45 protein-coding genes and 1 pseudogene are annotated in these 52,888 nt (G+C 43.3%); 16 read left to right on the top strand and 30 right to left on the bottom strand.

What is annotated here, in order from left to right; translation table 11 throughout:
* Positions 1-847 precede the first annotated feature (847 nt).
* Positions 848-1,114 (top strand): type II toxin-antitoxin system RelE/ParE family toxin, encoded by a 267-nt coding sequence (locus KTE19_RS02095; RefSeq protein ID WP_217341502.1) that lies wholly within the window; start codon positions 848-850, stop codon positions 1,112-1,114.
* 257 nt (positions 1,115-1,371) lie between these two features.
* Here KTE19_RS02095 and KTE19_RS02090 read toward each other — a convergent pair whose 3' ends face one another.
* The 6 genes from KTE19_RS02090 to purB all read right to left on the bottom strand — a co-directional run bounded on the left by KTE19_RS02090 (position 1,372) and on the right by purB (position 8,855).
* Complete coding sequence (locus KTE19_RS02090; protein WP_217341501.1) at positions 1,372-2,106, bottom strand: LiaF transmembrane domain-containing protein; 735 nt, start codon at positions 2,104-2,106, stop codon at positions 1,372-1,374.
* Between the two features lie 5 nt (positions 2,107-2,111).
* On the bottom strand, positions 2,112-2,561 hold the full coding sequence (locus KTE19_RS02085) for a LytTR family DNA-binding domain-containing protein (protein WP_217165279.1): 450 nt from the start codon (positions 2,559-2,561) through the stop codon (positions 2,112-2,114).
* Positions 2,562-2,895: 334 nt separating this feature from the next.
* Complete coding sequence (locus tag KTE19_RS02080) at positions 2,896-3,909, bottom strand: LacI family DNA-binding transcriptional regulator (RefSeq protein WP_217341500.1); 1,014 nt, start codon at positions 3,907-3,909, stop codon at positions 2,896-2,898.
* Between the two features lie 89 nt (positions 3,910-3,998).
* Complete coding sequence (locus KTE19_RS02075) at positions 3,999-5,306, bottom strand: SLC45 family MFS transporter (RefSeq protein WP_430681867.1); 1,308 nt, start codon at positions 5,304-5,306, stop codon at positions 3,999-4,001.
* Between the two features lie 143 nt (positions 5,307-5,449).
* Positions 5,450-7,126 (bottom strand): glycoside hydrolase family 13 protein, encoded by a 1,677-nt coding sequence (locus tag KTE19_RS02070; protein ID WP_217165272.1) that lies wholly within the window; start codon positions 7,124-7,126, stop codon positions 5,450-5,452.
* Positions 7,127-7,559: 433 nt separating this feature from the next.
* Entirely contained in the window at positions 7,560-8,855 is a 1,296-nt protein-coding gene (gene purB, locus KTE19_RS02065) for an adenylosuccinate lyase (protein WP_217165299.1), read from the bottom strand.
* 228 nt (positions 8,856-9,083) lie between these two features.
* Here purB and KTE19_RS02060 point away from each other — a divergent pair, with 228 nt between their 5' ends.
* A complete protein-coding gene (locus tag KTE19_RS02060; protein WP_217341498.1) occupies positions 9,084-10,364 on the top strand; it encodes an adenylosuccinate synthase in 1,281 nt (426 codons plus the stop codon).
* 189 nt (positions 10,365-10,553) lie between these two features.
* The gene (locus tag KTE19_RS02055) at positions 10,554-11,525 is read left to right on the top strand and encodes a GMP reductase (protein ID WP_217341497.1); all 972 of its coding nucleotides are present in this window, start codon (positions 10,554-10,556) and stop codon (positions 11,523-11,525) included.
* Between the two features lie 559 nt (positions 11,526-12,084).
* Here KTE19_RS02055 and apf read toward each other — a convergent pair.
* The 3 genes from apf to KTE19_RS02040 form a co-directional block, all read right to left on the bottom strand.
* Positions 12,085-12,678, bottom strand: coding sequence for an aggregation-promoting factor (gene apf, locus KTE19_RS02050; RefSeq protein ID WP_054747319.1), 594 nt, complete (start codon positions 12,676-12,678; stop codon positions 12,085-12,087).
* A 233-nt stretch (positions 12,679-12,911) separates the two neighbouring features.
* Positions 12,912-14,312: a Na+/H+ antiporter NhaC gene (nhaC, locus tag KTE19_RS02045; RefSeq protein WP_217341496.1), complete on the bottom strand. Its 1,401-nt coding sequence runs from the start codon at positions 14,310-14,312 to the stop codon at positions 12,912-12,914.
* Between the two features lie 256 nt (positions 14,313-14,568).
* Complete coding sequence (locus KTE19_RS02040; protein ID WP_217164849.1) at positions 14,569-15,123, bottom strand: GNAT family N-acetyltransferase; 555 nt, start codon at positions 15,121-15,123, stop codon at positions 14,569-14,571.
* Between the two features lie 89 nt (positions 15,124-15,212).
* On the opposite strand from KTE19_RS02040, the gene KTE19_RS02035 reads away from it, so the two are divergent.
* Positions 15,213-15,602, top strand: a complete 390-nt coding sequence (locus KTE19_RS02035; RefSeq protein ID WP_217341495.1) for a hypothetical protein — start codon at positions 15,213-15,215, stop codon at positions 15,600-15,602.
* On the opposite strand, the gene trxA is transcribed toward KTE19_RS02035, so the two are convergent.
* From trxA to KTE19_RS02015, 4 genes are all read right to left on the bottom strand, one after another.
* On the bottom strand, positions 15,595-15,924 hold the full coding sequence (trxA, locus tag KTE19_RS02030; protein WP_217164845.1) for a thioredoxin: 330 nt from the start codon (positions 15,922-15,924) through the stop codon (positions 15,595-15,597). The two genes, KTE19_RS02035 and trxA, sit on opposite strands and share 8 nt — an antisense overlap.
* Positions 15,902-16,660 (bottom strand): TerC family protein, encoded by a 759-nt coding sequence (locus KTE19_RS02025; protein ID WP_217341503.1) that lies wholly within the window; start codon positions 16,658-16,660, stop codon positions 15,902-15,904. The genes trxA and KTE19_RS02025 overlap by 23 nt, the downstream gene beginning before the upstream one ends.
* A gap of 168 nt (positions 16,661-16,828) precedes the next feature.
* On the bottom strand, positions 16,829-17,446 hold the full coding sequence (locus KTE19_RS02020) for a glycoside hydrolase family 73 protein (protein ID WP_217341494.1): 618 nt from the start codon (positions 17,444-17,446) through the stop codon (positions 16,829-16,831).
* A gap of 40 nt (positions 17,447-17,486) precedes the next feature.
* A complete protein-coding gene (locus tag KTE19_RS02015) occupies positions 17,487-18,482 on the bottom strand; it encodes a linear amide C-N hydrolase (protein WP_217341493.1) in 996 nt (331 codons plus the stop codon).
* A 158-nt stretch (positions 18,483-18,640) separates the two neighbouring features.
* On the opposite strand from KTE19_RS02015, the gene KTE19_RS02010 reads away from it, so the two are divergent.
* From KTE19_RS02010 to KTE19_RS02000, 3 genes are all read left to right on the top strand, one after another.
* Complete coding sequence (locus tag KTE19_RS02010) at positions 18,641-21,352, top strand: MMPL family transporter (protein WP_217341492.1); 2,712 nt, start codon at positions 18,641-18,643, stop codon at positions 21,350-21,352.
* A gap of 464 nt (positions 21,353-21,816) precedes the next feature.
* Positions 21,817-22,284: a C40 family peptidase gene (locus tag KTE19_RS02005; protein ID WP_054747311.1), complete on the top strand. Its 468-nt coding sequence runs from the start codon at positions 21,817-21,819 to the stop codon at positions 22,282-22,284.
* 125 nt (positions 22,285-22,409) lie between these two features.
* Positions 22,410-23,519, top strand: coding sequence for an acyltransferase family protein (locus KTE19_RS02000; RefSeq protein WP_217164835.1), 1,110 nt, complete (start codon positions 22,410-22,412; stop codon positions 23,517-23,519).
* 33 nt (positions 23,520-23,552) lie between these two features.
* Here the strand turns inward: KTE19_RS02000 and KTE19_RS01995 are convergent, their stop codons facing one another.
* A complete protein-coding gene (locus tag KTE19_RS01995) occupies positions 23,553-24,005 on the bottom strand; it encodes a GNAT family N-acetyltransferase (RefSeq protein ID WP_054747309.1) in 453 nt (150 codons plus the stop codon).
* Between the two features lie 173 nt (positions 24,006-24,178).
* Positions 24,179-24,835, bottom strand: a complete 657-nt coding sequence (locus tag KTE19_RS01990; RefSeq protein ID WP_056982248.1) for a histidine phosphatase family protein — start codon at positions 24,833-24,835, stop codon at positions 24,179-24,181.
* Between the two features lie 159 nt (positions 24,836-24,994).
* On the opposite strand from KTE19_RS01990, the gene KTE19_RS01985 reads away from it, so the two are divergent.
* Together KTE19_RS01985 and KTE19_RS01980 are read left to right on the top strand one after the other, a co-directional pair.
* A complete protein-coding gene (locus tag KTE19_RS01985) occupies positions 24,995-27,139 on the top strand; it encodes an LTA synthase family protein (RefSeq protein WP_217341491.1) in 2,145 nt (714 codons plus the stop codon).
* Between the two features lie 95 nt (positions 27,140-27,234).
* Positions 27,235-28,017, top strand: a complete 783-nt coding sequence (locus tag KTE19_RS01980; RefSeq protein WP_217164831.1) for a potassium channel family protein — start codon at positions 27,235-27,237, stop codon at positions 28,015-28,017.
* 153 nt (positions 28,018-28,170) lie between these two features.
* Here KTE19_RS01980 and KTE19_RS01975 read toward each other — a convergent pair whose 3' ends face one another.
* The 3 genes from KTE19_RS01975 to KTE19_RS01965 form a co-directional block, all read right to left on the bottom strand.
* Entirely contained in the window at positions 28,171-30,438 is a 2,268-nt protein-coding gene (locus KTE19_RS01975; protein WP_217341490.1) for an ATP-binding cassette domain-containing protein, read from the bottom strand.
* Between the two features lie 116 nt (positions 30,439-30,554).
* Positions 30,555-31,565 carry an NAD(P)/FAD-dependent oxidoreductase gene (locus KTE19_RS01970; RefSeq protein WP_217341489.1) on the bottom strand — a complete coding sequence of 337 codons (1,011 nt, stop codon included), beginning with the start codon at positions 31,563-31,565 and terminating at the stop codon, positions 30,555-30,557.
* Positions 31,566-31,575: 10 nt separating this feature from the next.
* Positions 31,576-32,646 (bottom strand): PrsW family intramembrane metalloprotease, encoded by a 1,071-nt coding sequence (locus tag KTE19_RS01965; protein WP_217162432.1) that lies wholly within the window; start codon positions 32,644-32,646, stop codon positions 31,576-31,578.
* Positions 32,647-32,797: 151 nt separating this feature from the next.
* On the opposite strand from KTE19_RS01965, the gene KTE19_RS01960 reads away from it, so the two are divergent.
* The gene (locus tag KTE19_RS01960) at positions 32,798-33,754 is read left to right on the top strand and encodes a nucleoside hydrolase (protein WP_217162434.1); all 957 of its coding nucleotides are present in this window, start codon (positions 32,798-32,800) and stop codon (positions 33,752-33,754) included.
* A 100-nt stretch (positions 33,755-33,854) separates the two neighbouring features.
* Here the strand turns inward: KTE19_RS01960 and KTE19_RS01955 are convergent.
* The 5 genes and pseudogenes from KTE19_RS01955 to spx all read right to left on the bottom strand — a co-directional run bounded on the left by KTE19_RS01955 (position 33,855) and on the right by spx (position 38,207).
* Positions 33,855-34,436 (bottom strand): annotated as a pseudogene (locus KTE19_RS01955) (TMEM175 family protein).
* Positions 34,437-34,904: 468 nt separating this feature from the next.
* Positions 34,905-35,735 carry a hypothetical protein gene (locus KTE19_RS01950; RefSeq protein WP_217162436.1) on the bottom strand — a complete coding sequence of 277 codons (831 nt, stop codon included), beginning with the start codon at positions 35,733-35,735 and terminating at the stop codon, positions 34,905-34,907.
* Between the two features lie 42 nt (positions 35,736-35,777).
* On the bottom strand, positions 35,778-36,617 hold the full coding sequence (locus tag KTE19_RS01945; protein ID WP_217162437.1) for a hypothetical protein: 840 nt from the start codon (positions 36,615-36,617) through the stop codon (positions 35,778-35,780).
* Between the two features lie 114 nt (positions 36,618-36,731).
* Entirely contained in the window at positions 36,732-37,526 is a 795-nt protein-coding gene (locus KTE19_RS01940; RefSeq protein ID WP_217162489.1) for a Cof-type HAD-IIB family hydrolase, read from the bottom strand.
* Positions 37,527-37,811: 285 nt separating this feature from the next.
* Positions 37,812-38,207 (bottom strand): transcriptional regulator Spx, encoded by a 396-nt coding sequence (spx, locus tag KTE19_RS01935; protein ID WP_054747297.1) that lies wholly within the window; start codon positions 38,205-38,207, stop codon positions 37,812-37,814.
* A gap of 196 nt (positions 38,208-38,403) precedes the next feature.
* On the opposite strand from spx, the gene KTE19_RS01930 reads away from it, so the two are divergent.
* A complete protein-coding gene (locus KTE19_RS01930; protein WP_249778556.1) occupies positions 38,404-40,248 on the top strand; it encodes a cation:proton antiporter in 1,845 nt (614 codons plus the stop codon).
* 435 nt (positions 40,249-40,683) lie between these two features.
* Positions 40,684-42,237, top strand: a complete 1,554-nt coding sequence (locus KTE19_RS01925) for a bifunctional metallophosphatase/5'-nucleotidase (RefSeq protein WP_217341488.1) — start codon at positions 40,684-40,686, stop codon at positions 42,235-42,237.
* 171 nt (positions 42,238-42,408) lie between these two features.
* Here the strand turns inward: KTE19_RS01925 and KTE19_RS01920 are convergent, their stop codons facing one another.
* From KTE19_RS01920 to KTE19_RS01900, 5 genes are all read right to left on the bottom strand, one after another.
* Positions 42,409-44,334 (bottom strand): copper-translocating P-type ATPase, encoded by a 1,926-nt coding sequence (locus tag KTE19_RS01920; protein ID WP_217341487.1) that lies wholly within the window; start codon positions 44,332-44,334, stop codon positions 42,409-42,411.
* Positions 44,334-44,606, bottom strand: a complete 273-nt coding sequence (locus KTE19_RS01915; protein WP_217341486.1) for a cupredoxin domain-containing protein — start codon at positions 44,604-44,606, stop codon at positions 44,334-44,336. The genes KTE19_RS01920 and KTE19_RS01915 overlap by 1 nt, the downstream gene beginning before the upstream one ends.
* A gap of 15 nt (positions 44,607-44,621) precedes the next feature.
* Complete coding sequence (locus tag KTE19_RS01910) at positions 44,622-44,960, bottom strand: cupredoxin domain-containing protein (RefSeq protein WP_217162491.1); 339 nt, start codon at positions 44,958-44,960, stop codon at positions 44,622-44,624.
* 199 nt (positions 44,961-45,159) lie between these two features.
* The gene (rny, locus tag KTE19_RS01905) at positions 45,160-46,758 is read right to left on the bottom strand and encodes a ribonuclease Y (protein ID WP_217162447.1); all 1,599 of its coding nucleotides are present in this window, start codon (positions 46,756-46,758) and stop codon (positions 45,160-45,162) included.
* A 96-nt stretch (positions 46,759-46,854) separates the two neighbouring features.
* Positions 46,855-47,799, bottom strand: coding sequence for an alpha/beta hydrolase (locus tag KTE19_RS01900; protein ID WP_217341485.1), 945 nt, complete (start codon positions 47,797-47,799; stop codon positions 46,855-46,857).
* A gap of 123 nt (positions 47,800-47,922) precedes the next feature.
* Here KTE19_RS01900 and KTE19_RS01895 point away from each other — a divergent pair, with 123 nt between their 5' ends.
* Together KTE19_RS01895 and KTE19_RS01890 are read left to right on the top strand one after the other, a co-directional pair.
* Complete coding sequence (locus KTE19_RS01895; RefSeq protein ID WP_217162493.1) at positions 47,923-48,342, top strand: helix-turn-helix domain-containing protein; 420 nt, start codon at positions 47,923-47,925, stop codon at positions 48,340-48,342.
* Positions 48,343-48,617: 275 nt separating this feature from the next.
* A complete protein-coding gene (locus KTE19_RS01890; RefSeq protein WP_217341484.1) occupies positions 48,618-49,472 on the top strand; it encodes an SAM-dependent methyltransferase in 855 nt (284 codons plus the stop codon).
* Here the strand turns inward: KTE19_RS01890 and KTE19_RS01885 are convergent.
* Positions 49,444-50,022: a methylated-DNA--[protein]-cysteine S-methyltransferase gene (locus KTE19_RS01885; protein WP_217162453.1), complete on the bottom strand. Its 579-nt coding sequence runs from the start codon at positions 50,020-50,022 to the stop codon at positions 49,444-49,446. The genes KTE19_RS01890 and KTE19_RS01885 overlap by 29 nt on opposite strands.
* Before the next feature lie 105 nt (positions 50,023-50,127).
* Between KTE19_RS01885 and KTE19_RS01880 the strand changes: the two genes are divergently transcribed.
* Positions 50,128-51,567: a DUF2252 domain-containing protein gene (locus KTE19_RS01880; protein ID WP_217341483.1), complete on the top strand. Its 1,440-nt coding sequence runs from the start codon at positions 50,128-50,130 to the stop codon at positions 51,565-51,567.
* A complete protein-coding gene (locus KTE19_RS01875) occupies positions 51,560-51,898 on the top strand; it encodes a DsrE family protein (protein ID WP_217162458.1) in 339 nt (112 codons plus the stop codon). The genes KTE19_RS01880 and KTE19_RS01875 overlap by 8 nt, the downstream gene beginning before the upstream one ends.
* Here the strand turns inward: KTE19_RS01875 and KTE19_RS01870 are convergent.
* Positions 51,895-52,551: an HAD hydrolase-like protein gene (locus KTE19_RS01870; protein WP_217162460.1), complete on the bottom strand. Its 657-nt coding sequence runs from the start codon at positions 52,549-52,551 to the stop codon at positions 51,895-51,897. The genes KTE19_RS01875 and KTE19_RS01870 overlap by 4 nt on opposite strands.
* Positions 52,552-52,888 lie beyond the last annotated feature (337 nt).

The raw sequence follows: 52,888 nt of genomic DNA, 5'->3' as shown, positions 1-52,888 counted from the left end.
TGAATTGACTACTATATTTTGTCACAAGAAAAGCCCCACAATCATTAGACTTACTTGTCTAACAATTGTAGGGCACTTCATATTCAGCGAACTGCGACAAAATGAATTTTATTTGTCACAGTTCTTTTTTTCCAAAATACATATCGCGACACAGCAGGCTTTTCCACTCCCTTTTTGTGAGTTCACAAAAAAATCATAATTTCGCCATTTTTTAGTAATATTTGTCCTGTATATTAAAAGCATGGAAAGAGATAAACAATGTTTATTTCTTCTCACCCCCCAATAATGAGTGATAAATTAATCCCCCCATTAATTTGTTGCTTTTCATATTCATATTCCCCTCAGAATATTGATACTAAAGATAAGGCTTCCCCCGCCTTATCTTTTTTTGTTGTGTGCAAAAGTAAGTGTGCGGAGCAAAGCGGTTAGAAAGCGGAGCATAAGTCTCCTCTGCCAGAAATTCCCGGTTCTGAAATTTTTGGCAGAGTTTTTTATGTGTAGCTTTCTGCTTTGCGGAGCAGTCCTAATCTACATATCCACAGGAATGTTGGAACTGTCCAGCCTTCAATCATGTCTCCTCACCGCCAAAATTGATTGCCAATCTATGATCATAAGGAATAAAATGACACTGACAACTCCGATAATGGTCAACCAATCGAACTGACCGTGAATGAAGCTCACCACTGGATCGACTAGCAAAATAATCCCAGAGATATTTAGAACAACAATTAAGAAGCCACCCATCAATTTTCTACCTATCAAACTGCTCACCTACTTTGAAGGGTTGACCATCGTAAAATAACGTTTAATTTTACCATCATCAAATCATTTTTGAGAAGGAAAAGCAATGAAATACAAGCCCAAATATCAGTCACGTTTCAAAAAACATTATCAAAATATGGTCCGCGCGAATCGCTATTCAAAAGCTGATTTTAGTAAAATCGAGCAACAGCTACTTAACGGTCAGCCAGTCGCCGAAAAATATGACGACCACGTTATCAAAAGTCGCAAACCCCAGCGAGCACTCTTTATTAAGGGAAGTTGGCTACTAATTTATGAAATTGTGGGCGATACGATTCGCTTTTTGGACACCGGCAGACATGGCGAAATTTAGAATGAAATCACTTGTATCCCCATCATATTGATTCCCAGCCGCTTCCCCTGATATGATGATGCATACTGAAGTCCGTTTATTTTCTATATGATTGATTTGAAGGTTACTTGGAATAAGTGAGCCACTTATTTTGCATTGGCACTCACAGCCAATTATTTTTAGCTTTGCCAACAAAATCAGGATCAAATGCAAGCGTCTACCAATTCTTTCGCGTGCATTTGATCCCTTTAATTTTGAGATATTAATGGTTTGACATCCTAAATGTAATAAACTTGCAGACCACCCAGGCTGACTTTCCCCGTTAGATATACAGTTGGGCCGTCATGCGGTGAATCTCTACTAAAAATTTCAATATTACTCATATATGGATCAATATTATTAACGATCTGCCAATCTTTCGGCACAAACAGCTTGATGCCACACATATAGCCGTCCACATTGATTGTTGCTTCATCGCCGGTAATGACGGCCTTATCAAAATACGCCTTAACACCCGACATTGAGGCGTGGATAGTCGCCAATTTAAAATCATTCGATTCAATATAGCGAACTGTATCCCCCATCGAGGCATTAATCGTGGTAGTGGAATGCTCTGATGAATTGATTGTTTCATCGCCCCAATCATCACCATAGTCCCACCCAGATGCCCGCTTCCATGCACGGCCATGATGCCAGTAATAATGTGGGTGAAAAATAATTGACAATCCGATTGTCACCAAAAGTGCAATGCCCAAAATCGACCAAGGAACCATTTTTGTGATTCCAAGTGGAGCCGCGTATAACATACTTAGAAATGCCAGTGAAAAAACGCTCCCAGCAATGTTGAGATCCACTAATGAAGATAACAGAATAATTGCCAGAATGATCGTCATCACGATCGTGAAGATACTAATGTGGAAATTCAACCAGCCCATCCCAACAACCAACCATGCAATGGCGGCCGCTAGAAAAACAATTCCAGCAATCCACCGGTGTCGATTTATTCGATTCATTTCACTTACCCTCTCCTTTCCAGTCGGTCTTTCAAAGGTCGGTAATACCGTCTGGATACATAAACCTGCTTATTGGAATCTTGAAACTTCACCACCACACCCGCTACCGAGCGTGTCAAGGAAAGGATGTTGTGCAAATTGATGATTGCTGACTTGGAAATTCTGATGAACTCCCCAGTCAGCATCATCTCCAGTTCGTATAGCCGGTGATGGATCACGTATTCATCGTCAACCGTATGGGCATGGACTTGCCGATTCTCAGTTTCAAAAAACAAGATATCACTCGGATCAAGGTAATATTCACTATCACCTTTGTAGAAAACCAGCGATTGAACTTCTCTAGTCTGAGCATTAAGAACATCAACCAATTGTGAAACCTCGGCATCATATTTGGGTGTCCTAATGACAATTTCCTTGTTTTGCAGATCATCGTCAATTTCCACACGAACTTTCATGAACACCATCTCTTCCTGGTACAAGTATTATTAGACCATTTATTGGACACTTTGCATAGCTATTTTGGGTAACCGGTAAGTTAGCCCCACTAAGTGGTCACTTTTGAATAATAAAACTGTCTAAGTATTAGTCGGTAAATTGTTTGTGAAGTCAACTCCGATCAGAATTTTATAATGATCAAGTTTACAACAAGCACCGGTTCTCCATCATTAAGCAAAAGCGGCAATGCATTCCAAAATCAGAATGCACTGCCGTTTTTCACTTGAATTCTGAGACCAAATTCCCATTCGCCCTAATCTGTAGCCCAGCTGGGCACTCGATTGCTTGGAATGCTCAATTATTTGTTAAATTGTTGATACTTTGGCGTTCTACAATTTGAACTGGTGTATATTCCTGTTGGATCTTTTTAGCGGCCGGATGCATTTCAATCGATTGGAGATATTTGACCCCCTCAATGCCCATCTTGTAAAAATCTTGGGAAATGCTGGTCAGCTGTGGTTGTACCATTTCACACATCTCTGTACCATCAATGCTTAGAATTGAAATATCGTCAGGCACTTTCAATCCGAGAATTCGCGCTTGATTAAGAAGGCCAACCCCAGCTGCATCACTCCCAGCGATGATGGCTGTTAACTCTGTATGAGCACCGTAGTTTACCATGGCTTGCTTCCCAGCCGCATAACTATAATCGCCAAGTTGAACCCATTGATCCCGTGGAAGAATACCGGCCTCTTTGAGTGCTTGCCGATAGCCAGCTAACCGCAAGCGACCGGTATAAGGATACTTGTCAATTGCAGCCAATCCAATTTTCCGGTGACCTTTATTCAGTAGAAATTGAGTTGTTTGGTAGCCAATCTGCCAATCGTCAGAACTCACAAACGGTAATGCAGGATCATCGAGACTAATTGACAGAAAGCAAAATGGAATTTGAGATTCTTGCAGTAACGCAACATTATCAGCTGCAAGAGCGATCGATAACAACAAAATCCCCCTAACTGGCCGTTCAATCACGGTTAGTAGTGCCTTCTTCTGCTCAACTGGATCAGCACTATGAGAATAAACAATGATCAAATTTAGACCATTTTTCTCAGCTTCAGCTTGAATCCCATCAATAATTTGGCCTGAAAAGCTCGTTTTAACTGAACTCACAACCGCGGCAATTACATTGCTGCGCTGCTTAACAAGTTCCACAGCTGCCCGGTTCTTTTTATATCCTAGTTCTTTAGCAACCTTACGAATTCTCTCAGTCATTGCTGGTCCAACTCCCGGTTTATTCGAGAGAACTCGGGATACCGTCGACGGGGCAACCCCAATTTTTCTCGCGATATCTTTAATTGTGGCTGCCATTCGACGATCTCCTTTCATTCATTTAGTATTAATTCTACCCAAATTTTCGTAAAATGGAATAGCAATTATGTTGAGTGGTGATATCATGCTCACTTACCCTCGTGAACAATATAAACGGAGAAGCCACCGATAACCATCGTAACAAAGCCGATAACCATCATCATTGATTGGCTATTTCCAAGCATTGGAAAAATCAGAAAACTTAACAAGGAGCCAAAAATTTGTGGTAAACAAATTGCGATATTAAATAAACCAAGATAAGCCCCCTCATTTTGACCATCGAGTGACGATGTTAATAACGTAAATGGCAATGTATTAATGGTGAAATTACCAATGCCATATAAGGCAAATGCGGCAAGCGCAATCCATTTATTTCCGGTAGTTGCAGTGATAATAATACTAATTGCGTCGGCAAATAGTCCGAATGAATACCAGAATTTTCGTTGGGTTGGCTTGGTTTTCGCATAGACAAAGCCCCAAAGCAGAGCGGCAACACTATAAAACGCCGTCATTACCCCATACCAATTACCGGCAGCTTGAAAGCCTGCTGAAGCTGGGTCACTTGTATGCCGAATATTATTAGCCATGGCGCCGGTTGCATAGGTCCAAGTATACATAATCCCGATCCAACTGAACAATTGGACAATTGAAAGTTCCCAGAAAGCGCGGGGAGCCGTTTTGACCAAGCTCCAAAGACTAGGCGTTTTGGCAGCCTGTTTTTGTAAATCAATTCCATGATATTTGGCCAGCGTTTTGGGATCATATTCTTTAACATTAAAAATTGTTACAAAACTAGTCACTAACAATACTGCAGCACCAATCAAGTAAGCCCAGATAACTGTCTTTGGTACCTCTCCTTTGGCAGCGGTATTTGACATGCCAAACATTGTCAAAATATAAGGTAACAGTGCGGCTAAAATTCCGCCTGCATAACTGAAAATTTGCTGCCACGACCATACCAAATTTTTCTGATCATTGTTAACCATGTCACCAGCAAGCATTCGGTAGGGCGCCAAACAGATATTACTAAACAAATCCATCAATGCAATGGCAATCGCTGCATATGAAAGTGCTAATAACGAACCATAGCCAAACCCAAAGGATCCGGTAAACGGCAACATAATCATGACGATCACAGCAATCGGTGTTCCAAATAATAAGTATGGAATTCGCCGACCCCAGCGAGTCCAAGTCCGGTCAGAATATTTTCCTAATAATGGCTGGACAATCATCCCTAACAATGGTGGTAATAGAAAGAAGAAACCGAGGCTGTTTGGATTAACCCCAATGGTCTGGGTGATTCGACTCATTTGTGAGCCCTGCAATGTAAATGCCATGTTCACCCCAATACAACCAAACGTCATGGCAAAGATGGTTCTCATCGGTAACGTTGGCATTTGATTGTCGAGAGTACCCTGCTCAGGCGTAGGCGCAGAATCTTCTGGTGAAACGTTGGTAACTTTTGACATATTAATTCCCCCTAAGGATTTAACAGATAATTCAATATTTCTCAATTTAGATTTTAAGGGACGTTCATACTTTAATAAGAGTAAACTTTTGCCTCAAATGGACGCAGGTGATCACCAAGGTCATCCGCGTAATTACTAATTAATAATTTTGCATCTTTTGGAGCATCATAATGACGATTTAAGTCATGTGCTGTGTCATTTAAAATAACTAGTAGGGTCATCTCGGTATTTTTCCGTGTGAAGGCATAGACTTCCTCATCATTTTCATTGCCAGCAACCAATTGATATTTACCGTCAGTAATTACCGGCAGCGTGTGTCGCAACTCAATTAACTTTTGGTAGTAATAAAAGACTGAATCGGGATCTGCGAGCGCTCGTTCGACATTGATCGTTTTATAATTTGAATTCATGTGTTCCCAAGGCTCATGTGCTGAAAAGCCGGCATTTTTACCCGAACTCCACTGCATTGGTGTTCTCGCATTATCTCGGCTATGAAGTCCCAAATATTTGATCATTGATTTACTATCAATGAGATGTTCATCTTCAACGAATTGTTGATAGGCGTTAATCGAGTCAATATCAACATAGTCATCAATTGACTTGAAATATGCGTTAGTCATTCCAATTTCTTCACCTTCGAAGATATAAGGCGTTCCTTGTTGCATGTGAAGCATGGTTGCAAGCATTTTGGCACTAAGCACTCGATTCTCCTCAGTCGAATCATCCCCAAAGCGAGAAACCACCCTCGGCTGATCATGATTATCCCAATAAAGCGAATTCCATGCTGTTCCTGATAACGCTTCCTGCCATTTGGTTAGATTAGCCCGCAAATCTTTCAAAGATGCTTTACGATCTCCCCAACGACCCAACGTTGGATTATCACTGCCATCTAACCCCATGTGCTCAAACTGAAAAACCATGTTAAGTTCCTTGTCATCGAAGTTGGCATATTGTCGAGCTTCAGTTACATTTACACCGGGCATTTCACCGACAGTTACCAAATCATGCTTACTCATCACATTTTGGTGCATTTCCTGCAAGAATTCGTGGATCCGATGACCGTTGGCAACGAGCGGCTCAGGATTAGCATACTTTTCGTGATCAGCTTTTTTACCATCAGGGAGTCCCTTCGGCTTAGAAATATAATTGATGACATCCATTCGAAAACCGTCGACTCCTTTATCAGCCCACCAGTTCATCATGTCATAAATTGAATGACGCATCTTGGGATTTTCCCAATTTAGATCCGGCTGTTGGGGGGCAAATAGATGCAGGTAATACTGATCAGTTTCTTCATCATATTTCCAAGCTGGACCCGTAAAAAAGGATCCCCAGTTATTTGGATTTTCACCATTCTTTCCATCTCGCCAAATGTAGTAATCTCGATATGGATTATCTTTACCCTTACGTGATTCTTGGAACCATTTATGCTCATCCGAAGTATGGTTAACCACTAGATCCATCATAATTTTGAGGCCTAGTGAATGTGCCTTGGCAAGTAATGCATCGAAGTCCGCCATATCACCAAACGTTGGATTAATTGCCTGATAATCAGAAATATCATAGCCATTATCAACTTGCGGTGATTCGTATATTGGACTTAACCAAACAATATCGACCCCCAATTTTTTTATATAATCTAGCCTGCTCGTAATTCCCTTTAAATCACCGATGCCATCATCATCGCTATCTTGAAAGCTTGCAGGATATACTTGATAAATAACAGCATTCCTCCACCAATTGTCCAAAGAATATCACTCCTCTATTCAGTATTTAAAAATTACGCAAACGATTGCGTAATTAATGTAAGCCTTTTCAACTGAATTGTCAATAATTCTTTTAAAAAAAGTTCCACAAGCCAACAATTGCTTAAAATCTGGCTTGTGGAACTTGTATTTTTTTATTGTGATTGGAAAGAAGTTGGACTGGGGTTTAGGACAGCTCCTCCAAGCAGCAACCTGCACGTAAGCACCTCCGAGAAAAATTCCAGAATCAGGAATTCCCCTCGGAGGCGGCTTACGCTCCGGTTGCTAACCGCTTGGATCCGCTCACTTATTTTAGGACAGCTCCTCCAAGCAGGGATCTGCATGTAAGCACCTCGAACAAAAATTCCCAAAACCGGAATTTCTGTTCGAGGAGACTTACATTCCGATCCCTAACCGCTTGGATCCGCTCACTTATTTATTCCAATCCCACTCGGGCAAATATCTCATCCACATGACGAATGTGATAATGATAATCAAAGGCGTCAGCAATTTGATCTTCGCTTAAGGCATCAGTAATCTTCTTATCAGCTTCGACCAAGTCACGGAATTGAACACCTTCATCCCATGATTTTTTGGTCAGTGGTTGAACTAAATCATATGCCTGTTCTCGGGTCATGCCTGAATCAATCAATTTCAACATGACACGTTGGCTATAAATCAAGCCATACGTTAAGCCCATGTTTTTCTTCATTCGTTCTGGGAAGACTGTTAATCGTTCCAAAATTCGGGAGAAACGATGGAGCATGTAATCTAGCAAGATCAATGTATCTGGAATAATGATTCGTTCTGCGGATGAATGCGAAATATCTCGTTCATGCCACAATGGGACATCTTCATAGGCGGTAATCATGTGCCCACGAACCACCCTTGCCAACCCGCAGATATTCTCTGAGCCAATTGGATTCTTCTTGTGAGGCATTGCGGAAGAGCCCTTTTGACCAGCATCAAAATGCTCTTCAACTTCATGAATTTCAGAACGTTGTAAACCACGGATTTCAGTCGCAAACTCTTCCAAGCTGGTGGCAATCAATGCCAGGGTTGAAATATAATCGGCATGCAAATCTCGCGGCAGAATCTGGCTGGTAATTTCCTGAGCATGCAATCCAAGTGAATCACACACATACTGTTCAACAAACGGTGGCACATTGGCAAAAGTTCCAACGGCGCCAGAAATTTGGCCAGCTTCCAATTCTTTTGATGCAGTTGCAAACCGGCGCTTATTCCGATTCATTTCTGAGTACCAACGGGCTAATTTCAGCCCAAAAGTCGTTGGCTCAGCTTGAACACCGTGGGTCCGGCCAATCATGACCGTATCCTTGTACTTCTTCGCTTGCTTAGCGATTACATCGATAAAATGATCAATATCTTCCTTAATAATTTTGTTGGCTTGCTTAATCCGAACGCCATAAGCTGTATCCACAACATCTGTGCTGGTGACACCATAATGGACCCATTTCTTTTCCGGACCAAGTGACTTTGAAACATCTCGAGTAAAGGCAACAATATCGTGATGGGTGACCGCCTCAATTTCAGCGATGCCATCGACATCAAACTTCGCATTCTTTTTAATCTTTTCAACGTCTTCAGCGGGGATCTTACCTAGCTTAGCCCAAGCCTCATCAATCGCAATTTCTACTTTAAGCCATGCGTCATATTGATTATGCAGGGACCAAATTTTGCTCATTTCTGGTAAAGAATATCTATCTATCATGTCGTTTCCTTTCCACTAAATATTAACATCATAATGATAGCATATAGTTCATGTTTTGACCATATTATGGAAGAAATCTTCACGTTATGTTCGTATCCGGATTTAAAGTCGAACTTTAACCGTTTTAACTCCTAAAATTATTAACGTTTTTGTTGATTAATGACTGCCATGTTGGTAGAATTAAAAATGCTGGGTACGGACCTGGCAATAAAATATAGAGGTGTTCATATGTCATCTATTGTGATTGTTGGAAGTCAATGGGGCGACGAAGGGAAGGGTAAAATCACCGATTTCTTCGGCCAAAGTGCAGATATTATCGCTCGCTATCAAGGCGGCGATAATGCCGGTCACACCATTGTATTTAACGGCCATAGTTACCACTTGCAACTGATCCCGTCAGGCATTTTTGACCAGGAAAAGTACAGTGTCATTGGTAACGGCGTGGTGGTTAATCCCAAATCTTTGATCAACGAAATGGACAATTTGAAGAAAGATGGTATCAGCACTGAGAACCTCCGGATTTCCAACCGGGCACAGGTAATCATGCCCTACCATATTCTATTCGACGGCCTGCAGGAACAAAAGAAAGATTCCAAGATTGGAACAACCAATAAGGGAATTGGCCCAGCCTACATGGATAAATACGAACGAATCGGAATTCGAATTGCTGATTTAATTGACAAAAAATCATTTGAAGAAAAACTTCGCAGGAATCTCAAGGCCAAAAATGAATTGCTAGAAAAAATCTATGATGCTAAGCCGTTGGACTTCGATACGATCTTTAATGAATACAATGAATACGCCGATCGGATCCGTCCATACGTCATTGATGCTTCCTATGTAATTAACAACGCATTAGATGATGATAAAAACGTGCTGTTTGAAGGTGCTCAGGGTGTCATGCTAGATGTCGACCACGGGACTTATCCGTTTGTCACTTCTTCGAACCCAAGCGCAGGTGGCGCAGCCGTCGGAACTGGCATTGGTCCTAACCGGATCAAAAATGTCATCGGCGTCTGCAAAGCATACACATCACGAGTTGGCGAAGGTCCCTTCCCAACTGAACTAAAGGACGCAACCGGCGATCACATCCGAGAAGTCGGCCACGAATACGGTGTTGTGACGAAACGGCCTCGTCGAATCGGCTGGTTTGACAGTGTGGTTCTCAGACATTCCGCCAGAGTCAGTGGTTATACCCATTTAGCTCTGAACTGTTTAGATGTTTTAACTGGCATTAAAACTTTAAAAATCTGTGTTGCTTATGAATTAAACGGTCAAAAGATTGATCATTATCCCGCTACTTTAAGGGAACTCGACAATTACAAACCCGTTTATGAAGAACTCCCTGGCTGGGACGAAGACATCACCAAGTGTCACACATTTGATGAATTACCAGCCAATGCCCAGAATTATTTGAACCATGTCCAAAAAGCAGTCGGTGTTCCTTATGCAACTTTCTCGGTCGGCCCTGACAGAGAGCAGACTAATGTTGTTAAAAAAGTGTGGTAGTGTGCGTAGCAAAGCGGTTAGTAATCGGAGTGTAAGTCTCCTTCTCCGGGAATCCCCGATTCTGGGATTTTTGGAGAAGGTGCTTACGCGCAGATTACTGCTTTGCGGAGCACCATTAATCTATGTAACCCAGTGCTTATACGCAGATGCCTGCTTTGTAGAGCTGTCCTAAAACCTCGGAGGTAAATCATGGAAGTATTTGATTACGAAGACATTCAACTTATCCCTAACAAGAATATCATTAAGAGTAGAAGTGAGGCTGACACATCCGTTAAGTTTGGTCCTAAGACATTCAAGATCCCCGTTGTTCCTGCAAATATGGAAACTGTTATTAATGACGACCTTGCTATCTGGTTGGCTCAAAACGACTACTTCTACGTGATGCATCGCTTCCAACCTGAAAAGCGGGAACCATTTATTAAGAAAATGCATTCGCTAAATCTTTATGCCTCAATCAGTGTTGGTATCAAACCTGCGGAATATGAATTTATCGATCAGCTGGTTGCTGACAACCAAAAGCCTGAGTATATCACGATTGATGTTGCCCACGGTCATTCTGATTACGTCATTCAAATGATTCATTATATCAAGGAACAACTTCCGGATAGTTTCTTGATTGCCGGAAATCTTGGAACGCCAGAAGCCATTCGAGAAATTGAAAACGCGGGTGCTGACGCCACCAAGATTGGTATCGGCCCTGGTAAAGCATGTATCACTAAGCTGAAGACCGGCTTTGGTACTGGCGGCTGGCAGTTAGCCGCCCTGCGTTTGTGCTCAAAGGCTGCAAGAAAGCCAATGATCGCTGATGGTGGTATTCGTTATAACGGCGATATCGCTAAATCAATCCGTTTCGGGGCTTCAATGGTCATGATCGGCTCACTTTTGGCTGGTCACGAAGAAACACCAGGTAACCTCATCAGTATTGATGGCAAGAAGTACAAGCAATACTGGGGATCTGCTTCAGAACGCCAAAAAGGCGCCTACCGAAACGTCGAAGGTCGCCAAATGCTGGTACCATACCGTGGTCACATTGCCGACACCTTGAACGAAATGCAGCAAGACCTGCAGTCATCCATTTCATATGCTGGTGGTCGCAAGTTGAATGACATTACTAAAGTTGATTACGTTATCCTTAAAAATTCGATTTTTAATGGTGATTAATTAAATATTAAGCGTCAAAAAAACGGTTTGATGACCATTATGGTTATCGAGCCGTTTTAATTAACCAAATTTTCTTAACGCTGTGAAAAGCATCTCTAGTGTCATCCACGTTTCGTCAGAAAACCGTATATTTACTATCGCACAGTGGAAACGCGCCATTCAAGCCAGCTTTCTCCACGACACAGTGAAAATGCGCTCCGGCGACCCTGATCCTTACTACACAAAGTAAAAGCACCGACGATAAACAAAATACCTTCATCATCGGTGCTTTATCTTAGATTCCGGTTACATCTCTCCCTTATATAGTGGAAACGCGCTCCGACCAACTGATGCTAACTGAATAAAGGCGCCCCAATCAAAATCCAAAACCAGGATTTTAACGGGAATCTCTTATATAACCATAACCGCGTACTACTTTCTCCACAACACAGTGGAAACGCGCCATTCAAGCCAGCTTTCTCCGCTTAATAAAATAACGGTCAACAACGCAAGAAACGCGTTGTCAACCGTTATTCCATTAATGCTCAAAAGCTAACCGGCTTGAAGAGCACTCTATTTTTTAATACCAGCCATTTGCTTGCCAGAATGATTGAGCTGCTGACCATGAACCGTAACGACTTGCTACGTATTGGTTAGCGACCTTTTCCTGGTTTGCTGCTGAATAGTCACCATGAAGATATGAAGCTGATAATTGGTACTTACCTACATATTGCCCGTTACGTGCTGAATATGAACCGCCTGATTCTTTGTTGGCAATCCAAGCTTTAGCACTGCCGCCTGTTGAAGCAGCTGATGAGTAATTTGAAGTATTGTTGTTACTTGCATAATTACTTGATGCTTGAGTAGTTGTTGATGTTTGTGGTTGGCTGTATGAAGTTTGTGCCTGAGTGGTTGAAGCAGCTTGGTTCGTAGTGGATGTTGTTGCGGCTGCTGAATCATTTGCACCTGGAATAGTCAACTGTTGACCAACTGTAATCACATTTGCATCCGAAAGGCTGTTGGCGTTTTCGATTGCATCGACAGAGGTATTATATTGTTGTGAAATACCCCAAACTGTATCGCCGGACTTAACTGTAACTATTGTGGATGCTGAAGCATAAGCGGAACCTGCGAAGAATAAACCAATAGCTGCGGCTGAAGTTGCGAGAATCATAGATAGTACTTTTTTCAAAATTACACACTCCTATATCTGTGTTCTGTGTCTAGATTTTTTGTCGACCTCATCGATCAACAATACATAGTGTATAGTTACGGTGTTACTATGCAATATCGACAGTGTTAAGAAAAAAGGCCCGTGTGTAATTAATGTAATGGTTAGGTAACTTTTGTCAAAGAGCCCAATATAGAGGGTTTTTCCAAAGCGTTTTCAATGCGATTGGGTCAACTTTATGCAGCTTTTTCGGTTTTATTCAAATGTTTCAAACCAATGCCTGTGAAGCCACTCAGAATCGAAAATACTGGTGATGCCAGGCTAAATATCGCAAATGGCAGGTAATGAATCGTTGAAACGCCCAAAGTATTGGCTGCAAAAACGGCAGCAACTCCCCATGGAACCAGATAATTAATCACCGTTCCGCCATCTTCAAGCGCCCGACTCAGCGCAACGGGAGCAAGGCCAGCTTTGGTGAAGGTTGATTTAAACGCATTTCCAGGCAGAATTACCGACAAATACTGCTCGCCAACAAACAAATTGACCCCAATTCCACTCAAGATCACTGCTAAAATGAGTGACCCATTTGAACTCAATCGCTTTGATAATGGCTGCATCACTGCATCAATGATCCCAAATTTCATCAGCAAGCCCCCCAAGGCCAACGCCGAAATAATCAAGGCAATTGTCGCCATCATGCTCATGATGCCGCCCCGTGTCAGTAAGTTGTCCACGCTTTTGTTACCAGTATGGGAAACAAACCCATTGGTTAAAGTATCAACGATCAATTGAATCTTGGTGCCCGGCTTATCCACGTAAATCATCCCAACCGCCACGACAATGTTCATAAACAGCGTCGGGATTGCCGGAATTTTTCCCCAGGCACATAAAAACATCAATAGTATAGGAAGAAATGCCCAAGCCGTGATATTAAAATGAGCGCTTAAGACGTTAACAGTGTGATTAATCACGCGTTCGTCCAATTGCGCATTTGAACGCCCGATAATGAAGAAAACAATTAGCGAGGTCAAAAATGCCGGGATCGTCGACCACATCAAATTACGAATATGGCTAAATAGATCAGCCACAACAACTGCCGATGCCAAATTGGTTGAATCAGACAATGGTGAGGTCTTATCGCCAAAAATTGCCCCAGAAATAACTGCCCCAGCGATCATCGCCGGATTGATGCCGAGCGTAAGCCCCATTCCAAGAAAGGCAATTCCAATCGTCGATACAACGGTAAATGCACTTCCAATCGCCGTTCCCACAATTGTACAGACTAGGAATACCGAGGGTAAAAACCATTCGGCACTAATCATATGGAAGCCAAACACCATCAGTGATGGGATCACTCCCGCTGCAATCCAGGAACTGATTAAAGCTCCAATCAAAATAAAAATAAACATCGGAATAATCCCGGTGGTAATCCCATTAATAATCCCTTGATTGACAGAATCCCACGAAAATCCCCGGGCTTTTGCCCAAACAATGAGTAATAAGATCACAAATAAAATGGGGATTTCTGGTGAAATTTGAAACTTAATCACGCTGATTCCCATAATAATTAGCATGCCCAGCAAGACAATAATGCCTTCAATCAATCCAATTCTGTTGTTTTGGTGCTTTATTTGCATTTTTAGTTCTCCTCAATTCATTTTTTAAGCACAAAAAATCCCCATCACACATAACATGTGACAGGGACGCGCGACCGTTGTACCACCCAAATTCAAGCCCCAAAAGGCTCCTCACTAGATGATATCGGTTCTAGTTATTATCCGGAATTCAACTTTACGTAATTCATAATGATACCCTGATCGATTCGCAGCACCCACCGACTTTCTGACGCCCAGATATCCTTACTACTGATTAATATGAAGTCATGATTCGAAATTAAGCTTCGGTATTACGAACGCCAAAGAACTCTTCAGGGTAATAAACCTTACCACCCTTGTTAAAGAGGCTGCCATCAAATAATGGTTTGATCATATTGGCGTTGAGGTCAATTGATAATGATGAATAAATATCAAAATTATCAGCAGGCACATAATTATTCTTGAAGAAGAAGTCAGAATTATCAATCGCACTCACAGCAGGATAACCTGCTAACTGGGCTCTGGTTTCAAGTTCAGTCACCATTGCTTGGCCAATTCCTTGATCTTGATACTCGCTGCCCACGCTGATCTCAACGATCGAAACGATATCAAATGAATGCCATGGTGAGCTCACCTGAATCGGAATCATCAATGCGTGACCAATCACCTGATGATCTTGATCTTTGGCAACGACTTCAAAGTTATCCCGATACTCAGAGTATGATCGCAAACGGTCAACCATGTCCACCTCGTCACCATCAGTGTTCGGCATATCATTTTTGTAACTATCCGCAATAATCCCACGAACAGCCACATAATCATCTGGCCTAATTGTTTCTACTGAAAATTTCAAAATTTCATCTCACTATCTATCTTTTTATGGTTATTGTTATAATTGTAGCTGAACGATGTTCCAAATTCCAATTAGAAAGTTGGCAAATCATGTCCACTAAAGTCAAATTAATGCTTATTAGCATTCTAACATATTGTATCTTTGTATTCTTGGCAATCTTTATCGGGTTCTTATCGCCAGCCAAAATTGGCATCACGTGGACCGTCTTTTGGTATGTTGCAGCGGCAGGCATTGTATACTATCTCTGGTTCAAAAATTTGGTGTTCCAAAAAGTGATCTATTACGCCCGCCAGTTGAAGTTAACCCAAACCGATTTGGCAAAAATGCTGCCGAACTTAAAGGAAAGCCAAGTCGTCCCGGATCCCAATAAAGCCAACCTCATTGCCCCATTGTTCAACTTCCCACTGCAGGGGCTCGACATTTTAAATACCAAATTATCCAAACAGGCCGCAGAGCAAGGCATCAAGCCCTTTAAATAGCGTCAACTTCTTGGAGCTTCTTGTCAAAATATTTGGCAAGCTTTTCTTTCGGGTAAACCCCCGTGACCTTTTCGGCGGCCTTGCCATTTTTAAAGACGACCAGGCTGGGAACACTCAGCACATGATACTTTTCGGCGATGACTTGATTGCCATCTACGTTCATTTTTGCAAACTTAATTCTGTCCCCATAGGTTCTTTCAAGGTCAGCCAAGATTGGATCCAGAATTTTACATGGACCGCACCAAGGTGCCCAAAAATCGATGACGGTGAGCTTGTTGGCAACTTGGGTTTCTAAATTTTCAGGAGTTATCTGAACGCTCATGTTGGTTTTGCCGTCCTTTCCGTACATAGTGAATAATAAGGGTAATGATGACCGCCCCAATGACGATCAGGCCAAATACAGATGCTGGAATTTCGATATCAATCAATGGAATTGAGAGGAATAATTTCAAGGCAATAATCCCGATCAAAATATAGGCCATTGGCTGTAGTTCCGGAATAATTGCCATGAGTTTCATGATGACCTCCGCAACTCCCCGCATTGCCAAAATACCAATCATCCCACCAATCAACACAATAACCGGGTTGGGCGAAATGGCTAATGATGCCAACACAGAATCGATTGAGAACACCACATCCATGAATTCAATCTGGATGACAACTGACCAGAATAGTGACAAACCGGATTTAGATTTGCCGGCCAGCTTGTGGGTCCGGACAACTCGCGTCTTTCGAAAGAATGTGTAGACAAGATAAAAAAGGTACAGGGAGCCAATGACTTTGATTTCCCAAAAATGGATCATATACGTTCCGACCCCGATAATTAGGAAACGAAAGAGGTAAGCCCCCCATAACCCGTAAAATAATGACTTTTCTCGTTGAATTTTTGTTGGAAGCGCTTGCGTCTGCGCAGCAAGGACGATGGCATTATCAACTGATAGCAAACATTCGATTGTGACCAGTGACAAAATGATTAACCAGTCGTTGCCGCTTGTGATCACGGTCGACCAATTATGTGCATCAAAAAACGGGCCGTACAGATTCGAAACCCAATCCAACAATTTAGCATCCCTCCGAAGTATGTGTCTGTGTGGTTACTGGTTCCTTAGCTTTTATTCTACCATTTATAAAATGTGAGTGATATTAATATTCGTTTATTTTCAATCTGACAAATGGGTAATTTCGACTTATATTGTGGTGACTTTATCGATCGCTCTCGCTTAACTTCACTCATTTATCGCCTTCAAATCATATTGATACAACTGATATTTTACAATAATATGATTCAATTTGTTAGCATAATGTGGATCGGTGGCATAGCCATTCTGTTGTAACAGATTCGTTGATGTGCGGTAGCTCATGATATTTTTATGCCTGATGAACTTTTCAGCAACCAAATGATTGTGATCCATCAATGCTGCCCTTAAGCTTGGATACTTTCTGAATTGAGCCAACACTTTGATCGATTTACCATGCTCGACTTCTCTCGTATAGAACGTCACTGATCGGCCATTGTAAGTGCCTTTCACCCCAAATGGGTTGTTAGCCGTCTTATACAGCAGTGACGTTCCAAACTGCGATTCCAGAATCGCCTGTGAAATCACCACGCTGGGTAAAATTTGCAGGTTTCTTCTATACAAGGCCATCGCCGGTGTGCCGATCTGGTCAATGAAGCTTTCCTTTTGCTGCTTGGAAAAATATTGAGTCGACTTTTTTGTCAAAGTTGGGATATTCCGCGTTTGCTGGCTTTGCTGAGATAAGTTGTTTCTAACCACCAATCCGCCCACGATGACCAAGACCGTAGCGAGTATTATTAAACTAACGTGCCAGCTCTTTTTCTGCAACTCAATTTCCCCTGTTCAAATCATCTTTTCCAATTATACATTAAATGTCGACAAATTGAATCCTATCTTTAACGTCAAAAAACTTGAGCTGATTGCTTGCCATTAATTCTGAGGTCAACTGGATTCTGACCGTCAACTGGATTCTGACCACTGATTTGGCATGGTAGGGCTGATAGTAATAATTCAAGCTCTCACAGCATACCGCTGCTCGGTACACCGAATATGTCGGCTGGTGTTCTTGGCTTTTGGGGACGTTAACTGAATCCAAAATATGCCAGCAATTATCAACTGCTTCATTTTCAGTTTGCGGCAAATCAATTCTTTCTTTGAGATAGGCTGCCCGAATGAATCGTGATCCGGGTGAATACGACCCAGGGGGAATCGACTTTCCAGAAACATTGCCAGTGGTCACTCTTGGCGCATTCAATGGAACAGCGTGATTCAAAAATGCCGGCGTAAAATCCAGATATCTTCCCAACCGCTCAATTTGCCGGTCAAAATGATGACTGTTTGTCAAAATTCCCAGCGGATTCTCAATGATTTCAATCGGTGAAGTCACCGGTTCGATCACAATACTTCTACCCGTGGAATCACAGGCGGCAAAATGCAATTCAGAGTGACCATATTTTTTTAAACTGTGTTTATCTGCCATCAATTCAATTTCTTCGATGTGATCAACAATGTCTTGGACGGAGCGGTAATTGGCCAATAAATAAAAGGACAACTCAAATGGTGCCAAATGAATTTTGCCTGCTCCAGGTTCGGTGACTAATTCACTTCCGTTGGTAAAGGTCAGCTTTTGAACCGCCAACCCACATTCATTAACGCCATCTGAGACGTCAATTTCCCGATCATGAGCACCACCGGACCCGATCAACGCGTACTTGGTTGTATACTGCTGGTCATCATAAATCGAATTCCAGACAAAATTTCTGGGGCAAAACACCGGTCGGGCGCCCAATCGTGGCCAATCCATCGTCCTTGCCAAAACGTGAGCACCGTCAGTTTGCCCGATTTGAAAAACACTTGTACACAATCGCTTCACCCCTCTCAACTTCATTTGAACCAAAATTCTTTGCGATTATTGCCATTTTCCGGCCCAAATCCACCGGAAACCTGTCGCGTTACCCGTTATAAAATGGTAAACTCTTAGTATATGAGCCTTTTCATACATACATATTAGGGGACGACTTAATGAAAGACACAATGATTAAATTACACAGGAATCGGTTATTCACGCTGTTAGTATGGCTGATTATTGTTTTTATTGCAATTATTTCCGCACCAAACATAACAGATGCCTTGCAATCATACAGTCAGCCGAGCTATGGTGCCAACTCTCAGCCAGCAAAAGCCAACCAGCTTCGCCAGCAATGGGGTTATCAACTTGGGGGAACCACCTCGGTTAATATTGTCTATCAGAATTCAACGGGCAAGATTACCAATTCGCAACAAGCCAAAATCGACAAGACAATTAATCAGCTCAAACAGCACAAATCCTATTACAGCATCAAGAAGATTGTCACGCCAAGCACAAACGTTGCCGGCAAAAATCAGATGCTCTCAAAGGACGGCTCCACTCAAATGGTTAGTTTGGACCTCAACGCCAATGGCAACACCCTCCGCGTTTTGACGAACGAACTTATCAGCCAAGTCAAAGTTCACGGGCTAAAGTCTTACGTTACCAGCCCTGAAATTATCCGTGATGTTAACAATCAAAAGAACTCTCAAGTCACTCAATTAGTTTTGATTGCGTTATTTATCGTATCAATGCTGATCGTTGGCATCTATTTCAGGTCGGTCTTTGCACCACTGATTTCATTTATCACCCTGTTCTCGGCGTTTGTGACTTCGTATAGTGTGTCACTGCACCTGTCGAAGCTATTTAATTTGCCATATTCACAATACGTGCCACTGGAAATTGGCATCGCAACTTTAACAATCGGCACGATTTGGAATATTTACATTTATCGTAAATTCCGCAGTGTCCTAGCGCTCCAGCGAGAAGGTGGTTATGCCACTACCCAGACAATTGCTGCGCTCAGATTCCCAATTACGGTGGTCGGTGGGGCCCTCGCCATCATCTTCTTTGCCTGTGACTTCGTTAACTACGACCAAATCCAATCGCTATGGGCCCTTGGAATTACTTACCTAGTTTTGATTCTGGCAACTATCACGTTGAACGCCGTTTTTACCGCTGCACTGGGCGAGAGTCTATTTTGGCCATCAAATGCGCCACTCACTGCCATGAAATCTCATTTTTGGTCCCGCGCAACCGAATTCTCACTCTGGCAGCCGATTGCCAGTTTCCTGGTGGTCCTTTACATTACCTTGCCATTCATTTATTTCTATCACAACAGCTTAAACTTCTCTCCAATGACCAACCTGACCCAAACCAATCAGGCCGTAAAGGGTGCTCAACTCCTCCAAGCTCATTTCTCGGCGGGCAAAGCAACCCCAATTACGATTTATTTGAAGAATGATCAGCCGTTGGATAACGAAAAATATCTCCAGCACATTGACGCGTTAACCAGCAAATTACAACACACGCAAGGCGTTAGTGCCATTTATTCATTGACTCAACCAGGGGGCATGCCAATTGAGAAGTACTACGTCTCAAGTCAGCTCCAGTCAATTGGCCTCAATGCAAAACAGGCTACTGGTCAATTATCACAAGCTTCAAGTGGCATCCAAAATAGCAATAGCAGCCTTAACTTATCAGCCCTGAAGCAACAAGTAAAAGACATGTCCAAGCTAGTGAAGAAGAGTAATCAAGTCATCCGCGATAGCAGTAACCTCGCTTCTCAAGTGAGTCAGGCAGCTGCAAATTCCAGGGTTGCCGGTCGCCAAAGCGCCTCACGTCGAGTTCGGGCTTACCAAACAAAAATTAATGAGTTAAATCAATCGCTCCAAGCCGTTTCGTCAGGACTCAGTCAATTGAGTGCTGAAGGTCAGGTTATTCAAAACTATGGTCAAAACAGCTACAACAATCTACAGAATTACAGTCAACAGATTGATCAAGTCCAAAAGCAGTTAAAGAAGGTCAGTGGTCAGGTCCATTCGTCGACTTCTCAGCTGAATGACATTTACGATTACTTAAATGGCCTGCAACAATCTGGAGCTGCTAATGTTTACTATATTACCAAAGCTCAATTAACGGATACTGATTTCTTGCAAACCATGTTGAACTACACCAGTGCGAACAAAAAGATTACCACGCTCCAAGTGGTCATGAAAAATGCGCCATCGAGTGAGTCCAACATTAAACAAGTGCAGCGATTACAAAATCAGGTCAACCTGCAGCTTCGGGGAACTCCATTAGCCCATGATCAAGTTGCCATGACTGGTGAACCGGTGTCTCAAGCAATTAACCAATCTAAGTTGAGTCATCATTTCATGTCATTATTGGCAATCGTCATTATAGGGGTGATGGCGGCGGTCTTTATCGTTAGCCGTGCGATTCTTCAACCATTCTACTGGACCATCGCCTTCTTGATGTCGGCAGCCACTGGTTTTCAGCTTGCCTATATCACGATGCGATTTGTTACCAACGTCGATCAATTCGATTGGCAAGTGCCATTAATATCCGTCTCGATTCTGACAGCGATTGCGGCCTGGCAAATCATTGCCTTGGGATTGTCATTTAGATACACGGAGTTGTCGATGCTTGACTGGATTCGCCCGACCATGGCTAGTTACGGCAAGATTGTCAGATACATCATATTAGTTGCCGTTGGCTTGTCAATTGCGTTGACCTTTGGCGCCTCGTTTGCTCTGATCGAAATTGCCTTGATTGTCATTTACACGGTCTGCGTTTATTACCTTGTCTTACCATTGATCGTTTCATCCCTTGGTAAATTATCGGTCACCCTACCAAGTAAGAAGAATATGTTGAAAAATAAATAATCATAGTTACCCTTCTCAAGGAAGCTGAAAGCAAAATTGATCGTTTGCCTCGGCTTCTTTTTTGCTGTTCTTAAGTTACAGAACTATGTAGATTTGAATCAGTCTGTCGTTCTGATTAAGGCGAGTCATCATTGCCAACCCGTTGAAATCTTGACTTGATTGATCCCAACAATTGGGCAGCTGCCGGTTATTGATTTGCTCACTGACCAACAAAATGGGTTATTTTACATTAATCCACCCGAAAACCAGTCAAAGTTGTGGCGACCAGTCGGCTAGTTTGTCATATTAATTGAAACTGATTATTCCCGTCATTATAACGTTTAAGAGCGTTCAATTTGCAATATCACAATGAATGTTTCATTCCTTAAGTTTCTTTTAACTGCATTGCAAATTGTTTGTTACACGATTGCAACAATCTCTTGTTAAAGTATTCACTGTACATTGATAGGAGTTGTTGAAGAAAAATGAAATTACATAAACAAATTATTTTAAGTTTAGTTGCATTCTTTGCACTATTAACAGCAGGATTTGGCACTGCATCAGCATCAAAAGCTGATACAGATGCTTCTTACTCACAACTTTACCAAGTTGCAAAGCAAAACCTTGGTAAGCCATATTCGTACGGTGCTACTGGTCCTTCATCATTTGATTGCTCAGGATTCACCAGCTATGTTTACAAGAAGGGCGCTAATGTTACCCTTCCTCGTACCGCTCAAGCACAATATAATGCCGGCCAGAAAGTTTCATACAAGAACCTTCAAAAAGGTGATTTGGTATTCTTTGGCTGGAACGCATCAGCAATTTCTCACGTTGGTTTGTACGTCGGTAATGGTAAAATGATCGATGCTCAAAACCGCGGTGTGATTACTGAAGCCGTTAAAGCACCATGGTGGAACTACGTTGGATCAGCTCACGTAACTGATTTCGATTAACCTTCACTCGTTACATCCAACAATTCAATAACTATCAATCACATAAAATTTCAAAGAACTGGGAACGATTTCCAGTTCTTTTTTCTTTGACTAAAATCATAGCCTTTACAGTAAGGACCGGTCCTATGCCAGAATCACAATCCAATTCAAATATGACAGACGTTGGTGATTACCTCAAGCTCTTCGCCTGCATGGCTGTCATGCTCCAAACCATTCTTGTATTTGCCTTGACCACCCATCCAAGTAACCAAGTCCAGATCGGCATTGGGGTCGCGTACAATCTGGTTAAATTCACTGCACCAGCATTTATCTTCGGAATTTTGTACACCACCATTCGGACAAGTTCGGCCAGCCCGGACTATCGCACTTACTTGAATACCCAGTGGCATGCGTTATTGATCCCGACCATTTGGTGGACAAGCATCTATCTATTGATGATGCCTGGGGTGCAGCAAGTCGACCACTATCAAACTCTCGGTCAATTTATCTGGCAGTTCATTAATGGCAATGCGGCTCCTCACCTCTGGTACAATACGATGATGCTACAGTTCATTGTGCTGATGCCATTATTTTTGCAGCTGGTGAAGTGGTGCCAAGCGAATCCATATGGAGGCCTCATCGCCCTGTCAGTGACCGCCCTTGTTTATTTTGGGTGGTTATGGCTGTACGATCGGCTCGTCTTTCATGGTCCCTATATGACTCACTGGTACTTGCTGGATCGGTTCTTTCTAAGCTTTATCATTTATGGTATCGGTGGCACCCTCACGTGGCACTATCACCATCTAGTTGCCCAATTTTTGCAGCACTACTGGTTATTGTTGTTAGGAGTTGCTTGTGGCAGCTTCTACTGGATCAACCTCGAACTGTTTCACTTTGGCCTACCTGTAAAATTAACCAACGCTATTTATTACAAACCTTCAATGACTATTTATGATTTGACGATTATTTTGTTAATTTTGGCAATCGCCTTTCACCAAATTAGGCAACGGCTGGCAATCACTCGAGTCGTTCACTATCTGGCAGGTTTTGCCTATAAAGCATTTCTCTCTAATGTTTTTTGGCAGCAAATTTATTGGCTCAGCTTTGGCAAAACGTTGGTCACTAGAAATCCAATTGTCGGAATGATTGTGATTTACATCGGCACTTGGATACTGTCATTTGGTTCGGCGATTGGCATTCATTTTGGGTGGCAGCGGCTCCTCACTTGGATTAAAAAGATTGGTATTCCACTCTAAAAACAAAAAAACACACTCGATTTCTCAAGTGTGTCAACTGATATGAAGATTTGAATGATGGCGGTCAAGCTTTTCCATTTGTCGATGCTTAATGCCGACTTCCACAAATGGCTCGCCATATGTGTGAAAACCCAATGTCTGATAGAAACCAACTGCAGTTTCCTGGGCTCCCAGATAGAAACGGGAGACTTGCGCGAATCGCTTATCATTCAAGATGTACTGTAATAATTGTTTGGCATAACCCTTATGCCGGAACTCTTTTTCGGTTGCCACCCGTTGGATATGGACACCCTCATCAGTTACCGTCGTTCGTGCGGTTGCCACCGGTTGACCATCTACATAAGCAACAAAGTGCACCGCCTGCGAATCAGTACCATCGAATTCATCATGTTCATCGATGCCCTGCTCACCTACAAATACATGGTGGCGAATGGTTCGGGCATCGTGATATATGTCATCAAGTTGATCTGTTTCTTTAAATTTCAAAATGTACCTACCTAGTGAATTAGTTTTGCAAATACTTATAAAATATGTGTGGTGAACGGGCTGGGCGGCAATCAAAATCAAGGGTGATTCTGGATGTTAAACTCACATCGTAAAACTGCCACGAGAAAAACGAATGCATTAATGACACAAATTACAGCCTGCTTTCTCGTACATTATTCATTATACGCCGTAACCTTCACGTTATCACCATCAAATGCCAACTTCGTTAAACTTCCATTAGCTGGCCGCTTGGTAATGTCATATTTGCCTTCACCATAACGCTCGACGACACTCAATAAGGTATTGCCGTGGCTGATCAACAAGATATTATCGCCATCTTTGATCGTTGGATTATTTTTGATGAGATCAAATCCCTGATTCAACCGTTGCCAGTATTCATCGTTATTCTCAGCTTGATGGAAGGGGTCTGCCGCCTTCAAATAATCTTTAGCTTGACCGATCGAATATTTCTCCACGATATCTTTAAACGTGGGCAGGCCATGAGGCGCACCCGCTAGATACCAAGATTGATCCATGTCATTTCCTTCAAAATAACCGTAAAACTCCTCCCGAAAAAACATCGACGTCGTTGGCTGCTTGACATCGGAAACCTGATTTTTCTCTAAAATAACCCTCGCAGTCTCCTCGGCTCTAGTGGTATCACTGCAGTATGCAGCCGCAAATTTTGTATTTTTAAGCTTCTCACCGGTATCAACCGCATTTTGCATCCCCTTATCGGTGAGTGGTGAATTACTCCACCCTTGTAACTTATTATAAATATTGAAATAGGTTTGCCCATGACGAACCATATACAACGTAAACTTACTCATCCTGACACTTCCTTTACGCTTGATGCCTCAAGTATAAGAATTTTTTCATACAGTTACAACAAATCATTTTAAGATTTAGGCAAAATCCCGATTATTTCCTTAATTTTGGAAAAATATTTGATAAGATAAAATAAGCAATAATATTAAGGAGCAGAAGGTTTGAAATTCGTTAATAAGATTCTTGAGAAAAGTAGCACCCGTAAAGGATTCCTCATTCTACTAGTCGTTTGTTTCTGGCTCAAGACAATGTTGGCTTATTTCGCTGACTTTAAATTGGGGATCGGCAATCCCTTTCAATTCTTGATCGTCTTGATTAACCCCTTAGCCACAACTGGTTTATTGATTGGGATTGCCCTTTACTTCAAACGGGCTCGGTTCTTTTATCCGATTGCCCTATTAATTTCAATACTCGACACAGTTTTACTTTACTTAAACGTCATTTATTTCCGAGAATTTACCGATTTCATGACCGTCAGCACCATGACCGGCTACTCCAAAGTCAATCAGGGACTCAGTGGCAGTTCATGGGCGCTCACTAACATTCACGATATCTTCTACTGGATTGATATTGTCATCATCGTCTTACTGCTGGTCTTTAAGAAAATCAAGATCGACCAACGGCCACTTAACCGCCGAATTGGGCTTGCAGTGACGTCTTTTTGTATGCTCTTTTTTACGATTAACCTTTCACTGGCAGAAATGGATCGACCGCAGTTGCTCACTCGGACATTTGACCGAACCTACATCGTCAAATACCTGGGATTAGATGCCTTCACGGTTTATGATGGCATGAAGTCACAGCACAACAACGACCTGCGCGCAACCGCCACCAAATCCGAACTAGATGACGTCCTCAAATTTACCCGCGCTCACTATGCGAAACCCAATAAAAAATATTATGGAATTGCCAAGGGAAAGAACGTCATTTACATTCATTTGGAAAGTTTCCAGCAATTCTTAATTGGCCAAAAGATCAATGGCAAGGAAGTTACGCCATTTTTAAATAAATTATATCGGAGTCACTCTTCATATGCGTTCAAGAACTTCTTCCATCAAGTTGGTCAAGGAAAAACGTCCGATGCCGAAAATATGCTGGAAACCAGCACTTATGGCCTGCCCCAGGGGTCGCTTTTTGCCCAACTTGGTAGCGACAACACCTTTCAGGCTGCGCCGGCAATTCTGAAGCAACGGCGTGATTACACGAGTGCTGTTTTCCACGGGAACATTGCCAGTTTTTGGAATCGAAACAACGTTTATAAGAACATGGGTTACCAATACTTCTTTGATGCCAGTTACTATGATACATCTGGCGACCGCTCGTTGGGATATGGCTTGAAAGATAAGCTGTTATTCAGGGATTCCGTGCAATACTTGCAAAATCTCCAACAGCCTTTCTACGTCAAATATCTCACGGTTACCAATCACTTCCCATTTGACCTTGATAAGGAAGATACCAACTTCAAGACCACCAACACTGGCGATGACGTGGTCGATAACTACTTCTTAACCGCCCACTATCTGGATCAAGCCGTCCACGAATTTTATAATTACCTGCGTAAGAGCGGTTTACTGAAGCATTCCGTCATTGTGCTTTACGGGGACCACTACGGAATTTCTGATTCTGAGAACCAGAACCTCGCCAAAGCAATCCACCGGAATGCAGATGATTGGGACGATTTTGACAACGCTCAACTTCAGCGGGTTCCACTGATCATCAACATCCCTGGCCGAAAAGACGGGTACGTTTCTAACAAGTATGCCGGCGAAATTGACGTTCTGCCAACGCTGATGCATTTACTCGGGGTCAGCACCAAGCGGTACGTTCAATTTGGCACCGACATTTTCTCAAAGCAGCATGATCAAGTCGTGGCATTCAGAAATCAGGACTGGGTCAGCCCCACCTTCACTTCAATTGGCGGCGATATCTACTCAAACAAGACGGGCCAATTGCTGAAGCTGACCAAGCAACAGGCAGCGCAAGTGAAGAAAAACAAGAAACGAGTCCAAACCGAGTTATCTCTTTCCGATTCGCTCAACGAGAAGAACCTGCTGCGCTTCTACCATCCAAAGGGCTTCGAAAGTATCGATCCCCGGAAATATAATTACGCTGATGGCTATCAAAAAGAGAAGAAGATTGAAGAGAAGCGTGGCAAGAAATCGACGAGCTTGTATTCTGAAAATGGTGACAAGTCAACGATTCATGAATACTTTACCGATGCGCCTGAGATTCACCATAAATCAAGCGATACCAACCGGATTAAGATTACCAATCCGGATGCAACGAACAACGACAGCAGCCGTTAGTAAGTCCACCAAAGTTTAAGGGAGCAAAAAGCATCTAGCTGGCTGATCGCGGATTAAGTGCGGGGAATTGTTCACTTTTAGGGGGAGTTGACAATATGAAACGCGGCATTCAAAAACTGGATATTCTGCTCTATAATGTGCTGGTTGCGGCTTTGGCATTGGTATCCTTTGCAATGGCCATCTTCGCCCTTAACGACACGATTACGCTGCATCACGGGCCATATCGAATCGCCTTCATGCTGATTTGGCTGTTCTTCCTAATGGATTATGTCATCCGGTTTTTCCGAGCCAAATCCAAAAAAGACTTTTTAATTTCAAATTTGTTCGACTTAATTGCGTTAATCCCGTCGCATCCGATCTTCGTATTTTTCCGGATTGCGCGTCTCTATTCAATCGTGAGGTATTACAACCTGCTTTGGAAATTTGGCCTTTCTGGGAAGTTTACTCGGGCTCTGCATCGTTTTTTGTACGACACTGGCTTCATCTACCTATTGTCAATCAGTTTGGTTATCCTCATCTTTAGCTCGCTGATTTTTGCTTCGTTTGAGCACGATTCGCTCCAAAATTCACTTTGGTGGGCAATTACTACAGCGACGACCGTTGGTTACGGTGACGTGACCCCTAAGACCGACGGTGGCAAGATTGTCGCTGCTGTCCTCATGCTTGGTGGGATTGGCTTTCTTGGTTTATTAACCTCAACGATTACCGATTTCTTCACGAACGAGGACAAGCAGGATGAACAAACGCAGACTCTAAAGCAGCTCTCCCGGCAGGTTGCCCGCCTTTCCAAGCAAGTGGATCAGCTGGAGAAACACTTAAAGGCTGAGAAAGCGGGTCAGCCAGAACACCACGCCACTAAAAAGCATAAACAAAAATAGTGAGATCAACGATTTGATCCTACAACATAAGCGAAAACGGCAATGCATTCCCAGAAACAGAATGCATTGCCGTTTTCGCTTATGTGGCCCGGGTCAGTCGTTTGACGCAAGTTTTTATCAATTACTAATGTCTCAACATCTGATTGATTTATCTTAATTTAACTGACGCTGCTGATTGTAGGCCTTCAGTGCTTGACCAGTTCGTGATGCTGCTTCAGCCTGTGCTTTCTCAGGAATTCCGGCATATAAAATCTCACCACCATAAATTCCGGCATTTGGGCCGACGTCAATCAACCAGTCTGCCTTGCTGATAACCTCCAAGTTGTGTTCAACAATAATGAGCGTATTTCCGGCCGCCACCAGTTCGTCAAACAGTTTGATCAACTTGGCAACATCCTTCATGTGCAAGCCGGCAGTTGGCTCATCCAATAAATAAATCGTGCCGGTTTTGTTCAGTTGAACCGCTAACTTAAGTCGTTGCAGCTCACCACCAGACAGTGTCGTCAATGGCTGGCCCAACGTCAGATAGTCCAAACCAACTTTTTGCATGTTCACTAACTTATGATCGATTTCTTTAGTATCCTTAAAGAACGCAATTGCCATTTCAATCGGCAGGTTGAGGACTTCGCTGATATTCTTACCATGATACAAATGGCTTAAGGCTTCGTCATTGTAACGTTTTCCATGGCACATTTCACATTCCTGAGCCACTGGATCCATGAACGCCATATTGGTAATTGTCACGCCCTTGCCCTTACAGCGCGGACAGGCACCTTTACCGTTGTAACTAAATAAACTGGTCGACGCGCCACTTGCCTTAGCAAATTCTTTGCGGATATCATCCAAAATGTCCAAATAAGTCACTGGCGTTGATCGAATATTGGTGCCAATCGCCCCTTGAGCCAAATCAATAAAGGGTTCCTTTAACTTTGGTCTTAACGCGTCAACTAACGAACTCTTACCAGAACCAGCCACACCGGAAATAACTGTTTCAACGCCAAGTGGAATCGCCACGCTGACATCTTTTAAATTATGCGTCTGGACGTGCTTCAATGAAATCTTTTCGTCAAATTGGCGGGGTGTCCGATAAGTGAGTGGTCGTTTGAGGTAGTCACCCGTCATCGTATTTGAATTAAGCAATTCCTCGTAAGTTCCGGTGAAAGTGACTTGACCGCCACCCTTACCGGCTTTGGGACCAATTTCAACCACGTAATCGGCAATCGGAATCAGTTCGGGATTATGTTCGACAACTAGAATGGTGTTGCCCTTGTCCTTTAAATTAATCAAAGCATTTTTAATGAGTTGAATATCATGTGGATGCAGGCCAACACTGGGTTCATCAAGAATATAAACCATGTCGACCAAGTCACTGGTCAGGAATTTGGCGATTTTAATCCGTTGCGTTTCTCCGCCTGACAGCGTTTCGGTACTTCGATCCAGTGTCAGGTAACCCAAGCCAATATCGATCAGCGATTGGATTTTCGTGCCGACTTCACGGATCACGTCAGTTACTAACGGCACATCAATGTCATGCAGAAATTTCAGTGCATGAACAAGATCCATCGATAAGACGTCGGCAATACTGAGACCGTTAATCTTACATGTCAATACTTCTGGCCGCAATCTGGTTCCATGACAATCAGGACAAGGACGCCGGGTCACAATTTTGGCCAGTGCCTCCTTATGATGCTGCGCTTCTTTCTTGCCAATAATTGACCGCCGAATTCGGGGGATCACCCCTTCATACAAGGCTGTCCGGGGCCATTTAGCAGGAGCACCCTTTAATTGCTGCTGGGGGGCATTCATTAGCATATTCATTTCGTGATCGCTATAGTCTTTGATTGGCTTATCATTATCAAACAGGCCGCTATTCACGTACCGGCGCCAACGCCAGGTGTTCGGCCCAAAGCTGACGAAGGTGATCGCGCCTTGATTCAAGGATTTGTTGGGGTCAATGAGTGCCTTGGAATCGATATCGTCGACGTAGCCCAACCCTTGACAAGTTTGACACATCCCTTGGGGTAAATTGAATGAAAATGTATCCGAGTATCCCACAAATGGTTGTCCTGCCCGGGAAAATAATAACCGCAACAGGGAATAAATCCCGGTGTAGGTTGAAAGCGTCGACCGGGCATTCTTCCCAATTCGCTTTTGTTCAATCACAATTGCCACGGGCAAGTGATCGATCCGCTTAACGTGCGGCTGACCATATTTAGGTAGATATTGTTGGGTAAAACTGGGAAAGGTTTCATTCAATTCTCGCCGAGACGCAGCCGCAATCGTGTCAAAAACGAGTGAGGACTTCCCAGATCCAGACAGGCCGGCGAAAACCGTAATTTTATACTTTGGAATTGTTAAATTAATGTGTTTTAAATTATTCTGATGAGCATCATTAACTTCGATGGCACCGCGTTCAAACATGTGGGGTCCTCCTTTTGACTGTTTGCATTATTGTGATTTGACAAGATTGGCCAGGCATGTTCACCTCAGAATGACAGCTCCCAATTCTGTTTGGATCCATTCTATGATTACCTAGATCAATGCCACTTAGCATGTTCACTGATTGAGGTACTATGAACCGGCCCCCGTCTGTCCGGATAAATGTGCTTCATTGCGGCATTGACCGCAATTGGCGCTTCTCCTAGGGCGGTTGCGATCAATGGTTGCTTGCCGTCATACTTTGAGACATCGCCGATCGCATAAATGTTATCCTGATCAGTCAACGCATTGGTTGCCACTTTAACCGTCCCATGATCCGTTTCCGGGTGAACTGTCCAACCATTTAGCGCATCGTCTTGAGCGATGAAGCCATAGTTGACAACCAAGTCATCCACCACGAGGTCTTTCATCTCTTCAGTTTTCATCTTCTTAGTAGAAACTTTCACCCGGCCATCAGCTTGCTGAGTGAGCTTTTGAATCAAATAGGGAGTAACCAGTTCAATTGACGACTGCACCAGTTGGGTTACACTGTGTTCCATTGCCCTGAACTTGTCGCGACGATGCAACAAATAAACCTTCTTGGCAACTGAATTCAGCAGCAAGGCTTCATCAATCGCTGCATCTCCACCTCCGGCAACCAAAACTTCGTGATCGCGGAAATGCGCCAAGTTCTTCACACTATAAAACAAGCTCTTGCCTTCGAATTGTTCGCCGTTATCCACTGCTAATTTACGTGGGTTAAAGGCGCCCACTCCGGTCGCAATGATAATCGCTTTAGTTTTACTCGTCCCTCGATTAGTGGTGATCTGGTAACCTTCATCGATTTTATCGACATCCGTCACCGTTTGATTGAGCTTAATGTCTGTATCAGCCTGTTTAAGCTGTTTCTCCAGTTCCGCGACCAAATTTCTGGCCTTGATGTTTGGATAGCCGCCGACGTCCAAAATTGTCTTCTCAGGGTACAATGCACTCACCTGACCACCCAATTCGGACAAGCTTTCAATAATTTGGGTCTTCGCATCCCTTAACCCAGCATAAAATCCGGCAAACATTCCGGCGGGCCCGCCGCCAATTATTGTAATATCATAAATTGAATCTTTTGTTGCCATGAGAATCCTCCTAGCGCTTTTTTACAAGCTGTTTCTTCTTTGTCCGATGAATCACGATTTGTTGACCTTGCAGGGTTTTGACCTCTCGCAGGCCAGCATCGATCATCACAAAAATTAAAAACCAACCAATAATAACATCAATCAATTCCTGCAACAATGAAATATCAATTCCAGTGTTTGGAATATCCCAATCCCAGAATGTATGAAGGCAAATTGCGATTATGAAGAAGATAAGAAATCTGGGTTTGGTGAAAAAATCTGTCATCGTAAATTGATGCTTTCGTTGTTTCCCCAGAATAATTGCGCCACCAATGATCGCTGCCCAAATTGTGTGCGTCCCAATTGCTTGGAAACTGCGGGTAAAAATCGTTGCCAGCCCATATTCACTGACGTAACCGGAACTTTCAAACACTGAGAAGCCAGCACCGATTGCTGCCCCAATCAAAACACCATTAAAAATATAGTTTAATTTGTACATACTGATAAAAATAATGATTACAATACATTTTGCCAGTTCCTCAGTAATTCCCACAATCAACGCAGATTCGATGCTGACCTCAGTTCGAATCGGCAATAGCATATAGAAGGTCATCGTCACCAGTAGTGAGAGGATGCCACCCACCAAAAAGGTTGTGAACAACTCCAATACCGAAATATTTTGATAGACATTAATTTCAAAAAACATCATCATCAATGAAAACGGGACGGCCAACGACCCAATAAAAATGAGTCCGGGGATTGCCTTATTACTCTTAAATAAAAATAATAGCAGAATCAACATGACAAAGCTCGCTGCCAAAACCGCGAATACCCGTGAAAAGAACCACGGCTTCACCGGTCGGCTGGAAACTTTTCGAAGACTGGGCGTTGTTTTACGGGTCCCCACAATAAATAGTCGGTCGGCTTCATCCTTTGAATGGCGCTTAAAAACGTCTGAAAACATCCGTGACAGATGAATCTCAACCGGGCTGTTGGCGTCAGTCTCGCCCAAATGTTTGGCAATGTTATCATCCAAATTGTCATAGTTCCGCCGAACACCTGTCCAAACCAGCGAAAAAAAGTTACTCCCAATTTTTTTCATAATTCACTCCTATTTATTGATACCATTAAGCGTAACTTACAAATTAATTGGTTTCAAGACTCCGCCGGCAATTGAGTTATGCATGGATTTCGAGTATGATGGGGTAAAGGGTTTTCATCCTTGATCATACACGAACGGAGGTAGTTTCTTAATGGCCCAGAAAAAAATGATTCTTGACCTTGATACTGGTATCGATGACGCAATGGCGATTGCCTATGCAGTCGCTGATCCAGACGTTGACTTGATTGGTATTATTGGTTCTTATGGTAATGTTTACGTTGAAGACGGTGTTCAAAATTCACTCAAGATTTTGGAACTGCTCGGTGCTACAGACGTACCGGTTTACCAAGGCTTGTCACACTCATCAGAATCAGATCACTTCGACAGAATGCCGGTCAGTGCTCAAATTCATGGTGAAAATGGAATCGGTGAAGTTCAATTGCCAGATCCAACTCGCCAGCCAGAAAAGGGCGATGCAATTGATTTCTTCATCAATGCCGTTAAGCAATATGGTAAAGACCTCATCTTAGTGCCAACTGGTCCATTAACAAACTTGGACGCTGCGATTAAGAAGGCTCCGGAAATTGCCAATGAGATCGGTAACGTCACCATCATGGGCGGTGCTGTGACCGTTCCAGGAAATGTTACCAACGTTGCCGAGGCCAATATCCAACAGGATGCTTCAGCCGCCAACAATGTTTTCCGCAAGGTTCCCCTCACCCAGGTTGGTTTGGATGTTACCTTGAGAACCTTGTTAACTAAAAAGGAAACGCAACAATGGCGCGATTTACACACCAAATCAGGTGAAGCGTTTGCCGATATTGTTGATTACTATATCAAAGCTTATGAAGTTACCAGCCCAGACCTCCATGGTTGTGCCCTGCATGATCCATTTGCGGTAGGAGTTGCGATCAACCCCGACTTTGTTCAGACAATCGGATTGAATATGTATGTCACGACTGACGAAAAGTATTATGGGCGAACAATAGGTGACCCTGCTCGTTTGGATGATCCGAATACAAATGTTAAAGTCGCTGTGAATGCGGATGTTGATGCTTATCTAAAAGCTTTCATGGATCACTTAACGAACTTATTTAAGCAAAACTAGCGGTCAAGCATAACGCTCAACCAAAAAGAATCCCAGCGAAAAAATTCGCGAGGATCCTTTTTATTTAAGTTCATTTTTCACAACCCTTCATTACGGATCGCTACTTTTTTGTCAGCCGGACGTATGCAATCGCATGCCAGATAATACCGGCCAAGAGAAAAATACCGCCAACTACGACTGAAAAGAACGAAGTCACAATTGAAATCAGATAGATAACGACACTGATAATCGGATCGCTTTTGATGAAATACATTCCCTCATTTGCTGATCTTTGACGATTCGTCAATTCAGGATGACGGTAGCTGTACCGATACATTAATTCAAAGGTGAAGCTAATGAACAGCGCGCACCCATCATAAATAATAATTGCTGTTCGCAAATCTATCAGATTCATCGCCGACAAGGCTGCAGAAATCAAACTGGTGGCATAATTAATGAGCGTAATGCTAAATAATACCAATAAATTGATAATATTCAATTCAGGGGTAATCCAATCAATTGTGCTAAAAAAGTCGTGATGAAACAACCACAACGTACCGATATATGAAAACGACACAACGTATGCCAACATGATTGGTCACTGCCGACCAACCGCTGCTAACAAATGGCCAGCCTGATAATCCGGCAGCTTAAAATCCAGCACTAATATTGTAATTAAAATGGCAAACAGCCCATCACTCATTGCCCGGATTCGATCCGCTTTAAACATCTCTCTGCCCTCCTTGAGTTAAGACCGCCAGTTAGACACGATGCCAAATTGATTGATCTGCAATGATGAAGGCCCTATTGCCTAAGAAGCCAAGGCAAACTAGCCGACAGTCACTCGTTATCCTGCGTTTAGCAAGTATGGGAGTTGGGAGTTCCAAAAGAAGTACCCTCATTTAAACGAATGCCAACCTTGCGCATAAGCACCTTTGGCAAAAATCCAAACCTAGGATTTAATCGACCGTTACCTAGCGCAAATGTGCTACATCAGGCAGCAACCTGCATGTAAGCACCACCAGCACAAATTCCAAAACCGGGAATTGGTCCGCCATTACCTAGCGCAAATGTGCTACGTCAGGCAGGAACTGGCACACAAGCACCTTTGACAAAAATCCAAACCCAGGATTTCCACCAAAGGAGACTTGTGCTCCAGTTCCTAACCGCTTTACTCCGCACTCTTCCTCGCAATAATTACCGTTCCATTTGCAATGCCTTCAAACACACTAATACCAACGACCCAGTCACCGGATTTATAATCGTTTAAATCGATATTGTTAACTTTGAGGGCTTCTTTTAACTTAGCAGCTCTTGGTGCGACCGGCTGACCAAATGTCAATGCCCAGTACCAATTCAACTGCTGTTCATAGTTGGCTTGATCTAGATCGTAGTTATTGGGAAAGTTCTTGATTGTTGCAAAATCCTTCTTAGGTAGATTGAGCGTTCCCAAAGATGTGATATCAGAATAACCCGGAATAGTCTTTGGAAAATCCCCATATTGTCCATTAGCGTACCGTGAAAGTTGATAATCCAATGGTATATTTGGTAATTGTTTCATAATTGCCCGAGTAAGTTTGGCTGAAGGAGACGTTTTGACATACTGCTTGAATTCATCTGATGTTTTAAAAGCTCTAGCACCCCATGACTTCAAGTGTCGGAGATAGCCACTCCAAACTAATCCTTTAACCGTGGAATTGTAATTGGTGATGCGATAATACACAGATTTACCCTTTTTAATCCCGTGGGTGACGTACCAAGTCGTATTTTTATAATTCTTTAGATTATGAATGCGTTTCGTATGGTTATAGTTCCACATGTAAGCATTCTTGTTGGGATTCTTCACCGCATATAAAAACTCATTGGCATCCGGATACTTTCCAATCGTCGTAAACCACTTTTGTGTGCCGCTCATCCATGATGCCCGCGCAGGTGAATTTGCCGCTGTATATAAAAATCCAACTGTGACCGCAATCATTACCATTCCCCAAAACTTTTTCATACAACCACCCTTTTTTAACAATCCTTTAATTTGAAGCCAAAATTAATCCGTTTTCTTAGCAAGAATCAACGTCATTGGCCACTGACCATCATTCATATTAACGCCAATTCGCCAGTTACCATTAGTGGCATCAAATTGTGATAAATCAATCTGGTGATCATTAAGCACTTCAATCATCTTCTCGGCCCGTGAATTAACGGGTTGCCCGTACGTTAATGCCCAATAGGTTCCCATTTGAGCATCCCCGGGAGAATTCAAATCCGTTTGAAAGTTTTTGATTGAAGCAAAGTCGGCTTTTGGCAGCGTCAACGTACTAATTGGCGTAATGTCAGTGAAATTAGTAATTTGCTTTGGAAATTGGGCAAATCGATAGGCCGCATACTTCGATAATTCAAAACTAACCGGAATGTTCGGTAGCTGTCGTAGCACTGCCCGAGTGAGCTTTTGAGATGGTTCAGTTTGAAGATAATTATTAAACTGGTCGGCCGTCTTAAAGTCCTTGGCCGTCTTAGTTGCATACGGCTTGACATAGCCGCTCCAAACCAATCCTTTGACAGTTGAATTAGGATTAGAAATTCGATAATAGACGTGCTTGTTCTTAGAAATCCCACGAACTGCATACCAAGTTGTATTCGGATAGTTCTTTAAGTTGTGAATCCGCTTGGTGTGGCTGTAGTTCCAGACATAACCATTTTTACCCGCCTTCACACTATCCGCGGTCGAAAATAGTCGGGCCCAATCTGGATCACCATTTGGCTCAAATAAAGTCCACAATGTTTTAGTTCCAGTCGACCATGAAGCTTGAGCCGTGGTACTTTGCCCTGTAAATGCTAAGATACTGGCGGCCGCAGTCGCCGTTAAAATTGCAATTAATTTTTTCATTGATTAATTCCCCCTCGTGACCAGCTCCAAGCGGTTAGAAGTCCGCTTGGAGAAGTTGTCCTAATTCAATTGTACTTATTAAAGCCGGAAACAACTAGTTTAAACGCCGCCATTTTAATTAAAATATTTTTCAACGTATTGCGCGACGCCGTCGTCATCATTGTCACCAGTCACAACGTCACCAGCTTGTTTAACCTGGTCTTGGCCATTTTGCATGACGACGCCGATGTTGGCATGAGAAATCATCCCCAAGTCGTTTTCTGCGTCCCCGAAGGCCATCAAATTCGTAAAGTCCATGTCAAAATGATCCAACAATGCCTTTAAGCCAACGACTTTATCCATCTCTGGTGCCAGAAACTCCATAATTTGGGGTTGCGAGCGGACAATGTGGTACTGGCTGCGCAATTGATCATCGATGTTTGCCTGATAGCGATCCAACCATTTCGGCTCATCACAGACGATCGCTTTAGAATACAAATCAGCCGTCGATAACTTGTCAAAGGAGCTAGGAACAAAATCAATGCCGCCCTTAAATTGTTGCTTGTACATAGAAGGCTTCAAATCGGTCAACTGATAAACCTGCTCGAAGTCCAAAATATCGAGTGGCGCATGCTGTGCTTGCACAAAATCGTGCAGTGGCCGCAAGGATTGCTTTTTCATCCCACTTTTTGCCAATTCCGCTTTGTCGTTATTGTGAACAACTAACGCCCCATTAAAGGTGATCGTGTAGTCCCCAGTCTCAGTTAAACCGAGTTGTTCAATAAATCGCCAGATTGCGTTAATTGGCCGGCCGGTACAAAGAACCACTTTGATGCCCGCATCATGAATCTTCTTTAAAGCCAGTTCATTCGTTTTAGAAATTGTTTTATCGCTGGTCAGCAACGTGCCGTCCAGATCGAGCGCTACCATTTTAATCAATCGAATTCTCTCCCTTTCATTAACGAAATTAATTTTACGCAAGTTATTGATAGAATACAACCGCTATTAGTCGGCACTTTAAAAGGATTGAATATTGATTGGTTTCCCTTTGAAATTGTTACGGATAAATGTTATTATCGCTAAAATTATCCGTAAGGGCATCCACTCAATCATCTGAACGGGTTCAGCCATTTTCACAAGCAAAAAAAGAGGTTCGAGCAACTTTTTGCTCGAACCAGATTATTTATACGTATAACTGTTTAGTAATTAAATTAACTAACTGATTTGTGATTCCAACTTACGAAGTTCTGCTTCTCGAACACTTCGTGGCAAGAATCGTCTGATTTCTTCCTCATTAAAACCAACTTCCAGACGATGATCGTCAAAAATAATTGGTCGCTTGATGAGGTCTGGATACTTAACCACTAAATCAACCAGTTGAGAAACGGTCAAATTATCGATATCCAGGTTCAACTTCTTGTAAATGTTAGATCTAGTAGAGATAATGTCTTCGCTGCCATTCTCGGTTAAACGCAAGATTTGCTTGACCTCATCGGCGTTCAGAGGGTTAGAATTAATATTTCTTTCCTTAAAGTCAATGTTATGGCTCTTCAACCATGCCCGAGCCTTCCGACTTGAAGCGCTACTTTGTGCAACATATAAATTGAGCATTACAAATCCCCCCGTTCTATACAGAAACCTTGAAACTGAAACAACATCCTTCAATGACTATATTAACATATCGACACCTTTTGTCAACACCGTTACTTACTTTTCGTTAGTATTTTGTGAAATTTTTTTGCCACTTTTTTATCCCATTACATTATAATATGTTTATCATCATAAATTTCTATATTGAGGTGTTAATTTGGAAGCCTTTTATTCGGTTGCGCTGCTAATTGTAGCCGCCATTATTTCAAATATGATTTACCCGATTTTTCCCAAAATCCCACTCACTTTTTATCAAATTGGCTGTGGGTTAATTCTGTCATTGCTCCCTATCTTTCACGATTTCTCCCTTTTCCCAGAGATCTTCGTGCTGGGTATCATTGCGCCACTGATGTTTAATGATGGGCAAAATACCGATTCCAATCAGTTTCGGCAATCCATTGGTCATATTTTTTCAATGGCCGTGTATTTGGCAGTGATCACCGCGGTTGTCATCGGTGGGGCCGCCCATTTCTTGATGCCAACGATTCCATTGGCCCTGTGTTTTGCACTGGCTGCGATTGTCACCCCAACTGATTCTGTTGCCCTTAAGTCCATTACCCAAAACGTTGAGGTGCCAAGTAACGTCCACGGTATTCTGGAAAGCGAATCCCTGTTTAACGATGCGTCTGGAATCGTGATTTTCAATTTGGCCGTCGCAGCTTTTCTAACCGGTGATTTTTCATTCACTGAGGGCCTCACGAAATTTGTGATCAGCTTTTTTGGCGGCATTCTGGTCGGACTATTTGCTGGCCTACTTTTCGTCAAATTACGAACGTTTCTGGTGAATCAATCCATGGACACCACCAGCGTGATTGTGCCTTTCAGCTTAATGACGCCGTTTGCCATTTATTTGATCTCTGAAATCCTCGGCTGTTCCGGTATTTTAGCGGTGGTTTCCGCTGGGATCATGCATGGTATCAACCAAAGCCAATTAAAGCTGACTTCCACCAACGTTCGCTTGGTTACCAATGCCACCTGGCAAATTGCTGCTAACCTGTTAAATGGTATCGTCTTCGTTTTGCTGGGGGTCACTTTACCAACTGTTATTGCCCAAATCATGCCCTATTCTGACATTCTCATCTTAGAACTTGGCTTATTTGGTGCTGGGATTTATCTGTTAATGGTCGTCATTCGGTTTCTATGGGTCAAATTCAATCTGGTTCAAACCCACCATCACCAAGACGCCACTTTAAAAGAAGCCTTATTAACAGCAATCGGCGGCGTCCATGGCACGATAACCTTGTCAATGGCGTTATCCCTGCCATTGACAGCGTTTGGTAAGTCCTTTCCTTATCGAAGTCAGTTGATCTTCGTGGCCACAATTGTGATTTTACTCAGCCTGTTGGTTCCAACAATTATCTTGCCGGCTTTGCTGCCTCAAAAGAACGATCAAGATCAGGGAACTTTCAAAAAATATCAAGGTGAAATGGTGGCTTATGCGATCTCCAAAGTCAAATCAGATGGCACTATCTCACTGGTGGACCGCAATTACATCATCGATATGCTCAACAGTCAAAAGAACAACCGGGCAACCAACCGGACCGAAATTCGTAATATCATGACCCATGCCAGAGAAATTGAAGCCCAAGTCGTTGTCGATGCATTGAATGAAGGCAAGATCTCCCAACAGTTTGCAAATATTTTTTCGAGAAGAATGGTTGCTGCATCCGGCCGGAGTTCCGGCTTTTGGACAAGGATCAAATATCTGATCCGCTTACAAACTCACCGGTTCAAGAAGCGAAAAGTTTCCAAAAAAGAAGTCAAACGCCGAGTCCAACAATATAACGCCCGAAGTCAGGGAAACCGCGGATCAGAAAAGTTTAACCGGCTGGTCGAAAAAGGTAAACAAATCCGTCAGATGAGCTTGCTGATCGAAGAAATGGCGTTCGAAAGGGTGAATGATTATCTGGATAGCATTGAAACGGCTCATAACACCGCTTCAGTCAATTTTGTCAGGAACGGGTATAATTTTCCGTCACCTACGCTTCGACAACTCAGATGAAGCCAATGGCCGGCGAGAAAGCCTGCTAATTCAGGCCTTCCAATATGAGTACACATATGTGGCCGATGCCTTCAGAACGGAGAAGATTTCGCGAAATATTTCAGACCAGTTGAATCAAAGCATTTCGACGGATCAGATGGTCTTCATGCAGGACAATGGGCAAAGCTAAGTAGTTAGAACCCAACATATAAGTCTCAGCAGCCAAAAAACATGCTACTCCGATTATTAACCGCTTAGCTTCACACTCTGATTAAACATGTTCAGCCAAGCAGGAACTTACATATAAGCACTTACTGGCAAAACTCCAAGCCCAGGAGTTTTCCCAGTAAGCGACTTATATTCCAGTTCCTAACCGCTTAGCTTCACACTCTGACGTTTACATCCCCACCCCAATTGACTATACTTGACACTATAATTGTTTTGGTAGGTGAAAAAATGAAAATAACACTACTGGCGACCAGTGATACTCATGGGTTTATCGAGCCAACCAATTACGTTGATTCAGGCTCGGATAAGCCATTTGGATTACAACGAGATTGCACGGCCATCAACACATATATTCAACAACATCCCGATGAAAAAATCATCTTAATCGACAATGGCGACTTCCTTGAGGGGTCGCCTATGGCATATTATGTCGCCAAGAAGGCTGACCAACAGGATCAAGAATCGTTCATTTCGGCATACAACCAAGTCGGTTATCAAATTGGCACGATCGGCAATCACGAATTCGATTACGGGCTAAATTACCTGAACTTCATGATGCAGCACTCAAATCGGCATTTTGTGTGTGCCAACATCGTGGATAATCATAATGAACCCTTATTGGCAGATCCGTATACAATTATCGATGTTGCCAATGTGAAGGTCGGCTTTTTGGGATTAACGACCACCAGTACAAAAAAATGGAAAAACGTGAACGACCTCAACGACTTCAACTTAATTTCAGAGCTTGACGCGTGCAAACGGTACGTGCCAGAACTCAGAAAGAAAGCAGATATCGTAGTTGTCGTCTATCACGGCGGCTTTGAACGCGACCATACCGGCAATTGGAACGATATTAACCCAGGTGAAAACCGCGGTTATGATATTCTCCAACACATTGACGGCATTGACGCCTTCGTTTCCGGCCATCAACACCGAAAAATAGCGAGTCGGCTATTTAACGTGCCAATCATCCAACCAGGATCCCGCGGTGAGTTTCTTGGCAAAATCTCCTTCAATGTCTCCAATAAGGATCATCAAATCACCCGAACCAACTCCGAACTGATTAGTGTCAGTGACAGCGATCCTGACGAAAAAATCGGTGAAACCATTTCTGCGTTATCCGAGCATCTCCAACACTGGCTTGATGAACCATTATCTAAGATCAAGGGGAGTCTCACATTCGACGACCCATTCAAGGCCCGCATCAATGAAACAGCATTTATTGAATTTATTCAAAAAATCCAAATGGATAAAATGGGGACCGACATCTCCGCAACTGCTCTTTATAATAACGAAGCACATGGCTTTGAAGATCCAATCACAATGCGTAATATCATCACCAACTACGTCTATCCGAACACGCTCGTCAAATCACGGATCACCGGTGCGGATTTACGGGCGGCTCTAGAAGTCAGTGCAAAATACTTTGATGTCAAGCACGGCCAAGTGGTGGTCAACGAACAGTTCATGTTTCCAAAGGAGCGTTTCTATAACTACGACATGTATGAAGGCATCGACTACACCTTAAATATTTCCAGACCAGTCGGCAATCGCGTGACGGAATTAAAATATCATGGCGAAGATGTCAGCGATGATCAAATATTCTATATTGCCTTAAACCGGTATCGGGCAAGTGGTGGCGGCCATTATCCGATGTTTACCCGAGACAAAATTGTTGCTGGCAGCTATACAACAATTAGTCAAGTGATTCTGGAATACCTCCAAAAGCATCCGGTGGTTGAAGCAACCAATAATCATAATTTTAAAATTATTCCCAAGTAATTTGGGCATTCATTTTCAAACAATCAGAATAGATATGAATTCAGGAAGATTGAGCCGAACGGTATCTTGATTCCGGAATTTAAAACCGTGCATTCCAAACAATCAGAATGCACGACTTTTTTTACTTAATTTTTGAGATCAAATTGCTGTTCGGCTTAATCTTGCGCCATACTAAGAAGCCGCTGGAACCTCAGCAATCTTTGTCCGATTTAACAAAACTGAACTGGTGACCACTGACAACGAGCTAAGTGCCATTGCCAGGCCTGCTAATTCAGGGCTCAGTGTCATCCCAATGAAGTAGAACACCCCGGCCGCAACCGGAATACCCAACACATTGTAGACGAACGCCCAAAACAGATTGAGTTTGATCCGATTAAACGTCTTCTCACTCAACTCCAAGGCTTTGTATACGTCTCGCAGATCGTTCTTAACGAGGACGATCCCACCGGATTCAATCGCAATATCGGTTCCGGATCCCATGGCAATCCCAACATCGGCGGTACTTAAGGCGGGGGCATCATTAATCCCATCCCCAACGAAAGCCACTTTGCCAAACTGCTGGAAATTCTTAACTTGGTTGGCTTTATCTGCCGGCAACACGTTTGCAACCACTTCATCAATGCCGACTTGATCCGCGATAGCTTTAGAAACCGCCAAGTTATCCCCAGTTAACATCACTGTTTTGAGTCCTTGAGACTTAAGAGCGACAATGGCTTCCTTAGAGGTTGCCTTGGGCGCGTCTTGAATCGCAATCAACCCAACAATTTGAGTGCCTTGGCCAACAAAGACGACCGTTTTGGCTTGCTGCTGCAAGGTGGTCATTTTTGATTTAAGAGCATCACTGACTGTCACATCAGCCAGTAATTTATCGTTGCCAACAAACGCGCTTTCACCATCAATATTGGCTCGCACGCCCTTACCCTCAATTGCCTGAAAATGCTGGGCGGGACTCATCGGAACGCCTGACTGGTTGGCTTTCTTGATAATTGCCGTTGCCAAGGGATGCTCTGATGATTGCTCTAGGCTGGCTGCGAGCTGCAACACTTTATTGGCATCCCCAATCACATCCGTGACTTGCGGCTTGCCAACCGTAATCGTTCCAGTTTTATCGAAGACAACCGTTTTAACATCATTGACGGCTTCAAGGACCTCGCCGTTTTTAATGAGGATTCCCATTCGAGCACTGCGGCCGGTTCCAACCATCAGTGCCGTTGGCGTTGCAAGTCCCAGCGCACATGGGCAGGCAATCACAACGACTGATACGGCAAAAATCAATGAATTGGCAACGCTGGCCCCGATGAGGACGTACCATACCAAAAATGTGAGAATCGCAATCATCAGCACAAGCGGGACAAAGATTTCCGACACTTTATCGGTTAACCCTTGAATGGGCGCATGACTGTTTTGGGCTTTTTTCACTAACTCAACAATCTGAGCCAACATGGTATTTTGTCCCACTTTGCCCGCTCTAAAGGTAAAGGTTCCGGTTCCATTAACAGTTGCCCCAACGACTGAATCACCAACTTTTTTCTCAACCGGCATACTTTCACCGGTAATCATCGATTCATCAATTGTTGACGAGCCGCTCACAATTTGACCATCAACAGCGATCTTTTCGCCGGGTCGGACTTTGATGACGTCACCAACGACAATTTCAGACAATGGTAGCTTAATCACCCTGCCGTCACGCACAACCTCGGCATCTTTAGCCTGAAGGTTGACTAACTTTTCAACGGCGTTTGAGGCATTGTTACGCATTCGTTCTTCAAAAACCTGACCGAGTAACACAAAGGTGGTCACAAAGGCCGCACTTTCAAAGAAAACCGGCTGGTTGGTCGCCATCGCGTAAATACTATATACGTAAGTAGTTGTTGTTCCAACAGCAACCAAGGTATCCATGTTCGAATGATGTTTTTTAAACGATGCCCAAGCACTTTGGAGAAACGGCCCGGCGGCAACCATCATGACAACCGTTGTCAACGCCAGCATCGTCCATTCGCCCCCTGGCATCATCCATCCAAACGGTTTGAGGATCATTTCCACCAGCATTGGCAGCGAAAATACGAGTGAAATCCAAAAACGTTTCGTAATGGTCATTAACCCACCTCAACTTTCCCACTGAACATATCCATTCCACAACTGAAGCTGAATTCACCAGTCTTATCCGTTGGCACTTGGACGGTTTTGGTTACATTAATTGGCAGTTCTTCCGAAAAATTGAGTGCCTCGGAATGAACCACATCCAAACATCCCTGGTCACTTGTTCGAGCAAAGTTAATCTCTGCTGGCACCCCCTGCTTAAATTTAATCACACAGGGCTCGTAGCCACCGGCAACTGTCACGTTTATTGTTTGTTTATTCTCATTCATCATTGATTCCTCCATTTATTTAATGACTAATTTACCGTGGAACATATCCATCCCACACGCCCACTGAAATTCACCAGCGTTACTCGTATCAACGTTAATTGCCTGCTGCTGATTTTGCGGCAGGGCTTGGTTAATCCCAAAGTCCGAGAAAACAACCCGATCCAAACAGGATGATGAATCTTTCCGGGTAAAGTTCAAGGTTGCGGGAATGCCCTTTTTTAAAACCACAACTTCCGGTGAATAGCCGCCCTTCACTTCTACATCAACAATCTGGCAGTCATCGTTCACTTTCGCATCTACTTTGGCAACGTCGTGCTTCCCAAAGAACCACCAACCAATAAACGCAATCATCATAAGTCCAAGCACTAATACAATTATCTTCAAGTTCCCATCTCCGTTTCTGTTTTAAATTTACATGTGTAAACTTTAATTGTATCTATCATATTCTTGAAAGTTACACTTGTCAACTCAAGTTTAAAAAATAGCCAAAAAAATGAGGTCACTATTTCCATCATTTGGAAATACAACCTCATTTTTTGGATTAGGCCAGTGATTACGCGCCCCGACCTGCTTTTTTTAATTTCTTCTTTTTTTCAGCCCCGACATACGCAATTGCTTTAAAATCACGAATAGAGGTGACTTTGATTTTGCCTGGATAGGTTAACTCATCCTCAATCTGATCCTTGACTTGCTTAGCCAGCTTCTGATTTTGCTGATCATCCAACTGCTTTGGATCAACCACAATCCGAATTTCCCGGCCAGCTTGAATGGCATAGCTTTCCTTAACGCCCTTCTTTTCGCTGGCAATGCGTTCCAAGTTCTTCAGACGGTTCACATACTCTTCAACAGATTCACTCCGAGCACCCGGACGGCCACCAGAAATTGAGTCCCCGGCAGCAACCAAGTGAGCGATTGGCGTTGTCACATCGACATCCCCATGGTGAGAAGCAATGGAATTAACAACTTGTGGATCCTCATTGTAAGCTTCAGCAATCTTAACCCCAAGTTCAACGTGGGTGCCATCAACTTCACGATCAATGGCCTTCCCAATATCATGGAGTAAGCCGGCGCGCTTGGCGATCTTGACGTCAAGCCCGAGCTCGGCAGCCAGCAAGCCAGAAATATCGGCAACTTCCACGGAATGATTCAGAACGTTTTGACCATAACTGGTTCGATATTTCAAACGACCAACAATCTTGAGCAGATCTGGATGCATCCAACCAATGTGAAGCGAGCCAACCACTTTTTCACCGGTTCGCCGCAATTCATTACTCAAATCCTGTTGAGCAATATCAACTTGATGTTCAATCGATTGCGGATTAATTTGCTCAGTCACCAGCAGATTTGAAATGGTCGTCTTCGCAACTTCTCGCCGCAACGGATCTTGCGTAACGACATGCAATAAGCATGGATCATCTGGATCAAACACCAGATCTACACCAGTCAGGGTCTCAATATAGCGAATGTTCTGAGACTCACGGCCAACCAATTTTTGCTTCGTATTCACATCTGAAATTTGAACGGAATGTTCAATATGTTCCCGTGGAATATCCAATGGGGCCCGTTGAATGGCGTCAACGGCCATGATTTTGGCCATCCTTGGCGCATTCACCTGAGCTTCATCATCTTGATATTTCAGTTCAACGTCTTTTTCACGGTCCAATGCAATTTTAAGTTGGTCCAAAACTTGTTGTTTAGCCTGGTCAATTGAAAGGTTGCCCCGTTCTTGCAAAGTGGCAATCCGCTGTTTAGCTAAGCCAGCCGCTTGTTGATCCAACTTTTCAATGGCTGTTTTTAGATCATTCAAATCTGTTTGGCGCTCAGCCAGCTTTTTGTGGAGCTCATCCAAGCGCTCCGAGGTCTGAGTTAACCCGTTTTGGCGTTGATCAATCCGGCTTTGACGGGTCACATTGTCCGTTTGATAACTATCAAGTTCTTCTTCAATAGAATCCTTGTATTCTTGCGTTTGTTGTTCGCCATCAGCAATGATTTGTTCGGATTTTTCTTTTGCTTCTAAATTTGCTTTTTTAATTAATTGTTCAGCAGTTGCCTTGGCATTATTAATTTCTGTTTGATGTCGGCGTTTCTGTGCCTGAACTCCGGCGATGGCCCCCGCAATGCAGGCAATCACCCCAAGTATGACGTAAATCAAGTGCAGACCTCCTTTCGAAAAACAGTTCTAGCATTATTTTAACATATTCAAACCGTTGACGCGGCAAAAAACGGTGACTGTTTCACCCTACCTCAGCTACTTGACATATTTTGCCAAAAACTGTTTCACCGTGTCCCGATACAATGTCGGATGTTTCTGGTAAGAATCAGCATGGCTGGCCCCAGGCACAATCAGCAGTTGCTTTGGACCTTTATCAGCCCGATACAGTGGATACACCATCTTAGTGGGGACAAAGTGATCCTTGGCGCCATGAATAAATAACATTGGCCGCTGATTTTTCTTAACCTGATTCAACGCACTAGCCTGTTTAAAGGAATACCCGTTCTTCGCGTGGTTAATTAAACTGACGATCCCGACCAGCGGAAATTTTGGTAGGTGATACAGTTCCTTGGCTTGATAAGCAACCTCATCATAAACATCGGTATAACCGCAATCTTCAACAAAGGCTTTTACTTGTTTGGGGAGGCCATTAACCCCACTCACCATCATGGTTGCGGCCCCACCCATACTGGTGCCGAACATGACAATTTGCGAATTTGGCCCATTTGTGGCAATGACCTTCTGGATCCATTTAACATAGTCCAAACGATCCGGCCAACCGTATCCGATGTAATTTCCTTGGCTATCGCCGTGACCCCGGGCATCTGGTAACAGGACATTATACCCAAGCCGATGGAACATGCAGGCATAAGCAAACATCTTGTCCTTATTCCCCATGAACCCATGCGCAATCAATACGGTCTTCTGGGTTGGCTTGGCAGCTGAAATATAATTGGCATCCAAAATCAAATGACGCGTAGCCGACACCTCGTACCAGCGCTTTTTGGTGACATGCTGGTACCACTCGTGGGCTGGGTATTGGGGATTGTTGCGAGTAATCCGATGCGACTTGCTTAAAAACGACTTGGGAGCCGGCACAACGGCTACTTGATAGAAATAGAGGCCGGCGCCAAATAAGCCAAGCGTTACCAGCGCCACAACGGAGCTACAAGCAATAATGATTTTCGTTCGTTTTTTCATGAATTCACCCACCTGTCTAAGTTCACTGTCCACCATATTAACATATTTAACAAATGAAGCCCGTGCATTTTGTCAACCACGAAAATGAAGTATAATGAAATTAACGAACAGGACGGTGATTACATGTTTCCAGAACGATTACGCGCATTAAGGAAAGGTCAACACCTTACTTTGGCAGATTTGGCAGAGGATTTAAATGAGGAGTTCCATCAAACGAAAGAAACCCACGACCTGAACACCCCATCCCAGATTGGTAACTGGGAGCGAGGGGTCAGAACGCCTTCTTATGTAGAAGTTCAAAAATTAGCCAAGTTTTTCGACGTCACGATGGATTACCTGACCGGCTTGGCCGAAAACAATACGTATGATCTGGCAAAATTATTTATATCAGATAAAAGTTTGTTATTTAATGGCGAGCAGCTTAATTCAAAAGACCGCTACGAAATCTACCAACTGATTTCCGGCTATGTCCATGGAATGAACAGCCGCGCAGAAAAGCCCGGGTCACAATTGCATCAAGAGGAATTGGATCTGGGGCAATAACCGATTGAAGTCGGTTTGGCTAACTGGTGAAGGACCCGTGTAATCTGGATGGTTAATCAGCCATCACTCACCCATTTCTCCAAGCATCACCAACAATCCCCAGCAGCTCACTAGCACAAAAACCACAATCACAACGCAACTCCAAATCATGTGTAATTTATTTTTCTGAACAATCGCCACGACTAACCAGGCAATTAGCACCAACAAAATCAACAACAATATTCCGGTAACCATCATAACCACGCTTTCCAACAAATCGTCATTTAGGAGTTCTCATGCTAACCAATAAACAAAAAAAGAAACTACTCAAACACAAATCCGGCCATAAGACATCCCCCGAGAACAGCTATATCACGCAAATGCTGAACTATCGAGAGATGTTTTCAGATTATCCACAAATCAAATTTCTGATTAATAACATCATCGAAAGCGATCACTTGATTAAGTCCGGACTATTGCCCCAAGACTTACCAGAGCTCTTACTCCCAGATGATAGTCAGGACCAAATTTTTCAGCACATCAACCAAACCTTTGCCAAGGATGATCCGGCAGGTGACCACCTCTGGAATCAGCTGACCGATGCCTTACCAAAACTAGACAAATTGCTACGCTCTTATCGAGATTACTTGGAAGCACAATATGGGATATGGGCGTATATTTCTGCCCCATTTATCAAAGATCTGGCGAAGTATATTGGTCAGGACACTGCATTAGAAATCATGGCCGGCAATGGCTACATTTCAAAAGGATTAAAAGACTTAGGGGCCAATATTTATCCAACCGATAGCCTTGAGTGGGTTAATGAAAATCAAACTGGCAAGCATCAAGTTATTCCGGTAGAAAAATTAGATGCACTAGCCGCCATCAACCAATACCAAGACCGAGTTAAGTATGTCATCATGAGCTGGTCTCCAGATAAAAGCCCGATTGACGTCGACGTCTTAAACGCCATCAGGAATTCAAAAAATAACCAACTCGAATTAATTGTAATCGGCGAAAAAAATGGTGCCACAAATTCAAAGCAGTTCTGGTCACAGGCTCATTACATCAAGCCAGAAACCAGTCACCGTTTGAATCAGCACCACCAACCATTTGATTTAATTAAAGACCAGGTCTACCTAGTTGACTAATCTTGGGCAACGGTAATTTCTTAATGAGCGTTCGCTTGGGGGCCGCTTCCTTCTCGAATTGGAGAAGGAATTTTTTGATGTCCTTACCACCCCGATATTCGCCGATGTCACCACTGGTTTTGATGACCCGATGACAAGGCACCACAATTAGCAGTGGGTTTTGGGCCACTGCACTGGCAACTGCCCGAATTGCTTTGGGTTTGCCTACGTTCTCAGCTAACTGCTTATATGTGATCGTCTCACCATAGGGGATCTGCTGAATTTCAGCCCACACTTTTCGCTGTAATGGCGTTCCAAGATTACCAAAGTCCAATGGCAAATCAAAACTAGTCCGTTTTTTATTAAAATAATCCGTTAATTCATCACGATAAACACCGGTGACCGACTCGTCATACATAAATTGATATTGATAACGATTTTCTGGATAGAAATCGAAAATTTCCGACAAGAACCGCCCCGGACTGGAAACGAAGTTCAAGCCCTTATTGGTAACGGTGAAGAAAAACTTACTGTCATCAATTTCGATACTTTCCCAATAAATTTTTTTCATATATAAAATCTCCATTATACTCGTTAATCTCATTGTAGCACGTTTACCTTGACTCTCTCCACACCCATGACCACAATGGAATTAAAACTAAAAGGAGCGCCTATCATGCCAACCAAGCAAGTACTAGGCTTAAAGCAGGCCACTGATAATTTGCGGTACGATTTAAGCAAAATCAGAATCAATAAATCCGTCAGTGAATTGGTCCAAATGGGAAAAGCTGACCGAGATAAGATCCCTTTTGAAAAATTAACTCAATACAAAGCCGTTGATCGAGATATCGTCCAAGGAATCCAACACGTTGAGCGAAAACTGATTCAGGAACTGTTGCCCTTACGGCACAAACGGTTGGCGGCCTCAGCATTTTCATTTTTCCGCGGCACCGACGAGCTAATGGCGTTTGACCTGTCAAAACAGGTCTCGACAAATATTCCGGTTGTGATTTCCGGAGATGCCCATATTGGCAATTTTGGCTTCTACGCTTCGCCTGAACGCAAACTATTATTCGACCTCAACGACTTCGATGAGTCCACAATCGGCTCCTGGGATTGGGACGTCCGCCGTTTGCTTGTCAGCATTCTCCTTGCTGGCGAACAGCTGGGCTTAGACGATGATCAAGCCCAAGAAATTATGAAGTCTGCGGTGGCCACTTACCAACAGATTCTCTGTGAATGTTTTGACGACCATTCCGCAATGGAGCGCTACTACTTTTCTACTGAAGTGGAAACCTTCTTGAAGTCCGAGGTCGATGATCAACCATTGCCAAAGCTGTGGCGGAAAATTTTGACCAGTGCCTCATCCCGAGATTCGGAACGGGTGGTCAAAAAATTCACCACGATTGATAGTCACGGCCACCTTGTCTTTAAGGAGAATGCGCCCAGAACCGTTCACGTTTCCGATAAACGGTTTAAAGAAATCAGCGACCATCTTCAAAAGTACGACCAAACTGTCAGCCCCGATGTCACTGTCCTGCTGTCCCAATTTCATATCAGTGACATCGTCCGTCACAGTGTCGGCGTCGGCAGTTTTGGCACTCGCTGTTACCTTGTTCTACTGACCGCCATCGATGGCAGCCATCTGGTTCTCCAAATTAAGGAAGCATTGCAGACTCGGCGGTTCCAAGGATTTGACGTCACGACCCCTTACAGTCAAAGTGGTCCAGATAATGGTGAACGGATCGTCACTTGTCAACAGGTTCTCCAACGGGCATCCGATCCACTGCTGGGCTTCTACCATAATGCCTCGTCCAACCGCAGCTACTACGTTCGCCAATTTTGGGATATGAAGGAATCAATGGACCTCAATAAAATGGACCAGGATGATTTTGAAACTTACACCAAGATTTGCGCGCTCCTGTTAGCCCGGGGGCATGCGCAAAGCCCAACTGCTGCCATCGTTCGCGGCTATGTCGGCAAGAAGAAAAAGTTGGCCAACAGCCTCGTTGATTGGGCAGTGGCCTACGCCAAACAGGTTCATCGAGATTATGCCCAATTCTTGAAAGCTTTAGACAACCATCAGCTCGCTAAGGAGGCCGACCATAATGCATAAAGTTGTTTTTCATATTGACGATATGGACAAATGGCAGCACACACTGGGCAATATCCGTAATCTTTTGACGTTTGGCAATCAGGCTGACGAAACCTACAAGATTGTCGTCTTAGTAAACGGTGATGCCATTTTGGGCTACTTGGTGGGCAGCTTACAGGATTCAATTGCGCAGCTAACCACTAAATCGGTTGAATTTCATGCCTGCCAAAACGCTATGAATAGTCATACCATAAAAAAAGATCAGCTGCCAGCAGGGGTTCAAGTAGTCCCCGCGGGCGTCGCTGATCTGGTGGAGCTTCAAGAAGCTGGTTATTCGTATATCAAGCCTTAGCCGACTAATCGACTGACCCCAGCTTGAATTTGTTCCGGTTTGTCAACAATCTCTGACGCGTGGGCACCGATGAGTTCTGGGACATCCCCGAACCCATAAGTTACCCCTAATGTTTTCACTTGATTATGATAGCCGCCGAGCATATCGGTATCGCGATCGCCAATCATGACACTTTGTTGTGGATTGGCGTTCGCTTTTTCTAATGCGTATTTTAAGACAGCTGTTTTGGTCACCCGGGTGCGTTCATCTGAAGTAGCTCCAAATTCACCTGCAAAATATTGACCAAGCTCAAAATGTTTGGAGATTTCGTTGATCATCGGCTCCGGCTTAGCAGAAGCAATATGGAGCGTATAGCCCGCATCGTTGAGAGCTGTCAGTTCGGCCAAAATCCCGGGATAAATTGTCAACTGGAAGATACCCTCGCTATGATAGTACTCTTGATAATACTGCAGCGCCCGGGTCACATCCCCAGTTGATAAGTATGGATAATATTTTTTGATGCTCGTGATCAATGCAGGCCCGATGAACTTGCGGTATTGGTCAGCAGAAAGTTCGGGTAAGCCCATTTTGCTGACGGAATACTTGATTGATTTCACAATGCCAATTTCAGAATCCGCAATCGTCCCATCGAAATCAAAAAATAGATCTGTCATGAATATGATTCCCACTTTCTCAAATGATTAATATTCGTTCATTATTACTGGTTTGGGGGAGAAAATCAAGTGAGCGACGCAAAGCGGTTATAAGCTGGAGCCTAAGTTTCCACCACCAGAAATCCTGGGTTTGGACTTTTGGTGGTGGAAACTTAGGTGCAAGCTTATGCTTTGCGGAGCTGTCCTAATCTATATAGAAATAGGACCGCTCCGCAAAGCAATAACTTGCACATAAGCACCCTATTCAAAAATCCAAACCTGAAGTGCCCTACAATTGTTAGACAAGTAAGTCTAATGATTGTGGGGCTTTTCTTGTGACAAAATATAGTAGTCAATT

Origin of the sequence: Lentilactobacillus dabitei (genome assembly GCF_019061365.1) — a bacterium.
Classification (GTDB): Bacteria; Bacillota; Bacilli; order Lactobacillales; family Lactobacillaceae; genus Lentilactobacillus; species Lentilactobacillus dabitei.
This window is presented reverse-complemented; position numbering and strand designations above follow the sequence as displayed.

Coding starts and splice junctions, on each gene's coding strand:
- KTE19_RS01885 (WP_217162453.1), bottom strand. CDS start 50,022: ATGAAAAAAATTTATTGGGAAAGTATCGAAATTGATGACAGTAAGTTT.
- KTE19_RS01975 (WP_217341490.1), bottom strand. CDS start 30,438: ATGTTTGAACGCGGTGCCATCGAAGTTAATGATGCTCATCAGAATAAT.
- KTE19_RS01895 (WP_217162493.1), top strand. CDS start 47,923: ATGTTTCCAGAACGATTACGCGCATTAAGGAAAGGTCAACACCTTACT.
- KTE19_RS01945 (WP_217162437.1), bottom strand. CDS start 36,617: ATGAAAAAATTAATTGCAATTTTAACGGCGACTGCGGCCGCCAGTATC.
- KTE19_RS01980 (WP_217164831.1), top strand. CDS start 27,235: ATGAAACGCGGCATTCAAAAACTGGATATTCTGCTCTATAATGTGCTG.
- KTE19_RS01870 (WP_217162460.1), bottom strand. CDS start 52,551: ATGACAGATCTATTTTTTGATTTCGATGGGACGATTGCGGATTCTGAA.
- KTE19_RS01875 (WP_217162458.1), top strand. CDS start 51,560: ATGCATAAAGTTGTTTTTCATATTGACGATATGGACAAATGGCAGCAC.
- KTE19_RS02055 (WP_217341497.1), top strand. CDS start 10,554: ATGGAAGTATTTGATTACGAAGACATTCAACTTATCCCTAACAAGAAT.
- KTE19_RS01990 (WP_056982248.1), bottom strand. CDS start 24,835: ATGAGTAAGTTTACGTTGTATATGGTTCGTCATGGGCAAACCTATTTC.
- KTE19_RS01970 (WP_217341489.1), bottom strand. CDS start 31,565: ATGGCAACAAAAGATTCAATTTATGATATTACAATAATTGGCGGCGGG.
- KTE19_RS02075 (WP_430681867.1), bottom strand. CDS start 5,306: ATGCCAACGTTACCGATGAGAACCATCTTTGCCATGACGTTTGGTTGT.
- KTE19_RS01950 (WP_217162436.1), bottom strand. CDS start 35,735: ATGAAAAAGTTTTGGGGAATGGTAATGATTGCGGTCACAGTTGGATTT.
- apf (WP_054747319.1), bottom strand. CDS start 12,678: ATGATTCTCGCAACTTCAGCCGCAGCTATTGGTTTATTCTTCGCAGGT.
- KTE19_RS01910 (WP_217162491.1), bottom strand. CDS start 44,960: ATGATGATTGCGTTTATTGGTTGGTGGTTCTTTGGGAAGCACGACGTT.
- KTE19_RS02095 (WP_217341502.1), top strand. CDS start 848: ATGAAATACAAGCCCAAATATCAGTCACGTTTCAAAAAACATTATCAA.
- KTE19_RS02000 (WP_217164835.1), top strand. CDS start 22,410: ATGCCAGAATCACAATCCAATTCAAATATGACAGACGTTGGTGATTAC.
- KTE19_RS02010 (WP_217341492.1), top strand. CDS start 18,641: ATGAAAGACACAATGATTAAATTACACAGGAATCGGTTATTCACGCTG.
- KTE19_RS02060 (WP_217341498.1), top strand. CDS start 9,084: ATGTCATCTATTGTGATTGTTGGAAGTCAATGGGGCGACGAAGGGAAG.
- KTE19_RS01940 (WP_217162489.1), bottom strand. CDS start 37,526: ATGGTAGCGCTCGATCTGGACGGCACGTTGCTGACCAGCGATAAAACA.
- KTE19_RS01960 (WP_217162434.1), top strand. CDS start 32,798: ATGGCCCAGAAAAAAATGATTCTTGACCTTGATACTGGTATCGATGAC.
- spx (WP_054747297.1), bottom strand. CDS start 38,207: ATGCTCAATTTATATGTTGCACAAAGTAGCGCTTCAAGTCGGAAGGCT.
- KTE19_RS01880 (WP_217341483.1), top strand. CDS start 50,128: ATGCCAACCAAGCAAGTACTAGGCTTAAAGCAGGCCACTGATAATTTG.
- KTE19_RS02035 (WP_217341495.1), top strand. CDS start 15,213: ATGTCCACTAAAGTCAAATTAATGCTTATTAGCATTCTAACATATTGT.
- KTE19_RS01900 (WP_217341485.1), bottom strand. CDS start 47,799: ATGAAAAAACGAACGAAAATCATTATTGCTTGTAGCTCCGTTGTGGCG.
- KTE19_RS02005 (WP_054747311.1), top strand. CDS start 21,817: ATGAAATTACATAAACAAATTATTTTAAGTTTAGTTGCATTCTTTGCA.
- KTE19_RS01925 (WP_217341488.1), top strand. CDS start 40,684: ATGAAAATAACACTACTGGCGACCAGTGATACTCATGGGTTTATCGAG.
- KTE19_RS02080 (WP_217341500.1), bottom strand. CDS start 3,909: ATGGCAGCCACAATTAAAGATATCGCGAGAAAAATTGGGGTTGCCCCG.
- trxA (WP_217164845.1), bottom strand. CDS start 15,924: ATGAGCGTTCAGATAACTCCTGAAAATTTAGAAACCCAAGTTGCCAAC.
- KTE19_RS01890 (WP_217341484.1), top strand. CDS start 48,618: ATGCTAACCAATAAACAAAAAAAGAAACTACTCAAACACAAATCCGGC.
- KTE19_RS02085 (WP_217165279.1), bottom strand. CDS start 2,561: ATGAAAGTTCGTGTGGAAATTGACGATGATCTGCAAAACAAGGAAATT.
- KTE19_RS01915 (WP_217341486.1), bottom strand. CDS start 44,606: ATGAATGAGAATAAACAAACAATAAACGTGACAGTTGCCGGTGGCTAC.
- purB (WP_217165299.1), bottom strand. CDS start 8,855: ATGATAGATAGATATTCTTTACCAGAAATGAGCAAAATTTGGTCCCTG.
- KTE19_RS01920 (WP_217341487.1), bottom strand. CDS start 44,334: ATGACCATTACGAAACGTTTTTGGATTTCACTCGTATTTTCGCTGCCA.
- KTE19_RS02090 (WP_217341501.1), bottom strand. CDS start 2,106: ATGAATCGAATAAATCGACACCGGTGGATTGCTGGAATTGTTTTTCTA.
- nhaC (WP_217341496.1), bottom strand. CDS start 14,312: ATGCAAATAAAGCACCAAAACAACAGAATTGGATTGATTGAAGGCATT.
- KTE19_RS01965 (WP_217162432.1), bottom strand. CDS start 32,646: ATGAAAAAAATTGGGAGTAACTTTTTTTCGCTGGTTTGGACAGGTGTT.